The following is a 57,671-nucleotide window of genomic DNA, read 5'->3' on the forward strand; positions in this document are numbered from 1 at the left end:
GGTCACGAACATCGCACCTGCAGCATCGGCCCACCCGAGAACCTCGGACCCGTCGCCGAGCCCATCGCCGTCCGAGTCCGCGCGCGTCGGATCCGACACCCCCTCGAACACCGCCTCCACACCCGAGCCCGACACCACCGCACCGGCCTCCACCCCGTCGGCGAGACCATCACCATCGGTGTCCGCGACGTCGGGATCGGTGACGTGCACGGCACCTCCTGCGGTGTGCCAGCCCGAAGTCTCGACGCGATCCGTCAATCCGTCCCCGTCGGTGTCGGCGTCACGGTCGGAGGCGACCGTCCATCCGACGATGCCTACGAGGGCAACCACTGCGCACGATGCGGCCACAGTCCAGCCGAGACGACGCCTGTTCGGAGCCTGTTCCGGCGCAGCCTCAGCGGGCGAATCGCCTGGCAACTGGGGCTCCAACGGGTCATCCACGCGCCAAGTGTGCCGCACCCACCTACCCGCACTCCAGCACTTTCTGGCATCGATTGCCCCGACGGCGCGAGGCGCCGAGTCCTCAGAACCGCGAGCCGTGGCCGCCCTCACGTTCGGCGGCGCCCTCATGGGGCACCGGGCACCCGCCCGGGAACGTCCCGAGATCCTCGACGCGGTAGCCCTCGGGGTAGCTGCGGATCCACGGCAGGTCGGCCACGGCCGTCGGCTTCGAGTTCGCCGGCAGCAGCCCCGCGAGCCTGCCGCGCAGCCGCACGGCCCCGCGTGACAGTCCGCGCACCCCGCGCGACGGCTTCTCGTAGCGGAAGGCCTCGAGCAGCGCATCGTCCATGAGCGCGCGGCTGAAGGGCTCCATGAGCGCCTTCGGAACCCGTGGGTGGAACGTCAGCAGCAGCGCGAGGGTGGCGTCGGCGACGCGGCGGGCGCCCTCGTCGAAGGCGAAGCGCTCGGCCTCGTAGCCGTCCATGAGCGCCGCGAAGCCGTCGTAGGTCTCGGGGACGTCCGGGATGTTCATGTGCCGACCGAGCTCGCGGTAGTAGTGCACCGACGCCTCGAGCTCGCCCGCGGTGAAGGGCCGCTTGCCGTAGTCGTCCATCCATCGCTTGGGCACCACCACGAAGGTCGAGAGGACGTAGCGGAACTCGTGGTCGGGGATGTCGTAGGCGCGGTGCATCTGGTTGATGCGGCGGATCGCGGAGCGCGCCTCGGGATCCGTGAAGCCGAGCCGCGTCGGCGCCTCGAGCAGCAGCGCGGTGTCGTCGTAGCGCTTCTGGGTGCGCCCGGTGAACTCGCCGGTGCGGTCGAGGAGCCCGCCGATGCCCGGGACCGCGTACGTGCGGAAGAGCGCGAAGCTGAGCGCCTGGTTCATGTCCCACGGGAACTCGAGCATGACGAGGTTCCGGTAGATCTCGACGAAGTCGCTCGCCGGATCGAGCGACTCGTTCACGCGTTTCCAGTGATCGCGCCTCATGCCTCGCAACCTACGTCACACGAGGCGCGCTGTGAACGGGCTCATCCTCCGAACATGACCTGCGCGGCCTCGAGCACGCGTGCCTCCTTGCCAGGGGCGCTCTGGTAGCTCCAGTAGAGGTTGGTGTGCGCGATGACCTGCCGCGGCGGTGGTGCACCGTAGGAGGTGAGGTCGGCGGTGGTGTGGGCGTCCGAGACCAGCATCACGTCGTAGCCGCGCGCGAAGCCGCCGTGGATGGTCGAGCGCACGCAGGCATCGGACTGCGCCCCGCACACCACGAGGGCGCCGACGCCCGCCTTCGCGAGAACGGCCTCCAGGGACGTGCCCTCGAAGGCGTCGCCATGCTCCTTCGCCACCACCGCCTCGTCCGCTGTCGGCACCAGCGACGGCACGATGCGCCACCCGTCCTCCCCGACGGCACCGTCGAGCGTGTCCTGGATCCACACCACCGTCACGCCCGCCTGACGGGCGCGCGCCACCAGGTCGGCGATGCGCGCGGTCACGCCGTCGCGGTCCACCGCCGCCGCGACGACGTCGCGCTGCATGTCGACCACGATCAGCGCGGTCCCGTCCCTGCCTTCGAACGTGCTCATGCGCTCACGCTACGGCGGGCCACCGACATCGGCCACGGGCCCCAGAGGGCCGGCCGCACATCGTCAGCGCAGGTAGCCGCGCGAGCGGGCCATCTCCTCGAGGCGCGCGATGCGCTGGTCCATCGGCGGGTGCGTGGCGAACAGGTTCGCGAGGCCCTCGCCGCGGAAGGGGTTCGCGATCATCATGTGCGAGACGTTCTCGAGCTGCGGCGTGTCCTTGAGCGGACGGGCGCGCGTGCCGGTCTCGAGCTTGCGCAGCGCCGAGGCGAGCGCGAGCGGGTCGCCGGTGAGCGTCGCGCCGTCCTCGTCGGCGTCGTACTCGCGGGTGCGCGAGATCGCCATGCGGATGAGGCTCGCGGCGATCGGCGCGAGGATGAGCATCGCGAGCAGCCCGAAGATGCCCAGCGGGTTCTCGCGGTTGTTGCCGCCGCCCCCGAAGAAGAACATCATCTGCGCGACCGCGGTGATCATGCCGGCGAAGGCCGCCGCGACCGAGCCGATGAGGATGTCGCGGTTGTACACGTGCATGAGCTCGTGACCCAGCACGCCGCGCAGCTCGCGCTCGTCGAGCAGCTGGAGGATGCCCTCGGTGCAGCACACCGCGGAGTTCTGCGGGTTGCGACCGGTCGCGAACGCGTTGGGCGCGGCGGTCGGCGAGACATAGAGCTGCGGCATCGGCTGGTTGGCCTCGCGGCTGAGGTCGCGGACGATGCGGTACATCGCGGGCTGCTCGACCTCGGTGACGGGGCGCGCATGCATCGCGCGGATCGCCAGCGACGCGGAGTTCCAGTAGCCGAAGGCGGTCCCGAACACCGAGAACAGCGCGAACATCCACAGGTACTGGCCGCCGCCGATGAGCGAGCCGAGCGTGAGCATCACCACCCACAGCAGCACGAACAGACCGGTGGTCTTCAGCCCGTTGAAGTACTTCCTGCCCACGTGTCCTCCGTCTTCGCCTCGGTCGGAGAACGCGCGTCGGCGCGCGCCGGTTCCCCCCTGCGGGGAATCGTGCCACGGACCAGCGACACCCGGTGTCATTCGAGGCGCGAAGGCGTGGCGCGGCGACGCGCGCGGCTCCCCCGGACGGAGGTGCCCGGAGAGATGCGTGAGGCCGATGCGACGGTCTCAGCCGTCGCATCGGCCTCACGGTTCACTCCCGTCATTGGGAGTCGACCTCAGGGGGAGTCCACGTCAGGGCGAGACGTTGTGGACCGCGCGGCTCAGCGCGATCTCCGTCATCTCCTCGCGCGGGACCACCTTGATGCGCTCGCGACCGTGCGGCTCGCCGACCGCGCGCTCGTGCGTGTCGAGGATCTCCCAGTCGGCCCACTGGATCACCGGCACGCCGCGCTCCTTGAGCAGGCGCAGCACGTTGTCGGGGCTGAGCTGGGCCGGGGTGGCCTTGGTCTCGGCGTAGAGCGTCGGAGCGTCCTCGACGAGGTTCGCGATGGTCTCGCTCGCATCGGACTTGGTGTGGCCGATGAGGCCCACCGGGCCTCGCTTGATCCAGCCGGTGGCGTAGTAGCCCTGGAGGTGCTCGCCCGACTCGTCGACCACGCGGCCGCCCTCGTTGCGGATGGTGCCCTTCTCGCCGTTGAACGGGATGCCCTCGATCTCGGTGCCCCAGTAGCCCACCGCGCGGTACACGGCCTGAACCGGGTAGTCGATGAACTCGCCCGTGCCCTTGACCGAGCCGTCGCCCTGCAGCGCGGTGCGCTCCACGCGCACGCCGGCGACCTTGCCGTCCTCGCCGAGCACCTCGTGCGGGCTCTGGAGGAAGTGCAGGTGGATGCGGCGCGACGCGGTGCCGGGCTCCTTGAGCGCGTAGTCGGTGAGGGTCTTCACCACCTGCTTCTGCTGCTTGTTGGTCTCGGCGTACTCGAGCGAGGCCTCGTCGAACTCGTAGTCCGTCTCGGGGTACACGACGATGTCGACGTCGGGCACGTGGCCGAGCTCGCGCAGCTCGAGCGGCGAGAACTTCACCTGCGCGGGTCCGCGGCGCCCGAACACGTGGACGTCGGTCACGGGCGACGACGTGAGGCCGTCGACCACGTTGGCCGGGATCTCCGTCGGCATGAGGTCCTTGACGTGCTTGGCGAGGATGCGGGCGACGTCGAGCGCGACGTTGCCGACGCCGAAGATCGCGACCTCCTTCGCGTCGAGCGGCCACGTGCGCGGCACGTCGGGGTGGCCGTCGTACCAGGACACGAAGTCGGCGGCGCCGAAGGAGCCTTCAAGGTCGATACCAGGGATGTCGAGGTCGGCATCCTTGAACGAGCCGGTCGCGAAGATCACCGCGTCGTAGTGCTCGCGGAGCTCCTCGAGCGAGATGTCCTCGCCCACGTTGACGTTGGCCAGCAGGCGGATGTCGCCGCGGCCGATGACGTTCGCGAGCGCGACGATGATCTGCTTGATGCGCGGGTGGTCGGGGGCGACGCCGTAGCGCACGAGACCGAACGGGGCGGGCAGGCGCTCGATGATGTCGATCGACACGTTGAGGTCGGTCTTGGACAGGATGTCGGCGGCGTAGGTGCCGGCCGGTCCGGCGCCGATGATGGCGACACGGAGCGGGCGTTGGGTCGTCACAGGAACTCCTCGAGGTGCTGGCGAGCGGGTGCATCCGGGGAGGGGGACGAGGTCCGCCTCTCCCGGGCCCGGCGAACGGCACCAGAGTATAGACACGTCATCGCCGCGTCCCACCAGCCCCGATGCCCGGGTACCCCCAGGGGCATCGGCCCTGGTAGATGCCCTCCGGGGTATAGATCGACGCGCACGCGCGGACGATGCGGCGCCTACCGCCGGTGCGCCGCCTCGGCGGCGTCGAGACCCTCGTAGCCCGCGAGGATCACCGTGTAGGCGACGGTGCGCCACGTGAGGTTCTGGCCCGTCTCGACGAGCGAGTCGACCAGCGCCCGGTACAGCGCGAGCGTGCGGTCGGAGTACGTGGCGAGCTCGCCGCGCAGGTACGTCTCGAACGAGGTCGCGTCCCGCGTGTCCTCGGCGGTGGTGAGCACCCGCATGCCCGCCGCGAGCGCCGGGTACCGGCGATGGAAGTCGCGCGCCCACCCCAGCTGCGTCGTGATGAGCGCCTCGTGCGCCGCGATCCGCGCGTCGGGCAGCACGGGCAGATGGGGCGCGAGCTCGCGGGCGTAGCGCTCGGGGTCCGTGGGCTCCATCATGCGGGCGTACTTCTCGGTCAGCAGGTTGCGTCCCGCCGCCTCGGCCGCCTCCAGGTCGGCCAGGTACGAGTCGAGCAGCGGCATCGGCCAGGTCATGAACTGGCCGAGGCGCTGGACCTCGAACTCGGCGGGGTCGTCCTGGCACGCGGCGCGGCCGTCCTCGCCGCGCACGCGCTGGAACTGCGCCCACTCGAGCGCGACCACCTCGCGCGCCCGGTCGAGCCGCGCCGCGCGCTGGTCGTAGGTCTCGCCGGGGTGCGTCACAGCGCCCTCAGCCACGGGTCGGAGATGCGCGCGCCCAGCTGAGCGCGGTGCGCCTCGAGGAAGTCGCCGGTCTCGCGCGACAGGCCCTGGTCGCGCAGCTCGCGCACCACCTGGGCGCACACGTCGGCGATCGCGGCCTCGAGACCCTCGCGCGCCGGGCCCGCCCCCGCGCCGCCCTCCCCGAAGCCGGCGCCGCCCAGGCACGCCGCCGAGGCGAGCCGCACGGCGTCCGACAGACGCGCATGGACGCCCGGCAGACGCGTCGCGGGTCTGGCGGCGAGCGCGCGCAGCGCGGCGAAGCGCCACTTGTAGTACGGCAGGTAGCCCACGGCGGAGGGCCGGTTGAGCAGGAACACGGCGGACGATGCGGCGTCGACGAACTCGGCGACCGCGAGCCAGGCCGCCTCGCCGTCGCCCCGGGCGAGCATCCGCGGAACGTTGTACTGGCCCGCCTGCGCCATCATCCCGATCCGCCGCGACACGAGCGCGAGCCTCACGTCGTCGGGCATCCGCCGGAAGCCGTCGCGCACCCGCGAGAACGCCCCGAGCGGATCGCGGAACACCGCACCGTTGGTCGCCGCCGCGAGCGTCGCCTCGTCGAGCAGGAGCCACGCGTGCGGCGTCGCGGGCGCCTCGCGATGCCCAGTGAGCCCCTCGAAGAACTCCCCGATCTCGAAGACCCCGACCCGCCGGCCCCCGCCCGTGGCCCGCGCGGTCGCCGGGCTCGCCTCGTGCCCGCGATGCTCGCGCGGCAGGGCGTCGTAGTCGGCCTGGAGCGCCGCGCCGTGGGCCGCGTGATCCTCGGCCGTGAGCCACACGCAGAAGCCCGGACCCGAGTCGTGGTCGCGCGACAGCGCGTCGTCGAAGCCGTACCGGTCCGAGCCGTGCCCCACGAGCCCGACCGCGGCGCGCGCCAGCAGCGCGGGGTGACGCTCCTGCATCATCGGCAGCCCGACCTGCTCCCAGTACGAGCGCGCGAGCTCGAGCCCGGTGAGCGGCTCGGGCGCGGGACGCTCGGGAGCGGCAAGGGACGATGCGTCGGGAGCCTCCGGCGCCGACCCGGTCGGGGACGATGCCGCCAGCGCCGCGCGCGCCTCCGCGAGGTTCGCCGCGGTGACCGCGTGCGCGTCGGACCCGGTGCCGTAGCACTCGGCGACGATCGCGAGCGCGCGCTCGTACGCGTCGACCGCCTCGGCGAGCCTGCCCATGCGGAAGCACGCCTCGGCGTGGCCGGCGAGCGTCGCGGCCGCATGCGGATCGCCCTCGTGTCCGCCGCGGCGCAGGATCGCCATCGCTGCGCCCGCATGCGCGGCGGCCTCGTCGGGGAGCTCGAGCCGGAAGCACTCGAGCGCGAGGTTGGTGCGGGTGCCCGCGATGTCGAGGTCGGCTCCGGGATCCACGGTGGCCGCCTCGAGGATCGCGAGCGCGGCCTCGAGCTCGCGCCGCGCCCCCGCATGGTCGCCGCGGTCCGAGCGCAGCAGCGCGAGGTTGTTGCGCAGCGCGGCGAGCCGACGGTCGCGCGGCCCCATCGTCGCCTCGGCCTCCGCGAGCGCCCGGCCGTACGCGGCCTCCGCATCGTCCAGCCGCCCCGCCGCGCGACGCGCGGTCGCGATGTTGATCCACGTGGTCGCGGAGGCCTCGCTGCCGGCGAGCCGCAACGCCTCCAGCAGCGCCTCGGCCTCGCGGGCCGCCGCGAGCGCGTCCTCGTGCCTGCTCACCGAGCGGTGGAAGCCCATCGCCTCGTTGAGGACCGTGAGCTCGGCGCCACGGTCGCCCGCCTCGCGCGCCGCGGAGAGCGCCTCACGGATCAGCGGCTCGGCGTCGGTCGCGCCGCGGTGCTCGGCGAAGGCGCGGTCGAGCGCGCGGAGGAACCCCTCGACGTCGTACCCGGGTGCGCTGTCGGTCGTCATGCTCACGTCCTCGCGGCGACGGCACACGCGGCCGCCCTTGCGCCAGGGTAGGCACCGCATCGTCCCTGGCGCAGGGTCGAAGGACCCGCGGCCGTGCACACCCCCGGGGGCATACGCCCTGCTACCTGGGACCCTGGTCCCTGGCGCATCGGCCCCGAAAGGGTTCCCAGAGCGGCCGTTGATGTGACATCATCGCCGCCATGGCAATCGCGACGGACGTCCAGGCACGCAAGTGCTGCGTCTGCTGTGCCATGTGTCTGTCGGCCTAGCCGCCCACGGATAGAAGTTCTCATCCATCCGGGGCGCTCGGCCTGACGAGCGCAACCCTCGCCACGCCGTAGCTCCCCCTCCTGACCACCTCTGGAGCCGCTGTGAGCACCACGACCGAGCAGACCGGGGCGACGACCCCTGCCCCGCAGGCGCTGACGGACGCCGAGGAGCGCCGCCGCCAGCGCGAGGAGGCCCGCCTCATCCGCACCCGCGAGGCCGCCGCGCGCAAGAACACCGCATCCAAGGACGGCCAGTGGGCGGCGGGCGACCGCACCCCGCTCAACCCGAACGAGGAGTTCAAGGCGACCTCCGACCCGCTCGAGGTGCGCCACCGCATCGAGACGATGTACGCGAGGTGGGGCTTCTGGTCGATCCCCCCGAGCGACCTGCGCGGCCGCTTCCGCTGGTGGGGCCTGTACACGCAGCGCCGCCCCGGCATCGACGGCGGCAAGACCGCCGTGCTCGAGCCGCACCAGCTCGACGACGAGTACTTCATGCTCCGCGTCCGCTCCGACGGCGGCCAGCTGAGCGTCGCGCAGGCCCGCGCCATCGCCGGGATCTCGAAGGACTTCGGGCGCGACACCGCGGACGTCTCCGACCGTCAGAACATCCAGCTCCACTGGATCCGCATCGAGGACGTCCCCGAGATCTTCCGCCGCGTCGAGGAGGTGGGCCTGTTCACCACCGAGGCGTGCGGCGACAGCCCGCGTGTGATCCTCGGCTCCCCCGTCGCAGGAGTCGCGAAGGACGAGCTCATCGACCCGACCCCGCAGATCCAGGCGATCATCGAGCGCGGCATCGGCAACCCCGAGTTCTCCAACCTGCCGCGCAAGTTCAAGTCCGCGATCTCCGGCACGCGCATCCCGGACATCGTCCACGAGGTCCAGGACATCGCCTTCGTCGCGGTCGAGCACCCCGAGCTCGGGATCGGCTACGACCTCTGGGTGGGCGGCGGCCTCAGCATCAACCCGCACCTGGGCGTGCGGCTCGGCGCATTCGTCGAGCCGGCCAAGGTGCCGGACGTCTGGGCCGGCGTCATCGGCATCTTCCGCGACCACGGCTACCGCCGCCTGCGCACCCGCGCTCGCCTCAAGTTCCTGGTGAAGGCGTGGGGCGCGGAGAAGTTCCGCGAGGTGCTCGAGAACGACTACCTCGGCTGGAAGCTCCCCGACGGTCCGGGACCGGAGGTCGCCAAGCCGGGCGACCGCGGCGACCACGTCGGCATCCACGAGCAGAAGGACGGCCGGTACTACATCGGCGCCGCGCCCGTCGCGGGCCGCATCTCGGGCGAGAAGCTCGCCGCGATCGCGGACATCGCCGAGGCGGCCGGCTCGGACCGCATCCGCCTCACGCCGCTGCAGAAGATCCTCATCCTCGACGTGCCCGAGGACAAGGTGAGCGACGTGGTCAACGGCCTGCGCGCGCTCGAGCTCGAGGCCCAGCCCGGGGAGTTCGCGCGCAACGTCATGGCCTGCACCGGCATCGAGTACTGCAAGCTCGCGATCGTCGAGACCAAGGCGACGGCCCGCGAGGTGGTGAAGACGCTCGACGACGCCTTCCCCACCCTCGACTCCCCCATCACGGTGCACGTCAACGGCTGCCCGAACTCGTGCGCCCGCATCCAGGTCGCGGACATCGGATTCAAGGGCCAGCTGGTCCTCGACGAGGAGTCGGGCGAGCAGGTGCCCGGCTTCCAGGTCCACCTGGGCGGGCGTCTGGGACGCGGCGAGGACAACGACTTCGGCCGCAAGATCCGCGCGCACAAGGTCACCCAGCACGGCATGCCCGAGTACGTCGAGCGCGTCACCCGCAACTACCTCGAGACGCGCGCCGACGGCGAGCAGTTCGCGGACTGGGCCTTCAGAGTCGACGAGGAGCTGATCCGATGACCGCGCCAGGCCTCGGCGCCGCCTCCCTCACGCTGCTCAACCCGGCGGAGTGGAACGCGGAGACGTGCGCCGAGGTCAACGTGCGGCTCGTCACCGCGAGCGCCGCGCACATCGCCGAGTGGGCGGTCGCGACCTTCGGCAAGGGCCTCGCGATCGCCGCGTCGATGCAGGACACGATCCTGCCCCACATGTTCGGGACGAGGCTCGAGGGCGTCGACGTGCTGTTCCTCGAGACCGGCTACCACTTCGCGGAGACCGTGGCTACGCGCGACGCCGCCGCGGCGGCCTTCCCCGTGACCATCGTGAACGTGCTGCCCGAGCTCACGGTCGAGCAGCAGGACGCCGTGCACGGCAAGGACCTCTTCGCACGCGACCCCAACCTGTGCTGCCAGATGCGCAAGGTCGAGCCGCTGCGCAGGGCCCTGTCCGGCTACGACGCATGGGTCACCGGCGCGCGCCGCGTCGATGCGCTCACCCGCTCCGAGATGCCCGTCGTCTCGTGGGACGCGCGCCACGGCCTGGTGAAGATCAACCCGCTCGCGCTCTGGGACGATGCGGCGGTCGAGGCCTATCAGGAGGCGCACGGCCTGCCCCGCAACCCGCTGGTCGCGCAGGGCTACCCGAGCATCGGCTGCGCGCCGTGCACCCGTCAGGTCGAGGCCGGCGCGGACCCGCGCTCGGGCCGCTGGGCCGGCACCGGCAAGACGGAGTGCGGCATCCACGTCGGCTGAGCATCGGACGATGCGCGGCGCCCCGGGGGCGGACACGTCCCCCGAGGCGCCGCTGAGCCGTCAGCGCAGCGCGGGCTTGCCCGCTCCCTGGTGATCGCCGCGGTGACCCTTGCCGTGACCGGAGCCGTTGCCCTTGTCACCGCCCTTCGACTGGCCTTCGACCAGCACCGCGGCGGTGCGCGCCGGGATGGTGAGCGTGCCCGACTTGGCGGCGAACCGCGTCTCCTTCACCACCGGGTCGGAGCCCTTCGCGAGCGCCCGGGTCAGGGAGAACTTGCGCCCCTCGAGCTCGGGCAGGGTCTCGGTGATCGCGTCGGGCGAGGCGTTGAACACCACCAGCGCACCGGCGAGCCGCGGGTCGACGTCCTCACCCACGAGGTCGTCGATCAGCATGACGATGAGACCGGGGGTCGCATCGGCGCCTGAGCCCGGGAACGTCACCTTCTCCTGGATGAGCTCCGCGGAGCCCAGCCGCAGCAGCGGGACGTCGCTGCGTACCTCGAGCAGGTCGAGCGCCGCGGCCTTGGCCGTCGCGATGTCCTCGGCGCTCGGCTTGAGCGACTCGTCCGCGAGCAGCGGCGCCATGATCGACCACTTGCCCTCGTTGTCCGCGGCCGGCGGCAGTCCCGAGCCGAAGGTCGACTCCTGGCCCGTCCAGTCGATGCGGTTGAACCAGTCGCCCGAGTTGTAGCTGTTGCGGTCGAGCGACTTCGAGCGCAGCAGCTCGGTGCCCGCGTGCCAGAACGAGGGCGTCTGCGAGAAGGCCGTGGTCGCCAGCGACAACGTGTTCATCCGCACGCGGTCCGCCATGGACGTGTCCGTCGGCAGCTTGAGCACGCCGAGGTCGAACAGCGTCTCGTTGTCGTGCGCGTCGACGTAGGTGACCACCTCGTCGGGCTGGTCCGCGTAGCCGGCGGGCGAGCCGCGGTAGTCGAGCTCGTCGCCGCGCAGCACCTCCCCGGTCGACGCGAGCAGCTCGAACGCGCTGAGGTTGCCCGCGAGGCCCAGCTTCACCAGGTCCGTCTGGTGGGCGAGGTCCGCGAGCGCCTCCTCGTCCGTGCCGTTGATCGGGTCGCCGTTGGGGTCGGTGCCGAGCCCGGTGCCGAAGCCCTGCTGGAACGTCGACGAGCCGTCGACCGGGCTGCCGCCGTGGACGGCGTCGCGCAGGCGGTCGGAGAAGGTCCCGATGCCGGTGCCGCCCAGCTGACCCTGCGTGGCCTGGTCGAACAGCGCGTTGTCGGCGACCTCGCCGAAGTTCCAGCCCTCGCCGTAGAGATAGATCGCGGAGCCGTCGACGCCGTCGTCCTCGAGCGTGAGGGCGTCGAGCGCCGCGCGGACGTCGAGCATGTTCTGGCGCGAGTGGTGACCCATGAGGTCGAAGCGGAAACCGTCGACCTTGTAGTCCTTGGCCCACGTCACCACCGAGTCGACCATGAGCCGGCCGGCCATGGCGTTCTCGGTCGCGACGTTCTGGCAGCACGTCGAGGTCTCGATCGCGCCCGTGTCGCTCAGGCGCTGGTAGTAGCCCGGCACCACCTGGTCGAGCACCGACTTCTCACCCTGGCCCGACGCCGCGGTGTGGTTGAAGACCTGGTCGAGCACCACCTGAAGGCCGTCCTCATGCAGCGCACCGACCATGGACCGGAACTCCGCGACGCGTGCGCCGCCGTCCGCGTCCACCGCGTACGAGCCCTCGGGCACCGTGTAGTGGAACGGGTCGTAGCCCCAGTTGAAGCCGTCCTCGTCGGCCACCGCCATGACGCAGGCCTGCTGCTCATCGGAGTCGGGCGCGAAGGACGCGAGGTCGCAGTCGGGCTCGAGCTGCGCGGCCCGGTCCTCCTCGATGGTCGCGAGGTCGAAGGACGGCAGCAGGTGCACCGTGGTGATGCCGGCCTTCGCGAGCTGACGCAGCTGCGCTCGTCCCGCGCCGTCCTCGGTGAACGCGAGGTACGTGCCGCGCTTCTCCTCGGAGACCTGCTCGTCGCCGATCGAGAAGTCGCGGATGTGGAGCTCGTAGATGGTCTGGTCGACCGCGCGCTCGACGACGGGCGAGGGGGTGTCCTCCCACGCCTCCGGGCGCCACGCCGGGTCGTCGAGGTCGATCGCGACCGAGCGCTGCGAGTTGAGCGTGAGCGCGACCGAGTACGGATCGGTCACCTGGTTGGTCTCGATCTCGCCCGTGCTCGGCGCGTAGACCGCGACCTCCCACAGGTACTCGGCTCCCGCGAGCGCATCGTCCGCGACGGACCAGATGCCGGTCGCCTCATCGAAGGTCGCCGGGTGGCGCGCCGGGTCGCCGGTCGCGCCCGGCTCCCAGGTGAGCAGCGTCGCCTCCTGCGCGGTGGGCGCCCAGACGCTCAGGGCCGGCCCGCCGTCGGCGAAGACCGCGCCGAGGTCCGTGCCCGCGGCCGCCTCGGCGTAGAGATCGTCGAGCACGCCCGCGATCTGGACGCCGGTGAAGGCCGTGAGCGCATCGTCCCCGGTCTGCGCGACGGCGACCTGCCCGCGCAGCATCTGCTGCACGTCCTCGCGGGACGCGTCGAGGCGCAGCGCGATGTAGCCGTCGAGCGCCCGGAAGCGCTCGAGCTGCTCGTCGGTGAGCCCCTCGGGCACCACCGTGAGGTCGTAGGCGTCGCCGCCGGTGACGGCGCCGTCCGCGATCGCGAGCGCCGCATCGGACGAGGCGTAGAGCCGGAACGCGTCGCCGTCGCCCAGGTCGGCGGGCCAGGCGAGCGTGTCCTGGTCGATCCAGTACGCGCGCGACTCGCCGGAGCCCGCGAGCGGCGGGTTCGCCACCTCGATGTCGAGCACATGCGTCGCGAGCGTGTACCGGAAGGTCACCATCTCGCCATCGTCGGTGGAGAAGGACATGTTCGCGCCGCCGGGCACGCCGTCCTGACCGTAGTTCTCGTCCCAGCCGAGGCCGTGCGCGACCTTGATCTCGTACGCGCCCGCGGGGATGCCCGTGGTGGCGAAGGTGTAGACGCCGTCCTTGTCGCCGTCGGCCATGAGGCTGAGCAGGCAGTCGGGCTGCCAGTCGCCGGGGCACCCGATCTCGTCCTGATAGCTGCCGGGCAGGGTGACGATGGGCCCCTCGGCGGTCGACTGCGCGATGCTGCTGCGCGCGTCGAAGTAGAAGGTGATCTCGCCACCGTCGTGCGTGATCGCGATGTTCGGGCCGTCCTGAACGCCGTTCGCGCCGAAGTTGAGGGCCCACGAGCCGTCGATCGCGATCTTGTACTCGTAGTCGCCCGCAGGAACGTCGAACGTCCCGGTCCAGATCCCGGCAGGCCCCTCGGTGAGCATCGCCGCCTCGCAGGCCTCGGCCCAGTCGCTCGCGCAGCCCATCTCTGAGTTGAGCGATCCCGCCACGGTGACCGAGTCGTACGTGACCTCGGGCTCCTCCTCCGCGACGATCGCGACGGAGTGGCCGACCGAGGCGTACGTCGAGGCCGCGGAGACCTGCCCGGCGGCGTCGACGGAGACCGCCCGGTACTCGATCAGCGTGCCGTCGGCGAGGCCCTCGACGTCGTGGAACACGCGCGGCGTCGCGGTCTCGGCGGTGCCGAGCGCGTGCCACTCGGCGCCGCCCACGACGCGCCACGCGAAGCTCGTCTCGCGCCAGGCGCCGTCGGCCTCGGCGCTGACCGGCTGCTGCCCGGCGGCCTCCGCGCCCGCGCTCGGCACAGTCACGGTCAGCTCGGCGGCCTCAGCCGGCGCGCTCACCTCCGCGTCCGCGCGCAGCACCACGGCGCCCAGGGCGGGCACGGTCACGGTGGCCGCCCCGGCATCGTCCGCCGTCACCGACGCCGACGTGCCGTGGAGCCCGGTGAACGTCGCGCCCGAGGTAAGCGTCGGGATGTCGACGGTGAGGTCCGCGCCCGTGTTGTTGAGCGCGACGAGGTGCTCGACTCGCTCGTCGGGGTCGACGCGCGAGAAGGCGTAGATGCCCGCACCGTCGGAGACGTAGCGCTCGATCTGCGCGCCGGTGGCGAGCGCGGGGTAGGCCTCGCGCAGCGCGGACAGCTCGGCGATCTGCTCGTAGACCGGCGCGTCGGTGTCGTAGCGGTCGACGCTGCCGACGGTCTCCCCGGTGAGGAGCGCCTGGTCCGTGTACTCGGTCACCTGCGACGCGAACAGCGACTGGCGGGCGCTCTTGTCGTTGCCCGGGTCGGCGCCGACGAAGCCCTGCTCGTCTCCGTAGTAGACCACCGGCTGGCCGCGGCCGAGGAACATCAGCTCGTTGGCGAGCATCGTCCGCTCGAGCGGGGCGTCGGTGTTGCGCATGAAGTAGCCGACGCGACCCATGTCGTGGTTGCCCAGGAACGTGGGGAGCGCCGTCGCGGAGCTGTCGGGGGTCGTGTAGCGGTCGTCGCCCGCGTACAGCGTGCTCAGCCCCTTGGCGGAGTTGCCGCTCGCGAAGCTCACAGCCGAGGACTGGAAGGTGAAGTCGAGCACCGAGCTCATGTCGGTGTCGCGGATGTACGGCGCGAGCTTGACCGGGTCCGCGTCGTAGACCTCGCCGAACATGAAGAAGTCGGGCTTGCCGTTGGCCTGCGCGTACGCGAGGACCTCCTCGCTCCACTGCTCCCAGAACTCGAAGTTCACGTGCTTGGCGGTGTCGATGCGGAAGCCGTCGATGCCGAGGTCGATCCAGCCCTGGTAGACGTCGATGAAGCCGTCGACCACGGTCGGGTGCTCGGTCATGAGGTCGTCGAGGCCCACGAAGTCGCCGTAGGTGACCGACTCGCCCGTCCAGGTCGAGTCACCGCGGTTGTGATAGAGCGTCGTGTCGTTGAGCCAGGACGGGACCTTGAGGCCGGCGTCCTCGGCGGCGACCACCGGCGTGTAAGGGAACGAGGTCGCGGGGTCGAGGTCGGGGAAGGTCCCGGTGCCCGCGTAGTCGGCGGGATCGAACGGGTCGCCGGCCGCGGTCAGGTACGGCTGGTCGGCCTGCTCGATGTACGAGTACTCGCCCTCCTCGTAGTCGATGACGTCCGCGGTGTGGTTGGTGATGATGTCGAAGTAGACCTTGATGCCCCGGTCGTGGGCGTCGGCGATGAGGGCCTCGAGCTCCTCGTTGGTGCCGAGGTGCGGGTCGATCTGCGTGAAGTCGGTGACCCAGTAGCCGTGATAGCCGGCGCTCGCGTCCGCCCCGGTGCCCTGCACGGGACGGTTCTTGAACGACGGGGTGAGCCAGATCGCCGTCGTACCCAGCCCCTCGATGTAGTCGAGGTTCGCGGCGAGACCGGCGAGGTCGCCGCCGTTGTAGAAGCCCTTGTCCGTGGGGTCGAAGCCGGTGGTGAGGCTGTCGCCTGTGAGCCCGCCCTCGTCGTTCGAGGTGTCGCCGTTGGCGAAGCGGTCGGTCATGACGAAGTAGAACTGCTCGTCGGAGCCCGCCTGCCGCACGGGATCGGCGATGAGCGCATCGTCCTCGGCCGTGTAGCCCGCGCCGATGGACAGCACCTCGAGGCCCACCCGCTTGGCCGCGTCGTCGAACAGGAAGCGCAGCGTCGCGGCGTTGGGCAGCGCGAGCGGGATGTTCGCCGCGCCGCCGTCGAGGCCGTAGGACTCGGCCCAGTCGTCGTCGACCGCGACCTTGTACTCGTAGGTGCCCGCGGGGACGTCGAACTCGGCGGCGTAGAGGTCCGGGGTACCGGTGGGGGCGAGCTCGGTCTCGACGCACTCGGGCTGCCAGTCGCCGGGGCACCCGAGCTCATCCTGAAGGTCGCCGACGAGCGCGAAGGTGCGATCCGCGGCGGCGGAGGGTGCGGCGACGCCGGTGAGGGCCGCGAACGCGACGGTGAGGGTGAGGAGCAAGAGGGCGGCCGTGCTGCGCACAGGCATGGGCTTGGACAAGGAGACTCCCAGGTTCGGGGCCACGACGTTGTGGCCTGGTCACGACGGTGTGATGCTGAGCGGTCCAACTGTCCGCGAGCGTATCGACGGATGTAAGCGCTTGCAACCGGAAATGCGTGAAATCTCCTGTCGACTTCGCGGGACGCACCGCGCGGGCGGGCCCGGCAGGGGCCACTCGCGTCCGGCTGGCCCTCCTGGGCAGGTGCCAGCCGGTGGCAGAATCTCCTGGTGACCCCTTCCTCCCTCGACCGCCGCGGCCTGGCCTACGGCGCATCGGCCTACTTCATCTGGGGCCTGTTCCCCATCTTCATGGCCGCGCTGGAGCCCGCCGGCGCGTTCGAGATCGTCGCGTGGCGCGCGATCTCGTCGCTGGTGGTGTGCCTCGCGATCGTCGCGGTGATCCGCGGCTGGTCGCGGATCATGGCGGTGGTGAGCGACCGGAAGGTGATGCTGCGGCTCGTCGCGGCGTCGCTGCTCATCGCGGTCAACTGGGGTGTCATGGTCTACGCCGTGGTGACCGATCGCGTCGCCTCGACCTCGCTCGGGTACTACATCAACCCGCTGCTCACGGTCGCGCTCGGGGTGGTGTTCCTGCGCGAGCGCCTGAGGCGGCTCCAGCTGGTCGCGATCGGCGTCGCGGCGCTCGCCGTCGTGGTGCTCGCGGTCGACATGGGCGGGCTGCCGTGGATCTCGCTGGTGCTCGCGACCTCGTTCGGGCTGTACTCGTTCATCAAGAAGGCCGTCGGCCACAAGGTCGACGCGCTCACCGGGCTGACCGTGGAGACCGCGATCCAGCTGCCGCTGGCGATCGTGGTGCTGGTGCTGGTGGCGCGCGCCGGGGATCAGACGCTCTTCGCGCGGGGCGAGCCAGGGCTGGGCGTGTGGCACGACGTCATGCTGCTCGGCACCGGCACGTGGACCGCGGGCGCGCTCATCGTGTTCGCCGCCGGAGCGCGCCGCCTGCCGCTCAACATCTCGGGCCTGCTCCAGTACATCGCGCCGACCATGACGTTCGCGCTGGCCGTCTGGTACTTCCACGAGCCGATGCCTCCCGCGCGCTGGGCAGGCTTCGCGCTCGTATGGGTGGCGCTGGTGCTCATCACGACGGACTCGTGGCGGGCGCGGTCACGGGTGAAGGACCCGCAGGCGGCCGAGTCGGGGGCGGTCACCGAGCCGGTCTGACCGCCCCGCAGGCACTCTCGGCGACCGTCAGCGCCCCATGGCGCGCATCGAGCCCTGGAAACCGACCGCCAGCGCCCCATTCCGGGAAGAGCGGAGCGGGGTGAGGGACGGGACGGGCTGGGCCAGGGTGTGAGCGGCGGGCGATTCAGGCCGCGCGGGCGACCAGGGCGTCCGCGAAGGTCCGGAGCGCTCCCGCGGCGTCGCCCTCGGGCAGGTCCGCGATCGCGTCCTTGGCCTTGAGCGCCCACGACTGAGCTAGCGCCGCGGTCTCGTCGACCACGGCATGCGCCGCGAGCCGCTCGACCACCGAGCCGAGCGCCTCGTCGGAGGACAGGTCGCCGTCGATGTCGGCGAGCAGCGCCGTGTCCTCAGCCGTCGCAGAACCGGACGCCACCAGGCGCCTGAGCAGCAGCACCGGCATGGTCGGCACGCCCTCGCGGAGGTCCGTCCCCGGGGTCTTGCCGGTGGTGGCCGCGTCGGAGCGGACGTCGATGACGTCGTCGGCGAGCTGGAAGGCCACGCCCGCGGCCTCGCCGTACTCGGTCACCTGACGGACGATGCTGGTCGGGCAGCCGCCGAACATCGCGCCGAGCCGCGCCGAGGTCGCGATGAGCGAGCCGGTCTTGTCCGCGAGCACCTGGAGGTAGAACGCGGTGGCGTCGTCGCCCTCGGCCGGGCCGACCGTCTCGTGCAGCTGGCCCAGGCACAGGCGCTCGAAGGTCTCGGCCTGGATTCGGACGGCCTCGGGGCCCAGTCCCGCGACCACGCGCGAGGCGCGGGCGAAGAGCAGGTCGCCGGTGAGGATCGCGACCGAGTTGCCCCACACCTCGTGGGCCGAGGGGGCGCCGCGCCGGGTGGGCGCGGAGTCCATGACGTCGTCGTGATAGAGCGTCGCGAGGTGCGTGAGCTCGACCACCACGGCCGCGTCGAGCACCTCGGGCCGCGCGCCGTCGCCCAGCTGGGCGCACAGCAGCGCGAGCACGGGGCGCAGGCGCTTGCCGCCGGCGTCGACCAGGTGCCGCGAGGTCGCGTCCGCGAGCTTGTCCGACTGCGCGACGGCGTCGCGCAGCCTCTCCTCGACGAGCGCGAGACGGGGCAGCAGCTCCGCCTCGAGCGCGTCGTTACCGATCGCGAGTGAAGCCATGCGTCAGCCCGCCGCCCCCAGGAGCAGCACGCCGGCGTTCTCGAACGCCGAGAGCACGGGCCCGGGCACGATGCCGAGCAGGATCACGAGCGCCGCCGTCACGAGCACCACGATGCGCGCGTACGGGCTGAACTCGATCTCGACCGCATCCTCCTGGCCCTCGGGCACGTCGGTGAGGAACATCAGCACGATGAGGCGGACGTAGAAGAACGCCGCGGCGGCCGACGCGATGACCGCGATCAGCACGAGCGGCCACGCGCCCTCGGACACGGCCGCGGCGAAGGCCACGAACTTGCCGATGAAGCCCGCGGTCAGCGGGATGCCCGCGAAGGACAGCAGGAACAGCGCCATCGCGCCCGCGAGCAGCGGCGAGCGGCGGCCGAGGCCGGCCCACTGGCCGAGGCGGGTCGCCTCGCCGAGCACGGCGCCGTCCTCGGCCTTTTCGCGCACCTGCGAGATGACCGCGAAGGCGCCCATGGTCGCGAGGCCGTAGGACGCGAGGTAGAACGGCAGCGCCGAGAGCGCCCCGTCGGGGAAGCCCGCGAAGGCCACGAGGATGAAGCCCGCGTGCGCGACCGACGAGTAGGCGAGCATGCGCTTGAGGTCGGTCTGCACCAGGGCGACCACGGTGCCGAGCAGCATCGACGCGATCGCGACGATCCAGATGAGCCACGACAGCTCCCACTCGAGGCCGTAGAAGGCCTCGTAGACCACGCGCAGCAGCGCGGCGGTCGCGGCGGCCTTGGTCGCGGCGCCCATGAAGGCGGTGACCGGGGTCGGCGCACCCTGGTAGGCATCCGGCGTCCACGAGTGGAACGGCACGGCGCCGATCTTGAACAGCAGGCCCACGATCACCATGACCGCGCCCGCGAGGATGAGCGGGTCGACGCCCGCCGCGGTCGCGATGCCGGCGGAGATGCCCGCGTACGCGGTGGTGCCGGTCGCGCCGTAGAGGAAGGCCGCGCCGAACAGCAGGATCGCCGAGGAGAAGGCGCCGAGCAGGAAGTACTTGAGCGCGCCCTCGTGCGAGAGGAAGCGGCGGCGGCGCGCGAGCGCGACGAGGATGTACAGCGGCAGCGAGAACACCTCGAGCGCGACGAACAGGAAGATGAGGTCCGTCACGGCGGTGAAGAGCATCATGCCGCCCACCGCGAAGAGCGCGAGCGGGAAGACCTCGGTCACCTGGAAGCCCTTGCGGCGCGCGAGGGTCTCCTCGGTCGAGCCGGGCGCGACCGAGCCGAGCGGCGTGAACGCCTCCTCGCCCGCGCGGGTGCGCGAGGCGAACAGCAGCGTGCCCAGCACGCCGAAGACCAGGATGAGCACCTGCCACGCGAGCGCCTGGCGGTCGACGGTCACCATGTCGGCGAGCACCACGGTGCCCGCGCCGTCGAGCGTCGCCCACTGCACCACGGCGGTGCCGGCGGCCGCGAGGAGCGCGACGAGCGACAGCAGCAGCTGCACCGCCCGGCGGCGCTCGGGTGCGCGCACGAAGGACTCGACCAGGATCGCGGCAGCGGCCGCACCGAGCACGATCATGAGGGGCGCGAGCGGCGCCCAGGCGATCTCGGGGGTCGTGAAGGTCACTGACCTGCCTCCTCAACGGGGACGGTGGCGACGATGTCCGCCGCGGGGTCGCTCAGGGTGTCGATCGCGATGCCCGGCAGGAAGCCGAGCACCAGCATGAGCGCGATGAGCGGCCACAGCACCACGCGCTCGCGGCGCGTGAGCTCGCGGAACGATGCGCGCGCCTCGGGCACCGGGCCCGTGAACACCTTCTGGTAGGTCAGCAGCACGTAGAGCGCCGCGAGCACCACGCCGAAGGTCGACACGATCACGGCAGCCTTGGCCACCGAGAAGGCGCCGACGAGCACCATGATCTCGGAGATGAACGGCGACAGGCCGGGCAGCGCGAGGGCGCTCAGGCCGATCACGAGGAACGTTCCCGCGAAGACCGGGACCACCCGCTGGAGCCCGCCGTACTCGGTGACGTCCGCGGTGCCGCGACGGTGGATGAGGAAGCCCACCGCGAAGAACAGCGCACCCGTCGAGAGGCCGTGGTTGAACATGTAGAGCGCGGCGCCCTCGACCGAGGTCTGCGTGAAGGCGAAGATGCCGAGCACCATGATGCCGAAGTGGCTCACCGAGGTGAACGAGACCAGGCGGAGCATGTTCCGCTGTCCGATCGCGAGCAGTCCGCCGTAGACGACCGAGATCACCGCGAAGACGATGATGACGGGCGCGGCCCACGCGGCCGCCTCCGGGAACAGCGCGACGCAGAGCGTCAGCATGCCGAAGGTGCCGATCTTGTCGAGCACAGCGACCAGCAGCGCGGTGGTGCCGGGGCGCGCGTTCTCCGCGACCGTGGGCAGCCACGTGTGGACCGGAACCATCGGCGCCTTGATCGCGAAGGCGAAGAAGAACGCGAGGAAGATCAGCCGCTCGGTCGAGGTCGACATCGACAGGTCGGTGAGGTTGTCCGTGAGGAACGCCTCGTCGCCGCCCGGGCCCTGGAAGTACAGGGCCACCACGCCGGCGAGCATGATGAGGCCGCCGACCAGCGAGTAGAGCAGGAACTTCACCGCGGCGTAGCGGCGCTGCGCGCCGCCGAACGAGCCGATGAGGAAGTACAGCGGGATGAGCATCGCCTCGAACAGCACGTAGAAGAGGAAGACGTCGCGGGCGGCGAAGATGCCGACCATGAACGCCTCGCTCAGCAGGATGAGCGCGAGGTAGCGCGTGCGGCGGTCCGCGTCGCGGTCCTCCCACCAGCCCGCGAGGACCGCGAGCGGGGTGAGGATCGCGGCGAGCACGACCATGAGCAGGCCGATGCCGTTGACGCCGAGCGCCCAGCTCGCTCCGATCTGCGGGATCCACGAGTAGGTCTCGGAGAACTGGATGTCCCCCGCGGCGGCCGTGTCGAACTGCACGAACAGCGCGACGGCGAGCGCGAGCTCGAGCACCGTGATGCCGAGCGCGATCTCGCGCACCCGCTCACGCGCGCCCGACGGCAGCGCCCACAGCACGGCGGCGCCCACAGCAGGGAGCGCCACCATGACGGTCAGGATCGGGAACATGGTTTAGAGACCCCCCTGGACCACGACGAGGATGACGATGACGAGACCCACCAGCATGGTCAGCGCGTAGGAGCGCACCTGACCGTTCTGCGTCTTCCGCACGGACTCTCCGGTGCGTGCCCAGCCGCCGGCCGTCTTGTCGACGGCGCCGTCCACGAGCGCCGCATCGGCGTACACGAGGGTGCGGGTGAGGTGGGTGCCGGGGCGCTCGAACACGCCCCTGTTGACCGAGTCCTGGAACATGTCGTTGCGCGCGGCGATGGTCGCCAGCGAGGCCGCCGGGGCAGTCTCGGGCACGTCCGCGGCGCCGTACTTGCGCCACGCGACCCACACGCCGAGGGCGACCAGCAGCAGCGTCGCGATCATGATGACCGGGATCGGCAGCACGGGCTCGTGGTGCTCGGCGTGGCCGGTGACCGGCTCGAGCCAGGTGGCGAAGCGGTCGCCGAGGGCCAGGAACAGGCCGAGGAAGGCCGAGCCCACCGCGAGGATGATCATCGGCACCGTCATGAGGGCCGGCGACTCGTGCGGGTGCTGGTCGTCGGTCCACCGGGCCTTGCCGTGGAACGTCATGAAGAACAGGCGCGACATGTAGAACGCGGTGAGTCCCGCGCCGATGAGCGCGGCGCCGCCGAGGATCCAGGGCTGCGCGCCCTCGCCCACGAAGGCGGCCTCGATGATCTTGTCCTTGGACCAGAAGCCCGAGAACGGCGGCACTCCGAGGATCGCGAGCCAGCCGAGCCCGAAGGTCACCCAGGTGGTGACCATCGCGGTGCGCAGCGCACCGAAGCGACGCATGTCGACCTGGTCGTTCATGCCGTGCATGACGGAGCCGGCGCCGAGGAACATCCCGGCCTTGAAGAAGCCGTGGGTGACGAGGTGGAAGATCGCGAACGCGTAGCCGACGGGCCCGAGGCCCGCGGCGAGCATCATGTAGCCGATCTGCGACATCGTCGAGGCGGCGAGCGCCTTCTTGATGTCGTCCTTCGCCATGCCGATGACGGCGCCGAGGATGAGCGTGAAGGCACCGATCGCGGCGACCGTGGTCTGCGCGGCGGGGGCGCCCGCGTAGATGGGCGCCGAGCGCACGATGAGGTAGACGCCCGCGGTGACCATCGTGGCCGCGTGGATGAGCGCCGACACGGGGGTCGGGCCGGCCATCGCGTCGCCCAGCCAGGACTGGAGCGGGAACTGCGCGGACTTTCCGCAGGCTGCGACCAGCAGCATGAGGCCGATCGCGGTGAGCTGCGCGGTGCTCGCGCCGTCCGCGGCCGCGAAGACGCCCTCGAAGTCGAGCGCTCCGAAGTACGTGAACATCAGGCCCATCGCGATGATGAGGCCCATGTCGCCCACGCGGTTGACGATGAAGGCCTTGTTCGCGGCGGTCGCGTACTCGGGCTTGTGGTTCCAGAAGCCGATGAGCAGGTACGAGGCGAGGCCCACGCCCTCCCAGCCGACGAACAGCAGGAGGTACGAGTCCGCGAGCACCAGCAGCAGCATCGCGGCCACGAAGAGGTTGAGGTACGCGAAGAAGCGGCGGCGGTCGGGGTCGTGCTCCATGTACGCGACGGAGTAGACGTGGATGAGCGTGCCCACGAACGTCACGAGCATGACGAACGTCATCGACAGCGGGTCCACGAGGAGGCCCGCGTCGAGGTCGAGCGCGCCGCCGGGGATCCACGAGAACAGGTGCACCGCGTGCTCGCGGTGGTGCGCGTCCTCCCCGAGCATCTGGATCAGCGCGCCGAGGCCGACGAGGAAGGCGGTGCCCGACGCGGCGACGCCGACCCAGTGCCCCCACGCGTCGGCGCGGCGGCCGGCGAGGAGCAGGAAGGCGGCGCTGGCCAAGGGCACGGCGATGAGGAGCCAGGTGAGATCAAGCATGGTCAGCCCTTCAGCTCAGCGGGTTCGTCGAGCGAGATGGTCTGGCGCGCGCGGAACACGGCGATGATGATCGCGAGTCCCACGACGACCTCCGCGGCGGCGACGACCAGGACGAAGAACGCCATGATCTGACCGTCGATCTCACCGTGCATGCGGGAGAAGGCGACGAGCGCGAGGTTGGCCGCGTTGAGCATGAGCTCGACGCCCATGAAGGCGATGATCGCGTTGCGACGGAGCAGCACCGCGGCCGCGCCGATCGCGAACAGGATGCTCGCGAGGATGACGAAGTTGATGGGGTCCATCAGCGGTCGCCCTCCTTGCGCGACGGATCCTCGAGGGCGGCGCGGAACTCGACGCCCTCCTGGGTCTGGTTGCGGATCTTGAGCACGCGCGAGACGGAGTGGTCGATGGGCTGGCCCTCGGGGTCGAGCGCGGGGACGTCGAGCGCGTTGTGACGCGCGTAGACGCCCGGCATCGGCTTGTTGACCGGGTCCGCGCCGGCGAGCACGCGGTCGCGCTGGACCTCGAGCTGGGTGCGACGGGGCTTGAGACGCGGCGTGTGGGTGAGCACCAGCGCGCCGACCGCGGCGGTGATGAGCAGGAAGCCCAGCACCTCGATGACGAGGACGTACTTCTCGAACAGCAGGACGGCCACGACGTCGGGATCGCCCTGGACGGGGGTGTCCGAGACGGCGACGGTGACGCGGCCCACGACCGAGACGAGGAAGGCGCCCAGGCCCGCGGCGGTGAAGAGGCCGATCCAGCGCTGGCCCTTGATGGTCTCCTTGAGGTCCTCGCGCTGGTCGACGCCGACCAGCATGAGCACGAAGAGGAAGAGCATCATGACCGCGCCGGTGTAGACGACGATCTGCACCATGCCCAGGAACGGCGCGCCGAGCGTGATGTACGCCGCCGCGAGCCCGACCATGACGAGCACGATCGACATGGCGACGTGCACCGCCTTGCGGGCGAACAGCAGCGAGAACGCCGGGATCACGGTGATCGCGGCGATGATCCAGAACAGGACGGGGTTGACCATCAGGAGATCCCTCCCTGGTTCTCCGCACGGACGCCGGCGGCTCCGCCCGCCGCGTGCTGCGGCGTGCTGTAGCGCACGGGCTCCGGCGCCTCGTCCTCGACGGGCTCCTTGCCGTGGTTCTCGGGGAGGGTCGGGTCCTCGGGACGGTGCTCGCGCACCCACTCGACCTGGCTCTCGACAGGCTCGGTGACCTCGCCGCGGTAGTACGAGCCGTCGGTGGTGCCGGGCACCATCGGGTGCGGCGCCGCGAGCATGTTCTCCCCCATCGGCGCGAGCAGGTCCTGCTTCTCGTAGATGAGGCCCTCGCGGGTGGGGCCCGCGAGCTCGTACTCGTTGGTCATCGTGAGCGCGCGCGTGGGGCACGCCTCGATGCACAGGCCGCAGAAGATGCAGCGCAGGTAGTTGATCTGGTAGACGCGGCCGTAGCGCTCGCCGGGGCTGACCTGGTGGTCGGGCGTGTTGGAGTCCGCCTCGACGTAGATCGCGTCCGCGGGGCACGCCCAGGCGCACAGCTCGCAGCCGATGCACTTCTCCAGCCCGTCGGGGTGACGGTTGAGCTGGTGACGGCCGTGGTAGCGCGGCATGGTGGGCGTCTTCACCTTGGGGTACTGCTCCGTCACGGTCGGACGGAAGAAGTTCCTCAGGGAGACGCCGAAGCCGGCGACGGGCGCGAGCGCCTCGCCGATCGGACCCTTCTTGGGCAGGTTGGACTCGAAGGTCTCGCGCTGAGCGTCGCGCTCGCGGTTGACCTTCCAGACCTCGTCGGACCCGCTCACTCGGAGTCCTCCTCTCGTGTGCCGGCGTGCGCGTCGACCGTGCGGCCCGAACGCGGCGATGGGGGCAGGACCTGGTGCGGCATCGGCGGGACGGGGTAGCCGCCCGCGAACGCGTCGAGCACCTCGGGCTCGGCGTCCGGATCGACCTCCGCCTCGCTCTTCTCCTTCGCGTCGGAGACGAAGCTCCAGACCGCGACGACGAGCAGGATGGCGATGAGCCCGGCGACCGCGTCGTAGACGTTGAGGTCGCGGCCGAAGTGCTCGAAGGTCGCGCGACCGACCGCGAAGAACACGGTCCAGCCGAGGCCCACGGGGATGAGGATCTTCCAGCCGAACTTCATGAACTGGTCGTAGCGGAAGCGCAGCACCGAGCCGCGGATCCACACGAACACGAACATGAGCAGCCAGATCTTCAGGATCAGCCACAGCGGCGGGAAGATGCCGGTGTTGAGGAACTCGTAGCCGGGCCACGACGCAGGCCACGGAGCGCGCCAGCCGCCGAGGAACAGCGTCGAGGCGACCGCCGAGACGTTGATCATGTTCATGTACTCGGCGAGGAAGAACCACGCGAACTTCATCGACGAGTACTCCGTCATGAAGCCCGCCACCAGCTCGCCCTCGGCCTCGGGGAGGTCGAAGGGCAGGCGGTTGGTCTCGCCGACCATGGAGATGACGTAGAGGATGAAGGCCGGGAAGAGCGGCCACACCCACCAGCGGTCGGCCTGCGCGTCGACGATGCCCGACGTGCTCATCGTCCCCGACAGCATGAAGACCGTCACGAGCGAGAGGCCCATGGCGAGCTCGTACGAGATCACCTGCGCGGTCGAGCGGATCGCGCCCATGAGCGGGTAGGTCGAGCCGGAGGCCCAGCCGCCCAGCACGATGCCGTACACGCCGAGCGCGGCGCACGCGAGGATGAAGAGCACGGCCACCGGGAAGTCGGTGAGCTGCAGCGGCGTCGAGAAGTCGGTGCCGTAGATGCGGGTGTCCGGGCCGAACGGGATGACGGCGAAGATCAGCAGCGCGCAGAACACCGAGATCATCGGCGCCGCGATGTAGAGGATCTTCTCCGAGGCGCGGACGGTGATGTCCTCCTTGAACAGGAGCTTCATCGCGTCCGAGACGGACTGGAGCAGGCCGAACGGGCCCAGCCGGTTGGGGCCGGGACGCTCCTGCAGACGGCCGATGACGCGGCGCTCGAACCACACCGCGAACAGCACGGACGTCAGCAGGAACACGAGGATGAGCACGGCCTTGACGATGACGACCCAGAGCGGGTCGCCGGCCAGGGCCTCCGCGGCGGGCGTCTGCACCGTCGCCGGCAGCATTCCGGTGATCACGCGGCTCCCTTCACCGTGACGACGGCCCCCGCGGTCGCGCGCAGCTCGCGCGCCACCCAGGAGCCCGGGGACTTGGCGGGCACCCACACCACGCCGTCGACCATGTCGGTGACGACGACGGGGAGCTCGATGGTGCCGGACTCGGTGGACACCGCCACGGACGCGGCGGCGCCGATCGCATCGGCCGTGGCCTGCGACATGCGCGCCACGGCGACGCGGCCGGTGCCGGCGAGGTAGGGCTCGCCCTCCTGGAGCGCGCCCTCGTCGACCAGCTGGTGCCAGGTCGCGAGCACCGCGGTGCCCTTCTTGGTGCGCGCCTTGCCTGCGGCGCGCGCCTTCGGGGCGGCGGGACGCTCGGCGTCGGCGGCGGCGCCGAGCGCGGCGATCTCCGCGTTGACGGCCTCGACGGTGCCGGTGCCCAGCGCGACGCCCCACTCGCGGGCGAGGAGGTCGAGCACCCGGTGGTCGGACATCGCATCGGTGCGGATCGCCGTGGCGAACGAGCGCAGGCGACCCTCCCAGTTGACGAACGTGCCGGACTTCTCGGACGGGGGCGCGACGGGCAGGACCACGTCGGCCGACTCGGCGATCTCGCTGCGGCGGACCTCGAGGGACACCACGAAGGGCGTGCGCTCGAACGCGGTCGCGACGTCGCCGGTGAGGTCGGAGGCGCTCACGCCGCCGACGATCAGCGCGCCGATGCCGCCCTCGGCGGCCGCCTCGATGATCGCGTCGGTGCTGCGGCCCTTCGCGCTCGGGAGCGAGGGGACGCCCCACGCCTGAGCGACGGACTCGCGTGCGCCCTTGCTGGCCGCGGAGCGGCCGCCGGGGAGCAGCCCGGGAAGCGCGCCGGCCTCGACGGCCCCGCGCTCGCCCGCACGTCGCGGGATCCAGGCGAGCCGCGCGCCGGTGGAGGCGGCGAGCTCGTTCGCGGCGACGAAGGTGCCCGCGGCCTCGGCCGCGCGCTCGCCCAGGACGATGACCGCCCCGGGCTGGGCGAGGGCCTCGCGCACGTCCTCCGGCAGCTCCGCGAGGGCCGTGGCCTCGCGACCGGGGACCGCGGGGACCAGCGTGGCGCCGAGCTTCTCGGAGCCGCGCGAGAGGTAGGGCGCGACGGACACGACCTGCTGGCGGCCGAGCGACTTGCGCAGACGCAGGAAGACCACGCCGCCCTCGTCCTCGGCCTCGAAGCCGACGAGCACGACGACGGGAGCCTTCTCGAGCTCGCCGAACGTCACGCCCAGGCCGGTGCCGGCCACCTGCGTGCCGAGGAAGGCCTGCTCCTCGTCGCTCGCGGAGCGGGCGCGCGAGTCGACGTCGTTGGTGCCCAGCACCACGCGGGCGAGCTTCTGGTACGCGTACGCGTCCTCGAGCGTGACGCGGCCGCCCGTGAGGACCGCGGCGCCGAGCGCGGCGCCGTCCTCGTCGGCGGCGGTCGCGGCCTTGATGCCGGCCGCGGCGGCGGCGAGCGCCTCGGGCCACGAGGTCTCGACCAGCGCGCCGTCCTTGCGGACCAGCGGGCGGGTGAGGCGGTCGGACAGGTTCTGCCACGCGAAGGCGAAGCGGTCCTTGTCGGTGATCCAGTCCTCGTTGACCACCGGGTCGTTGTCCGCGAGGCGACGCAGCACCTGGCCGCGGCGGTGGTCGATGCGGATCGCGGCGCACGACGAGTCGTGCTCGGCGATGCTCGGCGAGGACACGAGGTCGAAGGGGCGCGAGCGGAAGCGGTACGCGGCGGAGGTCAGGGCGCCCACCGGGCAGATCTGGACCGTGTTGCCGGAGTAGTACGAGGAGAAGGCCTTGCCCGCCTCGTCCACCGCGGCGGCGCCCACGGGGCGGTAGCCGTCGAAGTCGAGGACGTCCTCGTCGAACGTGCCGATCTGCTGCTGCGCGCCGCGGTTCTGGAGGTCGATGAACGCGTCGCCCGCGATCTCCTTGGAGAAGCGGGTGCAGCGCTGGCACAGGACGCAGCGCTCACGGTCGAGCAGGATCTCGGAGCTCAGCGGCAGCGGCTTCTCGAAGACGCGCTTGACGTCGACGAAGCGGCTCTCGGGGCGACCGTGGCTCATCGCCTGGTTCTGCAGCGGGCACTCGCCGCCCTTGTCGCACACCGGGCAGTCGAGCGGGTGGTTGACGAGCAGCAGCTCCATCACGCCCTTCTGGGCGCGGTCGGCCTCCTCCGAGGTGTGCTGCGTGTTCACCACCATGCCCTCGGTCACCGTCATGGTGCACGAGGCCTGGGGCTTGGGGAACGCGCGCAGCTTGCCCTCGGGGCCGGCCGGGCTCGCGACGTCGACGAGGCACTGGCGGCACGCACCGGCGGGCTTGAGCGCCGGGTGGTCGCAGAAGCGCGGGATCTCGATGCCGACCTGCTCGGCGGCACGGATGATGAGCGTGCCCTTGGGCACGGTGACCTCGGTGCCGTCGATCGTCAGGGTGACGGTCTCGACGGCCTCGGTCGCGGCCTTGTCCGCGGTCGCGGTCATGCGTGGGCCTCCTCGGTCGCAGGAGTCTCGGAGTAGTCGAAGAGCGCCGCGGCGGAGTGGTCGAACGGGCAGCCGCCCTGCTCGACGTGCGCCTCGTACTCCTCGCGGAAGAGCTTGACGGAGCTGATGATCGACGACGTCGCGCCGTCGCCCAGCGCGCAGAAGCTCCGCCCGGCGATCGAGTCGCAGGTGTCGAGGAGCTGCTGGATGTCGGCCTCGGTGCCGCGGCCGCCCTCGACGCGCTTGAGGATCTGCGTGAGCCAGTACGTGCCCTCGCGGCAGGGGGTGCACTTGCCGCAGGACTCGTGCTTGTAGAACTCGGTCCAGCGCGTCACCGCGCGGACCACGCACGTGGTCTCGTCGAAGATCTGCAGCGCACGCGTGCCGAGCATCGAGCCCGCCGCGCCCACCGACTCGTAGTCGAGCGGGGTGTCGAGGTGATCCTGCGTGAAGATCGGGGTCGACGACCCGCCGGGGGTCCAGAACTTGAGCTCGTGACCCTCGCGGATGCCGCCGGCCATCTCGAGGAGCTCGCGCAGCGTGATGCCGAGCGGGGCCTCGTACTGGCCGGGACGGGTGACGTGGCCCGAGAGCGAGAACAGGCCCATGCCCTTCGAGCGCTCGGTGCCCATCGCGGTGAACCACTCGACGCCGCGGTCGACGATCGCGGGCACGGAGGCCACCGACTCGACGTTGTTGACGACCGTCGGGCGCGCGTAGAGGCCCGCGACCGCCGGGAACGGCGGCTTGAGGCGGGGCTGGCCGCGACGGCCCTCGAGCGAGTCGAGGAGCGCGGTCTCCTCGCCGCAGATGTAGGCGCCGGCGCCGGCGTGGACCGTGACGTCCAGGTCGAAGCCGCTGCCGTGGATGTCCTTGCCCAGGTGGCCGGCCTCGTAGGCCTCGCGCACGGCCTGCAGCAGGCGGCGGTACACGTGCACCACCTCGCCGCGCAGGTAGATGAAGGCGTGGTTGCAGCCGATCGCGAAGGACGTGATCGCGACGCCCTCGATGAGCTGGTGCGGCGCGGACATCATGGTGGGGATGTCCTTGCAGGTGCCCGGCTCGGACTCGTCGGCGTTGACCACGAGGTAGCGGGGGCCGCCGTCGTCCGGGGGCAGGAAGCCCCACTTCATGCCGGTCGGGAAGCCCGCGCCGCCGCGGCCGCGCAGACCGGAGTCCTTCACGGCCTGGATGATGTCGCCGGGCTCCATGCCGAGCGCCTTCTTCAGCGGCGCGTAGCCGCCTGCCTCGGTGTAGGTGTCGAGGGACCACGACTTCTCGGCGCCCCACGTGGCGCTGAGGACGGGAACGAGGTCGGTCACTTCGAGCCCTCCTTCCAGCCCTGGCCCTTGGCGGTCTCCAGGCCCGCGAGGGTCGCGGCGCCCGCTCCCTGGTCCTCGTCGGCGCGGCCGTCCTCGAAGCCCGCGAGCACGCGCGAGACCTCCTTGAAGCCGCACACCTTGGCAGGACCGCGCGACGGCGCGACGTCCTTGCCCGCACGGAGGTCGTCGACCACCTGCTTGGCGCTCTCGGGCGTCTGGTTGTCGAAGAACTCCCAGTTGACCATCATCACGGGCGCGTAGTCGCAGGCGGCGTTGCACTCGAGACGCTCGAGGGTGATCTTGCCGTCCTCGGTGGTCTCGTCGTGGCCCACCCCGACGTGCTCGGAGAGCTCGTCCCAGATGCGGTCGCCGCCCATGACGGCGCACAGCGTGTTGGTGCACACGCCCACCTGGTACTCGCCGTTGGGGCGACGCTTGTACTGCGTGTAGAACGTCGCGACCGCGGACACCTCGGCGGCCGTGAGGTCGAGCTGCTCGGCGCAGAACTGGATGCCGTCGGGGCTGACGAAGCCGTCGACGGACTGCACGAGGTGCAGCATCGGCAGCAGCGCGGAGCGCTTGACGGGGTAGCGCGCGATGATCGCGGCCGCGTCCTCGGTCAGCTGTGCGAGCGTGGTCTCGTCGTAGGTCATCGGTCGACGCCTCCCAGCACCATGTCGATCGTGGCGATCGCGACCACCACGTCGGCGACCTGGCCGCCCTCGGTGAGGATGCCCAGCGCCTGCAGGTTGTTGAAGCCCGGGTCGCGGAAGTGCGCGCGCCACGGCTTGGTGCCGCCGTCGGACACGAGGTGCACGCCGAGCAGGCCCTTGGGGCCCTCGATCGCGCTGTACACCTGCCCCGCGGGGACCTTGAAGCCCTCGGTCACCAGCTTGAAGTGGTGGATGAGGGCCTCCATGGACTCGCCCATGATGTGGCGGATGTGGTCCAGGGAGTTGCCCTGGCCGTCGGAGCCGACGCTCAGCTGCGCGGGCCACGCGACCTTCTTGTCCGCGACCATGACGGGCTCGCCCTCGCTGGCCTCGAGACGGTCGGCGCACTGCTCGACGATCTTCAGCGACTCGTAGCACTCCTCCATGCGCAGCACCACGCGCGAGTACGCGTCGCCGTCCGTGCTCGTGGGCACCTGGAAGTCGTAGGTCTCGTAGCCGCAGTACGGGTCCGACTTGCGGAGGTCGTACGGCAGGCCCGCGGAGCGCAGGATCGGCCCGGTGATCCCGAGCGCCATGCAGCCGGCGAGGTCGAGGTTCGCCACGCCCTTGAGACGGCCCTTGAAGATCGGGTTCTCGAGCTGGAGGTCCGCGAGCTCGTCGAGCTTCTGCCTGACCTTGGGGATCATGTCGCGGATCGCCTGGACCGCGCCCTCGGGCGCGTCCTGCGCGACGCCGCCGGGGCGGATGTACGCGTTGTTGGTGCGCAGGCCCGAGATCATCTCGATGACCCGGAACGTGTCCTCGCGCGCGACGAACGCCGTGGTCATCACGGTGGTGGCGCCCATCTCGTTGCCGCCGGTGCCGACCGCGACGAGGTGCGAGCCGATGCGGGTGAGCTCGGCCATGAGGACGCGCAGCACGTTCGCACGCTCCGGCACGTCGTCCGTGATGCCCAGCAGCTTCTCGACGCCGAGGCAGTAGACGAGCTCCTGGGACATCGAGGCGACGTAGTCCATGCGGGTGCAGAACGTCACGCCCTGGGTCCAGGTGCGGTACTCCATGTTCTTCTCGATGCCCGTGTGGAGGTAGCCGATGCCGGCACGGGTCTCCGTGACGGTCTCGCCCTCGATCTCGAGCATGACGCGCAGCACGCCGTGCGTGGACGGGTGCTGCGGGCCCATGTTGACGACGATGCGCTGCTGGCCGAGGCGCTCGGCCTCGTCCGCGATCTCGCTCCAGTCGCCGCCGTAGGCGCTGTACTCGGGTGCGTCCGGGTCCTCGACGAACGCGCCCGTGGCGTGGGGTGCGGTCTGGGTCATCGGTACTGCCTCCGGTTGTCGGGCGAGGGGATCTCGGCGCCCTTGTACTCCACGGGGATGCCGCCGAGCGGGTAGTCCTTGCGCTGCGGGTGCCCGACCCAGTCGTCGGGCATCTCGATGCGCGCGAGCGACGGGTGGCCGTCGAAGACGATGCCGAAGAAGTCCCAGGTCTCGCGCTCGTGCCAGTTGTTCATCGGGTAGACCGAGACGATCGAGGGGACGTGCGGGTCCTCCTCGCTCACGGCGACCTCGAGCCGGAGGCGGCGGTTGTGGGTGATCGACTGCATCGGGTAGACGGCGTGGAGCTCGCGACCCGCATCGGCCGGGTAGTGGACGCCGGACACGCCGAGGCACATCTCGAAGCGCAGGTCCTGGTCGTCGCGGAGGTGCTGGGCGACCTCGAGCAGGTGCTCGCGCGCGATGTGGAGCGTGAGCTCGCCGCGGTCGACCACCACGTGCTGGATCGCCTCGGCGGCCTTGTCCCCGAGCAGCTCCTCGAGGACGTCGACGACGCCGTCGAACCACTCGCCGTACGGACGCTCCGAGGCGCCGGGCATCTGCACGGGCTTGGTCAGCCCGTCGAAGCCCGAGGTGTCGCCGAGCGCGCCGAAGCTGCCCTGGCGGACGTTGATGAGCGTGATCTGGTCACGGTCGCCCGGCTGAGGACCACCCTGCGGGGCGCCGGTGCCGGTGAGGTCCTGGGAGTCGCTCAACGCAGCAGGCCCTTCATGTCGGAGGTGGGGGTCGCGGCGAGCGCGGCGGCCTCGGCGGCGGCGGCGATCTCGCGGCGGTTGCGACCCATCGGCGTGGCCTTGACCTGCTCCTGCAGCTCGAGGAGCGCGTGGAGCAGCATCTCGGGGCGCGGCGGGCAGCCGGGGAGGTAGATGTCCACCGGGACCACGTGGTCGACGCCCTGGACGATGGCGTAGTTGTTGAACATGCCGCCGGACGAGGCGCAGACGCCCATGGAGATGACCCACTTGGGCTCGGCCATCTGGTCGTAGACCTGGCGCACGATGGGCGCCATCTTGTTGGACACGCGGCCGGCGACGATCATCATGTCGGCCTGGCGCGGCGAGCCTCGGAAGACCTCGGAGCCCATGCGCGAGATGTCGAAGCGGGGCGTGCCCGTCGCCATCATCTCGATCGCGCAGCACGCGAGGCCGAAGGTCGCGGGCCACAGCGAGCCCGCGCGCATGAAGCCGACGAAGTCCTCGACGGCGCCCAGCATGAACGGAGGAGCGCTCTCTTCAATACCCATAAGTCAGTCCCACTCGAATCCGCCACGGCGCCACTCGTACACGAAGGGGATCGTGATGAGGGCGAGGAAGGTCATGATCGCGATCAGCCCGAACCAGCCGAGAGCATCGTGCGCGACGGCCCACGGGTAGAGGAAGACGACCTCGATGTCGAACACGATGAACGTCATCGCGACCAGGTAGTACTTGATCGGGATGCGGCCGCCGCCCGCGGCGCCGGGCGTGGGCTTCAGACCGGACTCGTACCGGTCGAGCTTCGCCGCGTTGGCACGCTTGGGGCCCAGGATCGAGCTGACGAACAGACCTGCGCCTGCCAGCAGTCCGGCGATCACCATCATCACGATGATCGGCACGTACGGATTCACCGAGGATTCCTTCCGTCGTCGTCGATTCGCGGATGCCCTCAGGCCGCCGGAGCGACCTTCGTCAGAGCGGACAAGAGCCTGTCGGCCCAGTTGCCACCGCGCGGCTCATAGACATCTGCCAGCAGTCTAGACGTGAATTCCATGACCAAAGCACTAGGCAGTCCGTACCGCGTGCAGACCTTCATCACGGTCGGATGCTCGACCAGCGACGCGAACACGCGACCCAGGGAGTAGTAGCCGCCGAGGTCGTCCTTCATCATCCGGGCATAGCTCGCAAGCGCGATCTCCTGGTCGCGTGCGCCGGTCGCGTCGCGCCAGGCGACGGCGGCCTCGGTGGCCCGACGTGCGGCCTGCATCGCGTACGCGATCCCCTCGCCGTTGAAGGGGTTGACCATGCCGCCCGAGTCGCCGACGAGCATCATGCCCGGGACGTAGTGCGGCTGGCGGTTGAAGGCCATGGGGATCGCGGCGCCCTTGATGTCGCCGACCTGCTCGCCGAGCTCCCAGTCCTCCGCGGAGTGGTCCAGCCAGTCGCGCAGCAGCGCGCGGTGGTCGAGCTTGGGCGGGGTGCCCTTGGCGCTGAGGGTGCCGAGCCCGACGTTGGCGGTGCCGTCGCCGAGCGGGAAGATCCATCCGTAGCCGGGCAGCAGGTTGCTGTTCCCGCGCTCGCCGTCCCAGATCTCGAGGTGGCCCTCCATCCACTCCTCGTCGTGACGCGGGGTGGTGAAGTACGTGCGGACGGCGACGCCGAGGGGCCGGTTGTCCTTGCGCTCGATCCCGAGCCCGAGCGCGATGCGCGCGCTCACGCCGTCCGCGGCGATCACCAGCGGCGCGCGGAGCTCGACGGGCTCGCCGACCTTGCGGCCGCGCTCGTCGGTCTCGCGGGCGGTCACGCCGACCACGCGGCCGCCCCCGGCGTAGCCGTCCTGGCGCTCGTCGCGGATCACGCCGTCGACGTGCCAGCCCTCGCGCACATCGGCGCCCGCGGCACGGGCGTGCTCGGCGAGGCGGTGGTCGAACTGGGCGCGCGGGAGCGAGAGACCGTAGTTCGGGAAGCTCTCGAGGTCGTGCCACGGGAACTCGAGGCGGTGACCGCCGCCGACCATGCGCAGGCCGTGGTTGGGGATCCACCCCTCCTCGCGCGGCGTCGGGAGGCCGATCATGTTGATCTCGCGCACCGCGCGCGGCGTGAGGCCGTCGCCGCACACCTTCTCGCGCGGGAAGCGGGTCTTCTCGAGGGCGATCACGTCGAAGCCCTCCGCCGCCAGGTAGCGAGCCGCGGCGGCCCCGCCCGGCCCGGCTCCGATCACGATGACATCCGCCTCAGTACGCACGCGTCAAGGGTAGAGGGACGCGGACGATGCTCGATCCGCGGACCGGAGCGCCCACCCACTTCGGCGGGCGGACGCGCGTCATCGGCGCATCGTCCCGCCTGGTGGGTACGGTGACGGTATGGGCGACGCAGGGGTCACTTGGGCCGGTACTCATGCCTTCGGCGCGGCACGGCTGGTGGAGGCCGCGTCCGTCGACGACGTGCTGCGCGCGGTCCGGACCGCGCCGGGCAGGGTCAAGGCGCTGGGGACGCGCCACAGCTTCAACGACATCGCGGACACCGACGGCACGCTCATCACCGTCACCGGGATCGAGGAGCAGCCGCTCATCGACCTCACGAGCCCCGCGTGGCCCACCGTCAACGCCCCGGCCGGCATGCGCTACGGCGTCCTGGGCCGCTGGCTGCAGAAGCGCGGCTGGGCGCTGCACAACACCGGCTCGCTCCCCCACATCTCCGTCGCCGGCGCGACCGCGACCGGCACCCACGGGTCCGGCGCGCGCAACGGCTGCCAGTCGACGGCGCTGTGCCGCATCGAGTACGTGGGCGCCGACGGCAACCTCCACACCGCGCGGGCCGGGCAGCCGGGCTTCGAGGGCCTCGCCGTCGGGCTCGGCGCGTACGGCGTCATCACCGAGGTCACGCTGTCCATCCAGCCCACGTACGACATCCGCCAGGACGTCTACACCGGCATGCCGTGGGAGCACCTCCTGTCCGAGACGCCCGCGATCCTCGCGGACGCGTACTCGGTGTCGATCTTCACCACCTGGACCGAGCCGACGGTGCAGCAGATCTGGCGCAAGAGCGGCATCGGCCTCGATGTCGCCCCGCCCGACGAGTGGCACGGCGCGGTCCGCAGCCCCGAGTCGGACGCCCGCCTGGTCGACGGCGACCCCGACGCGCTCACGCCGCAGGGCGGCAAGCCCGGGCCGTGGAACGAGCGGCTCCCCCACTTCCGGCTCACGCACGTGCCCTCGAACGGCGCCGAGATCCAGTCGGAGTACTTCGTACCCATGGAGGTGGCGGGCGAGGCGCTCGCCGCGGTCCGCGCGCTCGGCGAGCGCATCACCCCGCACCTGCTCGTGTCCGAGCTGCGCGCGGTCGCGGCCGACGACCTGTGGCTCTCCGGCGCCTACGGCCGCGACACGCTCGCGATCCACTTCACGTGGGAGCGCTCGCCCGAGCCGGTGCGCGCGCTGCTGCCCGAGATCGAGCGCGCGCTCGAGCCCTTCGACGCGCGTCCCCACTGGGGCAAGTGGCACTCCTTCGACGCCGCCGCGATCGCCCGCGTGCACCCGCGGATCGGCGACGCCCGCGACCTGTTCGAGCGGCTCGATCCCGCCGGCAGGTTCGTCAACGACTACCTCCTCCGCGTCGGAGCCCGGCAGGCCCGGTGACGCGACACGGGATGCCGACCGCGCATCGTCCACCCCCTGCGCGGCCCTACTGTGGAGGGGTGACCGTCCACGCCGCCGCCCCCGGGCCCCTGCACGTCCGCACCGTCGAGATCGAGGACCCGGGCGACCTCATCGCCACGCTGCCCGAGGCCGGGATCTCGTGGGTGAGACGCGGCGAGGGCATGATCGCGTGGGGCGAGGTGGCGCGGCTCGACACCGCCGGCGCCGAGCGGATCGACGACGCCCAGCACTGGTGGCGGCTGCTGTGCCGCCACGCCATCGTGAGCGACAGCGTCCGCACCCGCGGCACGGGTCTCGTGGCCTTCGGCTCGTTCGCGTTCGCCGACTCGTCGGAGGCCGGCGGCGCGCTCGTGGTGCCGCGCCACATCATCGGCCGCCGCGACGGCCGCGCGTGGTTCACCACCATCGCGACCGAGGACGATGCCCCGGCGAGCCTCGACGAGGCCCTCGCCGCCGCGGTCGCCCCGGCTCCGGCGGGTCCGGTGACGCTCGCGCACGGCGACGAGCCCGCATGGACCTCCGCGGTCGATGCCGCGGTCGAGCGCATCCGCGACGGCGAGCTCGAGAAGGTGGTGCTCGCGCGCGCCGTCGAGGCCCGCGCCGAGGATCCGATCGACGTCCGCACCGTGCTCGCGCGCCTGGCCGACGAGTACCCCATGTGCTGGGCCTTCCACATCGACGGGCTGGTGGGCGCGACGCCCGAGCTGCTGGCCCGCGTCGATCACGGCCTCGTGACCTCGCGCGTGCTCGCGGGGACCATCCGGATGACCGGCGACGACATGCGCGACCTCGCGCGGGCAGGCGCGCTCGCGCGCTCGTCGAAGGACCGCGAGGAGCACGAGTACGCCGCGCGCTCCGTCACGCAGGTGCTCGCGCGCCACTGCGGATCCGTGAACGTGCCCGACGAGCCGTTCGTGCTGCACCTGCCCAACGTCATGCACCTCGCGACCGACGTCACCGGCGTGCTGTCGCACAACGTGGACGCGCTCGAGCTCGTCGCCGAGCTGCACCCCAGCGCGGCCGTCTGCGGCACGCCGACCCTCGCCGCGGCGCGCGCGATCGACGAGCTCGAGGGGCTCGACCGCGGACGCTACGCCGGCCCGGTCGGCTGGATCGACGCGGGCGGCGACGGCGAGTGGTGCATCGGCCTGCGCTCCGCCGAGGTGTCCCGCGAGGACCCGACCCGGCTGCGGCTGTTCGCCGGCTGCGGCATCGTGGCGGCGAGCGAGCCGGAGTCCGAGTGGGCCGAGTCCGAGGCGAAGCTCGAGCCGATGCGTCGCGCGCTCGGCGCGGAGGTCGCGGCGGAGCCTGGGCCCGAGCCCGAGCCCGAGCCCGTGGCCGTGGTCGCGCCGGAGGCCGTCGTCGAGGAGGAGCCCGCGCCGGCGGAGCAGCCCGCGTCGGCGGAGGAGCCGGCCGCCGTGGAGGAGCCTGCGCCGGCGGAGGAGCCCGAGGTCGCGCCGGAGCCCGTCGCGGTCGACGAGGCGCTCGAATCCGACGCGGACAAGAACGAGAGCGCGGAGCCCGAGCCCGAGCCCGAGGCGGAGCCGCAGGTGGTTGAGGAGCCGCCCGCCGCGAGCGAGCCGGAGCCCGAGCCCGAGCCGGCACCGGTCCGGTCGCGCCGGAGCAAGCTGGCCCCCGAGGTCGAGTTCGACGTCCCTGCCCCCGCGATCGCCTCGACCGCGCGCTACGACGTCGGCGACGACCCGGCCTTCCCGACGCTGCACCTCGACGATGCCGCGGTCGGCGACATCCCCACGTTCGCGGGCGCATCGTCACCGGCCCAGGAGCCGCAGGGCTGGGACTCCGCCGCGTGGGAGGAGCGCTACGCGTCCCGCGAGGCGGTCTGGAGCGCCTCGCCCAACGCCCAGCTGGTCGCCGAGGTCGCGGGCACCCCGGCGGGGCGCGCGCTGGACGCCGGCTGCGGCGAGGGCGCGGACGCCGTGTACCTCGCGACCCTCGGCTGGGAGGTCACCGCGATCGATATCGCGCCGACCGCGATCGCCCGCGGCCGCGACCGCGCCGAGCGGGCCGGGGCGGAGATCGCCGCACGCATCGACTGGCGCGTCGCCGACGCGACCACCGCGGACGTGCGCACGGCGTCCTACGACCTCGTCACCACGCACTACGCCCACCCCGACGGTGGGATCGAGGGGCTCGTCGGGCGTCTGGGCGCGCTGGTGGCGCCAGGAGGGATCCTGCTCGTCGTCGGTCACGACCCGTCCGATCCCCACACGCAGGAGCACCCGCGCCTCAGCAGCACGGCCTTCAGCGCGGACAAGGCGGCCGCCGGGCTCGACGCGGACGAGTGGACGGTCGAGGTCGCGCAGGTGCGCGCGCGCCCGTCGATCGACGCCGACGGCAACCCCGGCATCCGCCGCGACGCCGTCCTGAGGGCGCGCAAGGGCTGACCACCAGACCCCGCCCGCTCTGGCGGGACATGAGGGTCGGATCCGAGCCGGATCCTGCACTCAGGTCCCGCTGGGGCGCGGCCGCCCGACGCTAGACCAGCGCCTCGACCACCTCGAGGCCGCCCGCGGGCGCCGCGAGCGCGTCCCGCAGCTCGTCGCGCGACCGGACCGCACGGTGAGGCACGCGGTACCCCGCGCACAGCGCGCCGATGTCCGCTCCATGCGGCGTGGTGAACACCCGCTCGAGGTTCGCCGCCGGGGCTCCGCCGTGCTCGAGGCCCGAGAAGATGGTGCCTCCGCCGTCGTTCACCACGACGATCCGGAGCCGCGGCCGCTCCTCGCGCGGACCGATGAGCAGACCGCCCGCCTCGTGCAGGAACGTGACGTCGCCCATGAGCGCATGCACCGCGCGGCCGGCCCCGAAGGCGATGCCTGCGGCGGTGGACACCGTGCCGTCGATGCCGGCGAGCCCGCGGTTCGCGAGCAGCATCGGGGCCGCGCCCGCGAGCGCCGACGGCATGAACCGGTCGAGCGCACGCACGGGTCCCGAGGACCCGACCACGCCCCACACGTCGGGGCCGAGCGACTCCGCGAACGTCGCCGCCGCGACCCGGGGACCCCAGCCCTCGGGCGTGTGGACCCGCGCCCCCGCGGAGCGCCACTCGGCGAGCCAGGCGCGGTCCGCATCGTCCGGCGCGGTCGACCACAGCCATGACGAGGGCACGTCGCGCTCGACGCGCTGCGCATGCGGCGGAGCCTCGCGCCACCGCGCCCCGAAGCGGGCGACGATGAGCGCCGGGGCGCGCGCGATGAGCGCCTGCACGGCGCGGGTGAGCGTCGGCCGGCCGATCACGACCACCTGGTGCACGCGCGCGGCGAGGTCGGCGCCATGCGCGGACTCGAGGAGCCGCACGTAGTCCGGGATGCAGTGGAAGCCGGAGCGCGCGAGCGAGGTCGGCTCGGCGAGCAGCGGCCATCCGTGCGCCTCGGCGACCTCGCGCGCCACGTCGCCCGCGCCGTCGCCCGCGATCACGACCCCGCGGGCCACCGGCGGGAGCGGAGCGGGCTCGGCACGCTCGGTGACGATGGGGATGCCTCCCGTGGGCGTGCGCAGCCGCGGCGGATCGCTCCACACGCCGCCGTCGGCGCCGAGCGGCTCGCGGAACGCCACGTCGAGGTGCACCGGTCCCGGGGCCGCGGCCATGTCCTCCCGCGCGCGGTCGCCCACCGCCGCGCGGACGGCCCGCTCCGCGAGCGCCGTGACGCGGTCGGGCCGTTCGCCGAGGTCGGAGGCGGGCACGTCGGCGGCCCACCGCACGAAGGCACCGAAGAGACCGACCTGATCGGTCGTCTGGTTGGCGCCGACGCCGCGCAGCTCGGCGGGCCGGTCGGCGGTGAGCAGCAGCAGCGGCACACCGCTGTGATGCGCCTCCATCACGGCGGGGAGCAGGTTGCCCACCGCGGTGCCGGAGGTGGTGACGATGGCGACGGGACGGGGGTCGCCGGCGGCGGCGCGGCCGCGCGCGATTCCGAGCGCGAGGAAGCCGGCGCTGCGCTCGTCGATGCGGACGTGGAGGCTGACGCGGGGCGCCCCGAGAGGCGGGTTGCCGGAGCCGGCCTCCGCGAGCGCGTGCGCGAGGGGTCCGGAGCGCGAGCCGGGGCTGAGCACGAAGTCCTCGACACCGCGCTCCGCGAGCGCCGCCACCATGGTGCGGGCGAAGGCTCCCGACGGATGCTCGGTCATGCGATCACGTCCAGCGTCACGGGACCGATGACGCCGTCGCGCGGCACCACCGGCTCGCGCACGGTGTCCTCGGCGAGCAGCTCGCCGGTGCCGAGACCGCACGCGTACGGCAGCTCGGGCACCGCCCGCGCGAGCGCGACGCCGGCCGCGAGGCCCACCGAGGACTCCATCGCGCTCGAGACCACGATCGGGATGCTGTAGCGGTCGACCACGTCGAGGCACGCGCGCACCCCGCCCATCGGCGCGACCTTGAGGACCAGGATGTCGGCGGCGCCCGCGCGCATCACCTCGTCGGCGTCGCCGGGGATCCGGACGGACTCGTCGGCCGCGACGAGGACGTCGGTACGCCGGCGGACCTCCGCGAGCTCGGCGACGGTGCGGCACGGCTGCTCGACGTACTCGAGGCCCTGTCCGCCTCCGGCGCGCGCGGCCGCGTCGAGCTCCTTGAGCACGGTGACCGCGGTGTCGACGTCCCACGCGCCGTTCGCGTCGACCCGCACCCTGCCCTCGGGGCCCAGGGCGATCGCGACCGCCTCGACGCGCCGCGCATCGTCCCTCCAGCCGCCGGTGCCGGCGACCTTGACCTTCGCGGTGGTGCAGCCGCCCGCCTTCGCGAGCTGGGCGGCACGCCCGCCCGGGAGCTCGGGGACGATGCTGTTGACGGGCACGAGGTCGCGCACCGGCGCGGGCCACTCGCCGCGGGCGGCCTCCATCGCGGCCTCCCACCAGCGGGAGGCGCGCTCGGGCGTGTAGTCGTCGAACGGGGAGTACTCGCCCCAGTGGTCCCGTCCGTCCTGGTCCGTACCTCGGATGAGGACGCCGTGGCGCTCGGTGACGCCGCGGAAGCGCGTCGACAGCGCGACGCGGAAGGGACGGAACTCCATGGCCTCAGCCTAGGGCTCGACTCCCAATGACAGATGTGAGGCATGGGGTGGGTGGGACGGGCGGGCCCGGTCCGCCTCGGCCGTCCCCGCTATCACACCCGTCACATCTGTCATTGGGAATCGGCCGCACTACGCTCGGGTCCCATGAGCGACATCCCGGCCCAGGTCTCCGACCTCATGGATCCGACGCAGTGGCGCGCGATCGACGGCTTCCCCGACTCGGACATCACGTACCACCGGTGGGTGGCGCGCAGCGAGGACGGCGAGCAGGACCTCCCCGCCGTGCGCATCGCCTTCAACCGGCCCGAGGTCCGCAACGCCTTCCGTCCGCAGACGGTCGACGAGCTCTACCGGGCGATGGACCACGCCCGCATGACCCCCGACGTCGCGGCGATCATCCTCACGGGCAACGGCCCGGCGGCCGATGGCGTCCACGCGTTCTGCTCCGGAGGCGACCAGCGCATCCGCGGCAAGGACGGCTACCTCTACGAGGGCACCGCGCAGGACGCCCCCGCGTACGGCGGGCGCCTCCACATCCTCGAGGTGCAGCGCCTCATGCGGCACTCCCCCAAGGTCGTCATCGCGGCCGTCAACGGCTGGGCGGCCGGCGGCGGGCACTCGCTGCATGTGGTCTCCGACCTCTCGATCGCGAGCCGCGAGCACGCGCGCTTCAAGCAGACGGACGCCAACGTCGGGTCCTTCGACGCGGGCTACGGGTCGGCGCTGCTCGCCCGCCAGGTGGGCGACAAGCGCGCGCGGGAGATCTTCTTCCTCGCCCGCGAGTACTCGGCGGACGATGCGGAGCGCTGGGGCGGCGTCAACCAGTCCGTCCCGCACGCCGAGCTCGAGGCGACGGCGCTCGAGTACGCCCGCATCGTCGCGACCAAGTCGCCGCAGGCGATCCGCATGCTGAAGTTCGCCTTCAACCTTGCCGATGACGGACTCGCGGGACAGCAGGTGTTCGCGGGCGAGGCCACCCGCATGGCCTACATGACGGAGGAGGCGCAGGAGGGACGCGACGCGTTCCTCGAGCGCCGCGATCCCGACTGGACCCGGTTCCCGTACGCGTACTGAGGGCCCGACCGCACGACCGCAGGGAGACCGACCGATGACCCGCATGATCCGACGCGCGACAGCGCTCGCCGGCGCCGTCGCGGCGGCCGCCGCGCTCACCGGCTGCGGCGGCGGGGGCGACACCGTGACCATCGAGCCGGACGACCTCGCGCTCGACGTCGGCTCGCTGCTGCAGACCCAGGTCGGCGCGGACGCTCCCCCGGCCCTCGACTGCGGGACGGAGACGCTGGAGCTCGGCGAGGGCGACACCGTCGTGTGCGGGCTCAGCGTCGACGGCGACGACGGCGTCTACGACACCACGGTGACGATCTCCGAGATCAGCGGCACCGCGTACCGCTTCGACGCCGTGGTCGCGGACGCTCCGCGCTGACGCCGCGCCTCGCGGCGCACGGGACGATGCGGGCGACGGCTCAGCCCAGCCGCTCCTCGACCAGCGCCGGCACCGCCTCCTCGATGGGATCGCGGATGACCAGCGAGGCGTCCCGGTCCCAGGACGTCGGCGACGCGTTGACGATGACCAGCGACGCCCCCGCCGCGAGCGCCTCGCCCGCGAGCGCGGCGACCGGGTAGACCTGCAGCGTGGTGCCGATCGCGACGAAGGTGTCGCACGTGCGAGCGGCCCGCGAGGCCCTCCTGAGGTCCGCCGAACGCAGCGCCTCGCCGAAGTACACGACGTCGGGCTTGAGGATCCCTCCGCAGTACGGGCACCGGGGATCCGGCTCGACGACGAGCCGGTCGATGACGTCGCGCGTCGGGCAGCCGAAGCCGCAGTCCAGGCACGACGTGGTCGCGAGCGCGCCGTGCATCTCCACCACCGCATCGTCCGGCGTCGCGGCTGCCTGGTGCAGCCCGTCGATGTTCTGGGTGAGCACGTCGCGGCACAGCCCGGCCTCGACGAGGCGTGCGAGCGCACGATGCGCCTCCGCGGGCCGCGCGGACCACGCCGGGTGCGCGGCCCAGTCGCGCCAGCCCTCCTCGCGCGCGGCGCGCTCGCCGACGAACACGTCGAGCTCGAGCAGCCGCGCGCGCGACGGATCGCGGGTCCAGACGCCGTCCGGGCCGCGGAAGTCGGGGATCCCGGCCGCAGTCGAGAGCCCGGCGCCGGTGAGGACGGTGATCACCCGTCCATCATGGACCGCTCAGCTGATGGCGATGTCGGTGGAGTTGCCGACGCCCGAGCTGGGCACCAGCTCGAACCAGGTCTTGCCCGCCTTGAGCTCGACCTCGTCGCCGTCGAGCGTGGTGAGCACGAAGGGGTCGAACTGGCCCGCCTTGCTCCACGTGATCGGGATGTACTTGTTCCCCGAGGCGACGTAGCCCTCACCGGACTCGCCCGCGACCAGGGTCTCGGGTACCGAGGAGGTCGACGACCCCGAGGTGTAGCGCACCTTGACCCACAGCATCACCACGTTGTCGGCCGTCAGCTGGGTGCCGGCGGAGGTCACGTGGGCCTCGCCGTCCTCGTAGCGCTCCCACACGCGGTCCGACTTGTTCCAGCGCCACTCGGGGAGCGCGCGCGGCGACATCGTGATGTCGATGAACGAGGCCTTCTCGCCCTCGAGCTGCGCGGTCGCCTCGGACGCGGGGTAGGCGATCTCCCACTGCGCGTCCGGCGCGTCGGCGTCGGTCTGCTCGAGGAACTTCGCGAGGTAGCCGTGCAGGTTGTGCGGCGCCGAGCGGGTGCTCGTGCGGTAGAAGCCGTAGTCGCCGCGGTCCTGCGTGATGATCTCCTGGCCCGAGCTCGCGGTCGAGGAGATGAAGCGCGACTGCGCGCCGGAGAAGATGAGCGGGCCGTCGAACGAGCCCATGATGTTCTTGTCCATCGGCCGCATCGAGCGGATCGGGCCCACCGACTCGGGGTACTCGGACTGGAACACCGCGACGAAGCGCGAGATGCCGTACTCGACGTACTCCTCGAAGACCACGTCGGCCTTGTCCAGGTTCTCCTGAGGGCGCGCGGCCTCGGTGTTCTCGATCTTGATCGACAGCGCCGGGCGGTTCAGCTCCTTCTTGGTCGCGTCGGACGCGTCGACACCGGTGAGGGGCCAGGCCACCTCGGGGGTCGGGTCCTCGGGCGCGGGCGGCAGCGCGACGGCGGAGACCGAGGGCTCCGGGGACGCGACGGACACGGTGCTGGTGGGACCGCTCTCGGTGGCGGGCGAGCAACCGACGAGGGTCAGGGCAGCGGCGGCGGTCGCCGTCGTCGCGGCGGCCAATCGGGTCATCATGCCGAGAATTCTAGGTCTGCTCATAGGGTGGTCCGTGTGACATACGCTCGCCTCGACACCGGTGCGGCGCGCGCGATCGCCGACGCGCTCGCCGGCCGCGTCGCCGGGATCGCGGTGGATACCTCGGGTTCTACGGGCCGCCCGCGCGAGGTGCTGGTCTCGGGCGAGGCGATTCGTGCCGGAGTGTCGCTTTCGTCACGTCGGCTCGGGGGCGACGCCCACCAGCTGCTCGCGCTCCCGCCGGAGCGCATCGGCGGCGCGCTCGTGATCGCGCGCGCGACCGTCGCGGGCACCGCGCTCGTGCGCATGCCGATGGGACCGTTCACGGCTGCCGGCTTCGCCGCCGCCGCGCGTTCCCTGCCGTCGGGACCGCGCCAGGTGTCGCTGGTCCCCACGCAGGTCCGCCGCCTGCTCGCGGACCCCGAGGGCCGCGACGCGCTCGCCGGCTTCCACGCGGTGCTCGTGGGCGGCGCCGCCCTGCCCGAGCGCGACGCGCCGTCGAACATCGTGCGCACCTACGGCATGAGCGAGACCGCGGGCGGCTGCGTCTACGACGGCCTCGCGCTCGACGGTGTGGGCCTGCGCATCGCCGACGACGGCCGCGTGATGATCTCCGGACCGACGCTCGCGGACGGCTACGCGGACGGTCACGGCGCGGACTTCGTCGAGATCGACGGCGAGCGCTGGTTCCGCACGAGCGACCTGGGCGAGCTGCACGACGGCCGGCTCACGGTGCACGGCCGCGCCGACCATGTCATCAACACCGGCGGCGTCAAGGTGCACCCGCAGCGCATCGAGCTCGCGCTCGAGCGCGCCGGCGCCGCGGCCGCCGCGGTGGTGGGCCTCCCCGACCCCGAATGGGGCGAACGGGTGGTCGCGGTGGTCGAGGACGGCCCGGACGATGCGGCGCTCGCCGCCGCCGTCGCCGATCTACCCCCGTACGCGAGGCCCCGGCGCATCGTCCACGTCGACGCGGTGCCCCGCACCGCAGGTGGGAAGATTGACCGGCCGGCCGCGCGTGCGCTGGCGAGCGAGGAGGACCGATGACCACGACCGCCGACTGGGTGGCAGGCGCCCGACCCCGGACACTCTGGACCGGCGCGGTCCCCGTGATCGTGGGCTCCGCCTGCGCGATCGCGGAGGACGGCTTCCAGCTCCTTCCGGCGGTGCTCGCCCTCGGCGTCGCGCTCGCGCTCCAGGTGGGTTCGAACTACGCCAACGACTACTCGGACGGGATCCGCGGCACCGACGTCGACCGCATCGGGCCCGAGCGCCTGGTGGCCTCGGGCAAGGCCCTGCCGCGCTCGGTCAAGCTCGCCGCGTACGCGTCCTTCGCCGTGGGCGCGCTGCTAGGGCTGGCCCTCGTCGTGGTGTCCGGGGTGTGGTGGCTGCTCGCGGTCGGCGCCGTCGCCATCGTGGCGGCCTGGACCTACACCGGCTCGTCGCGCCCGTACGGCTACGCGGGATTCGGCGAGATCAGCGTCTTCATCTTCTTCGGCCCCGTCGCGACGCTCGGCACGCTGCTGACTCAGACCGGGAGCATCACGTTCTACTCGCTGTGGGCCTCGGCGGGCGTGGGGCTCTACGCGGTCGCGCTGCTGCTGGTCAACAACATCCGCGACATCGAGACGGACGCCCTCGCGGGCAAGCGCACGCTCGCGGTCAAGGTCGGCGAGCTCCGCGCGCGCCAGCTCTTCGCCGGCGCCGTCACGCTGCCGATCGTGTGCGCGGTGCTCGTCGCGTTCGCGCACCCGTGGGCGCTCATCGCGACGATGGTCGCGCTGCCGTCCGTGGTCATCGCCTTCGGGATGCGCATGGGCGCCGCGGGCCGGAACTTCGGCGTGATGTTCCAGGGCATCAGCGGCGTCGGGCTCGCGTACGGGCTCCTGCTCGCCGTGGGGATCGCGCTCTAGCGGGACCCGTGCGGGCGCGGGGAGCCGTCGATCTCGGCGTCCTCCTCGGCGTCGGCATCGCGGAGGCCCTTCTCGCTGCGCGAGATCCAGCCGTCCATCTGCGCCTGCGCCTTGGCCCGCATGCCCGGCAGCACCAGGTACGACACCAGCCACGCCACGACGAAGGCGGCGAGGAACGCGATCACGTCGCGCCAGTTGAAGGCCCAGAGCACGCCGAGGACGGCGAGGAAGATGCCCGTGCGGGCACCCCAGTACGCGACTACATGCATGCGTCAAGCGTACGCGGCGTAGGCTTGTGGGATGCTCAAAGTCCTTCCGCTGCTCGCTTACATCGGCCTGGTGATCTACGCCCTGTCCGACCTCTGGCAGCGCCCCGACCGTGAGCCGTACGGCGTCTCGCGCGGCCTGTGGACCGCGATGATCATCTTCCTGCCGTTCATCGGCGCGCTCGCGTGGATCGTCGTGTCGATGCTGCGGCCGGACAACGGCACGGACCGCCGCTCGGGCCCCGTCGCGCCCGACGACGACCCCGAGTACCTCGCGTGGCTCCGCGAGCAGACGCGGCGCAAGCGCAAGAGCGGCTGAGCCCGCTACACGCCGTCCACGGTCACCTCCACCCGCCGACGGCTCGCGCGCGTCACCGGGCATCGTGATCCCGTGAGCGCTGCCACGGTCTCGACCTCGCGACGCCGGGGCGTCCCGACCCACACCTCGACCTCGCCCGGCTCGACGCCGCGCACCAGGTCGCGGCCCGTGAAGGCGAGCCGTGCGGCCGGGACCGCGAGCGTCACGCGTCGCGACTCCCCCGCCTCGAGGGGCACCCGGGCGAATCCGATGAGCTGCGCCACCGGCCGCGTCACCGACGCCCGCCGCTGGTGCGCGTACACCTGCACCACCTCGTCGCCCGGGCGGTCGCCGGTGTTCGCCACCGTGACCGCGACCTCGAGGACGCCGTCGGTCGGGGCGTCGGACACGCTCAGGGCGTCGTAGGCGAAGGTCGTGTAGGACAGCCCCTCGCCGAACGTCATCGGCGGCACCGAGGACAGGTTGGTGACGTCGGAGTCGTCGCCCAGGCGCGGGTGGAGGTAGCCGGCCGGCTGGGCGCCCGTTCCGCGCGGGAGCGAGACGGGGAGCCGTCCCGAGGGGTTGACCCGGCCCGAGAGCACGCCCGCGATCGCCCGCGCGCCCTCCTCTCCGGGGAAGAAGGCCTGCACCACGGCGGCGCAGCGCTCGAGCGCCCACCCGATCGCGTACGGGCGACCCGTCACGCACACGAGCACCACCGGCGTCCCGGTCGCGAGCACCGCCTCGACCAGCTCGCGCTGGACTCCCGGCAGCTCGAGCGAGTCCGTGTCGCACCCCTCGCCCGACGTGCCGCGGCCGAAGAGCCCCGCCTGGTCGCCGACCACCACGACGGCGACGTCGGCGGCCCGGGCGGCGGACTCCGCCTCCGCGAAGCCCGACCGGTCCTCCCCCTGCACGTCGCAGCCGCGCGCGGTCAGCACCGGGCCGAGCTCGTGGCGGATCGCGTCGAGCACCGTGGGCACGTCGAGGCCCAGCTCCGTGCCGGGACGCTTGTCGAGCACATGGTTGGCGAACGAGTAGCACCCGAACATCGCCTGGTAGCGGTCCGCGTTGGGGCCGATCACGGCGAGGCGCGGGGCGCCGGTCCCGCCGGACGATGCGGCGGGGGGGACCGCCGCATCGTCCGGCGCCGGGCCCGCGGGCGCGCCCTCCGGCGCCGCGTCCGCGGGGCGCCCGAGCGGGAGCGTCCCGTCGTTGGCGAGCAGCACGATGCCGCGCTCCGCGAGCAGCCGGGCCACCTCGCGATGCTCCGGCCCGTCGAGGTCGACGCCCGTGGGCGGCTCGCCCGAGAAGTCCTCGTCGAGCAGCCCCAGCTCCTCCTTCTGCGCGAGGATGCGCGCGACCGCCCGGTCGACCAGCGCCTCGGGCACGCGCCCGTCCCGCACGGCGGCGGCGAGCGGCGCGAGATACGCGTCCCCGGTGGGCAGCTCGACGTCGACCCCGGCGGACAGCGCGAGCGCGGCCGCCTCGGACAGGTCGCCCGCGATGCCGTGCAGCAGGTGTAGGAACGCGACGCCGAAGTAGTCCGCGACCACCACGCCGTCGAAGCCCCACTCGTCGCGGAGCACGCCGGTGAGCAGCGACCCGTCGGCGGCCGTGGGCACGCCGTCGATCTCGGTGTACGCGTGCATGACCGAGCGCACGCCGCCGTCGATCACCGCCATCTCGAACGGCACCATGAGCACGTCGCGCAGCTCGCGCGGGCCCACCGACACCGGCCCGAAGTTCCGTCCGGCCGTCGAGGCCGAGTAGCCGACGAAGTGCTTGAGCGTCGCGTGCACCCCGGCGGACTGCACCCCCTCGACGTACGACGTCCCGATCTCCCCGACCAGGTACGGGTCCTCGCCGATGCACTCCTCGACGCGGCCCCAGCGGGGGTCACGCACCACGTCGAGCACCGGCGCGAGGCCCTGATGGATCCCGAGCGCGCGGCAGTCGCCGCCGATGAGCGCCCCCATGCGCGTCACGAGCTCGGGGTCGAAGGCCGCGCCCCACGTGAGCGGGCCGGGATAGGTGGCGGCCTTCCATGCGGACAGGCCGGTGAGGATCTCCTCGTGGACGAGGGCGGGGATCCCGAGGCGCGTGCGGGCCACGAGGTCCCGCTGGCGCTCCCACAGGACCCGGGCCCGCGCATCGGCCTCCACCGGGGTGGTGCCGTAGATGCGCGTGAAGTGGCCGATGCCGTGGCGGGTGGCCTCCTCGAGGCCCCCGGTGACGGACACCTCGCCCTGGAGCGGCGCGACCACGTCGCCCTTCTCGTCCTCCCAGAAGCCGGTGATCTGCGCGAGCTTCTCCTCGAGCGTCATCTCCGCGAGGAGCGCGGCGACGCGCGCGCCGGCCGGGGCGTGCACCGCGGTCATCCCTTCACCGCGCCCGTGAGGCCGTCGACGATGCGCCGCTCCATCAGCAGGAAGAACGCGAGCGCCGGCAGCATCGCGAGCGACGTGTACGCCATGATCATGGTCGTCGCCGCCGAGTGCTGGCCCTGGAACGTGGTGACGCCGAGCGGCAGCGTCATCCCGGACGGATCGCCCGTGAGCAGCAGCAGCGGCAGCAGGTACGCGTTCCACGAGCCGATGAAGGCGAGCACGCCGACGGTCACCATCGCGGGCCGCGCGAGCGGCAGCAGCATCCTCCAGAAGAAGCCGATGCGCGAGATGCCGTCCATGAAGGACGCCTCCTCGAGCTCCTTGGGCAGCGCCGCGATGAACGGTCTGAGGATGATGATGGTGACCGGCAGCGCGAAGGCGATCTGCGGGATCACCAGACCCCAGAGGCCGCTGATGTGGAGGTCGCGCAGCAGCAGGTACAACGGCAGCACCGCGACCGTCAGGGGGAACATCAGGCCCGTGGTGAAGACCACGAAGATGAGCTCGCGCCCCTTGAACGTGTAGCGCGACAGCGGGTACGCCGCCATCGTCCCGAAGAGCACCACGGCGGCCGTGGTCGCGACCGCGACGACGGTCGAGTTGAGCAGCTGGCGCCAGAACAGCGAGCCCGAGAGGATCTCCCAGTAGTTCTGCCACTGGACCGGGTCCGGGAGCCCCGTCGGGTTGGACGCGAGGTCTCCCTGCGTGCGGAGGCCGCCGAGGATCAGGTAGAGGATCGGGCCGAGCGTGAGCGCGATGCCCAAGAGCGCGATCCCGACGGCGAGGTAGGTCGAGCCCTCGGGGATGAGGCCCTTGCGACGGTGCGACTCGACGTTGCCGGGCTCGCGTGCGGGCGCATCGTGCGCCTGAAGGTCCGCAGCCATGATCAGGCCGCCTTTCGGGGGTGGGCGTTGTCACGGCGCAGGATGGTCGCCATGTAGGCGAGCGCGATGACGAACGACAGGAAGAACATGATCACGGCGATCGCGGAGCCGTAGCCCCAGTCGGACCGGAAGAAGCCGATCTCCATCATGTAGCTCGCGATGGTCGAGTACTGCCCCGCGGTGCCGCCGCGGTTGAGCACCCACACCATGTCGAAGAGCTGGATGGATCCGATGATCGACAGGAACGCCCAGATGCGGATGGTGGGTCCGATGAGCGGGATGTTGATCCGCCATTGGATCTGCCACCAGCTCGCGCCGTCGATCGCGGCGGCCTCCTGGAGGTCCTCGCTCACGCCGGAGAGGCCGGCGAGGAACAGGATGATCGCGAGCCCCACGTACTTCCACGTGATGATGAAGAACACGGTCCAGAACCCCCAGGTGGGGTCCTCGAACCAACCGCCCGCCGGCATGTCGAGACCGATCGCGCGCATCCACTGCGTCGCGACGCCGTTGGGGTCGAAGATGATGAGCCACATGGTGCCCGCGATGACCTCGCTGAGCACGTACGGCGCGAAGATCACCACGCGGGTGAAGGCCCGCCCGCGGAACTTGCGGTTGAGGGTCAGCGCGACGATCAGCGCGAGGGGCAGCTGGATCGCGAGCGACAGGAAGATGATCGCGAAGTTGTGGCTGAGCGCCTCCCAGAAGGGCTCGGTGTACGCCGTGCGGAACGCCTGGTGCGTCGCCGGGTCTGAGCCGCCCCAGAGGGCGCGTGCGTAGTTGTCGAAGCCGATGAACTCCGCGTCGGAGAACTGCGAGACGCCGTTCCACTTGTACATGCTGTACCGGGCCGCCGAGACGACCGGATAGACCACGAACGTGAGGAACAGCGCCAGGGCCGGCCCGACGAAGAGGGCGATCTCCGCCCACTTGCGGGCCGTCGCGCGGCGGGGGTGGTCAGATGCCGGGTGTGCGGGACGGGTCCCCGCCGTCGACTTCTCGACGGCGGGGACCGCGTTCCGACCCGAGGCCTCCAGTGCGGTCACAGGGAGCCTCGCTTTCTTCTCTCGGATCGGGCTGGTCAGGAGGTCGCGGCGGCGGCGATCATCGCGTCGACAACGCCCTGGGCGTCGCCCGTGCCGTTGAAGATGTTGACGATGCCGTCGTTCATGGCGCCTCCGACGTTCGGACCGAGGAGGGTGTCCATCCAGAGCTGGACGTAGGCCGCGCTCGACGTGGTCGTCGCGATCTTCTGCAGCACCGGGTCGGTGACCGCATCGGCCGCGGCAGGCGCGACCGGCAGGCCGCCCACGGCCTCGGCGTAGCCCCGCTGGACGTCATCGCTCACGATGTACGCGAGGAAGTCCGCGCACTCCACCGGCGCGTCGACGTAGCAGGAGAAGCCGTCGCCGCCGCCCATCGCGGCGGACGGGTCGCCCGCGCCGCCGTCCACGGCGGGCATCGGGAACCAGTCGAGGTCCTCGTGCAGGGCCGCGATCGCCTCGTCCGAGCCGTCGGTGAAGCCCTCGTACACGAAGTAGTTCCACTGACCCATGAGCTCCATCGCGGCGTCGCCGTTGGCGACCATGCCCGCCGAGGACGTCGCACCGGTCTGCGCGACCGTGGACGTGAACTGCGGCTGGAAGGGCTCGGTGTCGATGAAGGCCTGGAGCTGGTCGCCCGCGTCGACCCAGCACGGGTCGGAGAAGTCGAGCGAGGTGCCCGCGCTCGCGACCACGTCCTGCGCGCACGAGCGCAACGCGAAGTTGTACCACCAGTGCGCGGCGGGCCAGCCGTCGGCCGCTCCCACGGCGATCGGGTTGATGCCCGCGTCCTTGAGCTTCTGGACCGCGTCGGCCAGCTCGTCCATCGTGGTCGGCTCGGCGTCGATCCCGGCCTCCTCGAACAGGCTCGGGCGGTACCAGATGCCCTCGACCGCGAACTGGAAGGGCAGCCCGTACGTGGTGCCGTCGACCTGCCATGGCGCGACGCCGCCGCCCAGGCGGTCGATGTCGGCGGACAGGGTGTCGGACAGGTCCATGAGGTAGCCGGCCTCGGCCTGCGCCGCCATCTCGCCGCCGCCCCACTGCTGGAACAGGTCGGGCGCGTCGCCCGACTGCAGCGCGGTGGGGATGCGGGTCCGCTGGAGGTCCTCGTTCTGGATCTGCTCGATCTCGATGGTGACGTTCGGGTTGTCGGCCATGAAGTCCGCCGCCACCTGGTCCCAGTAGTCGCCGAGCGAGTTCTCGCCGGTGTCTCCCGCCACTCCGTTGTGCCACCACGTGAGGGTGACCGGCTCGTCACCAGAGCCGCCGCCGGAGCTCGAGGCGTCGGCTGACGAGCCGCCGTCCCCCGGATCGCTCGAGCTGCACGCCGCCAGCAGTGCCATGGATGCCGCGATCGCCGCTCCCGCAGCGGCACGTCGCATGTTCGCCATGATGTCCCCTTTCGTCTCCGTTGACTCAGGTCGAACAGCGTGAGTCTCACATGGCGGTCGCGCCCGCGTCAATCGTTATCGATAACGTTTTCGCAACGGGGGCGGGAGTGGCCGCGTCGCGACGGCGGGGACGATGCTCCCGTGGATATAGTGCGGGCATGGAACCGGTCGCACGCGTCAAGCTCGCGGACGTCGCCCGGATCGCAGGCGTCTCGGTCGCCACGGTCTCGAAGGTGGTGAACGGCCGCTACGGCGTGTCGAAGGAGACCGTCGCGCGCGTCCAGGAGGTCATCGACGAGGTCGGTTACGCCGGCAACCTCTCCGCCGCCGCGCTGCGCGGTCAGCGCACCAACGTCCTCGGAATCCTGGTCGGAGGCTTCGAGCCGTTCTCCGCCGAGCTGATGAAGGGGGCGTGGAGCGCCGCCGAGGGCAGCGGCTACGAGCTGCTCGCGCACTCGGGCGGCCACGGCCACGGCTGGGAGCGCCGCTCGCTCGCGAGGCTGGGCGGCACGCTCATCGACGGCGCGATCCTGGTGACCCCGACCGTCCTCAACACCGTGACCGGGATCCCCGTGGTCGCGATCGATCCTCACTACGGACCCTCGTCGCTGCCCACCGTCGACTCGCACAACGTCGCGGGCTCGAAGGCCGCGACCGCGCACCTGCTCGAGCTCGGGCATCGGCGCATCGCCTTCCTCGGGGGCCGCCACGACCTCGACTCGGGCCGCCGCCGCGAGGAGGGCTTCCGCACCGCGATGGCCGAGGCCGGCGTCGAGGTCGACGAGGACCTCGTGGTCGAGACCAACTACGAGCCCGAGCTCGCCGCCCACGCCGCCGAGTCGATGCTGAGCCTGCCCGAGCGCCCCACGGCGATCTTCGCGGCGAACGACACCACCGCGCTCGCCGCGATGGACGTCGCGCTCGACCTGGGACTCTCGGTGCCCGGGGACCTCTCGATCGTGGGCTTCGACGACATCCCGGAGGCCGCCGCCGCGCCTGCGCCCCTCACGACCGTGCGCCAGCCCCTGCGGGAGATGGGTGCGGAGGCGATGCACATGCTGCTCGCGCTCGTCGCGGGCGAGGAGTGCGAGCCGCATGTGCGGATGGACACCTCGCTCGTGGTGAGGGAGTCGACGGCCCCGCCGCGCTGAGCCCGACCCGAACCCGGCGCCTCCGCGCCAGCACGCACCGCGCCCTGCGCCCGCGCCCGCCTGCCCACGAATGGGGCACCTACGGTCGCTTTCTCGAGCTCCGTGCTCGCCATGGGGCGGTGCGCGTCGCGGAGTGCCCCATAGCGCGCAGCCGCACCCCAGAAGCGACCGTCAGCGCCCCATTCGGGGGGAGAGTGCGAAGGCGGGGCGGGGTGCCGAGGTGGGTTGGGCTGCGGAGTTGGAGCGGGGCGGGGTGAGACGGGGCCGCGAAGCCGAGCGCGGCGACGGGGCGGCTCAGGCCCCGTACAGCTCGAGGACCTGGGCGCCCACGCGCTCCACGTCGAAGCGCTGCACCCGCGCGGACTGCTCGGCGTGGAGCTCGGCGCGCAGGTCCGCGTCGGAGAGCAGCCGCTCCAGCGCCGCCGCGAACGCGCCGGTGTCGCGCGCGTCGACCGATACCCGCGCATCGTCCCCGATCACCGAGAGGTAGCCCGGGTTGGCGCCCGCGAGCACCACGCCCGCGCCGCGGCCCGCGTGCGAGGCCATCGCCTCGACGAGCACGATGCCGAAGCTCTCGCCGCCCGTGGCCGGGAAGACCGCGACGTCGGCGTCCGCGTAGAAGGCCGCCTTGTCCTCCTCGGCGACGAAGCCCAGGAGCGACACCCGCGGCAGCCCGCTCGCCTCGACCGCGGCCTCGATCTCGCCGAGCAACGGCCCCTTGCCGCCGATGCGCACCTCGACCTGGTCCTGCACCTCCGCGGGCAGCGCGTCGAGCGCGCGCACCAGCTCGAGGACGCCCTTGCGCTCCACCAGCCGGCCGAGGAACGCGACCACCAGGCGGCCGTCCTCCGCCGGATCGGGCTCGTGCTCCGCGGCGGCCGCGGCGAAGCCCGAGACATCGACCGGGCAGGGGACGACCGACGGCGAGATGCCGAAGGCCCGGCGCGCGAAGTCCGCCGCGGGCTCCGAGACGGCGCAGAACGCGTCGAAGCGCGCGAGGTTCCGGCGCAGCACGCGGCCGAGCGCATGCGTGCCGATCTCTGACACCGTGGAGTCCGGGAGGATGTGGAACGTCCCGACGATGCGCACGCCGTCGCCGACCAGCTTCCGCGCCTCGTCCACCACGCGCGCCGCGAAGAGAGGCGAGTGCGGGGTCTGGACGTGGATGACGTCGTAGCGCTCGGCGTCGAGCAGCTCGCGGATCGCACGGCGCGACGTGGGCAGCGGGACCCGCAGCCCGTTGCCGTTGAAGGTCACCCCGATGTTGCGCGCGAGCGAGTGGACCACCACGTCGGAGCGCTCCGCGGTGGAGCACAGGTAGTGGACCTCGTGGCCCTGGCGGCCGAGGAACGCGCCGAGCGTGAGGACGTACTGCTGGACCCCGTCAGGTCGGTCGATCGAGTCGTCGAGGACCAGCGCGATCTTCATCCGGTCAGGATCCCGCGTACGTGTGCAGCCCCTGGAAGAACAGGTTGACCACGGTGAAGTTCATGATGAGCGCCGTGAAGCCCGCGATCGCGAGCCACGCGCTGCGACGGCCCGCCCAGCCCTGCGTGGTGCGCGCGTGAAGGTAAGCCGCGTAGAGCACCCAGATGACGAAGGACCAGACCTCCTTGGGGTCCCAGCCCCAGTACCGGCCCCACGCGTGCTCGGCCCAGATCGCGCCGGCCATGACCGTGAAGGTCCACAGCACGAAGCCCACGGCGTTGAGCCGGAACGACAGCGCCTCGAGGTTGGCCGCGGAGGGCACGGCATCGAGCCACCGCACCCGGTCGCCCGTCCAGCGGCGCCCGGTGTCGCGCGAATCGCGCATGAGCTGGAGCGCCGACGCGATGAAGGACACCGCGAAGATGCCGGTGACGATGGTCGCGATCGAGACGTGGATGACCAGCCAGTAGCTCTGCAGCGCCGGCGGGAGCGTGTCGACGTCCTTGTAGAGGACCGTGAGCGCGAGGCCCAGCGACACCGTCGCGATGCCGGTCACGCCCGCGCCGAGGTACGCGACGTCGCGCTTGCGCTGGATGATGAGGAACGCGAGGACCGCGAAGAACGAGCCCGAGATCGTGTACTCGTACATGTTCGACCACGGCACGTGACCCGCGTCGATGCCGCGCGCCGTGAGGCCGACGGCGTGCAGCAGCGCGCCGACCAGGGTGGTCGAGCGGGCGATGCCGGCGGCCTTCCGCGCCTTGGCACCGGGGGACGATGCGGCGGGCACGGCGGGTGCGGAGCCCACGGCCTCGGCCGGTGACACGCCTCCGGCCGCGACGGGCTCGCGCACCGCGGCCTTCGCCGCGACCTTGTCGTCCGCCACGCGTGCGAGGCGGATCGCGTAGGCGACCATCGCGATCGCGTAGAGCACGGTCGCGCCGCCGAGCGCCATCACGCTGAGGTCTGTGGTGTTCATGCCTGCTCCGTCTCCCCCGCCGCAGGGGCCGGATCGCGGCCCGCCGCGGCGGCCATGGCGCGTTCGAGGACTGCCCCGACGCCCGCATCGTGCGCGGGCGCGTAGGCGGCGCCGGTGACCACTGTAGTTCCGTCCTCGACGCGCGCGATCAGCCAGACCTTGCGACGCGACGCGAACAGCGACGTCGCGAGGCCGGCGAGCGTGAGCAGCGCGGCGACCAGCAGGAACGGCAGCGACGGGTCGGCACGGAGGTCGAACGCGCCGTAGCGCGGCAGCTCCTCGAAGGTGACCGACCCGAGCCCGTCGGGCAGCTCGACCGTCTCGCCGAGCGCGAGGCGCAGGGTGACCGGTTGCCCGTCGGCGTCCTGGACGGGGCTCAGCTGCGACTCGTCGAGCGTGTAGACGTTCTGCGGCACCCCGGCGTCGAGGCCGAGGTCGCCGGTGTACACGAGCATCTCGATCACGGGGTTGGCGGGGTCAGGGTGGACGGACCCGACCGCGAACGGCCCCTCGACGAAGCTCGGGTAGAGGGTCGCCTTGAACCCGAGCTGCTCCCCGGTCGAGACGTCCGGCACCTTGACGACGCCCGTGGACGTGTAGGCCGCGTCCTGGGCGAGGAAGACCACCGGCCCGGAGAAGGCGACCTCGCCCGCGGCGTCGTGGACCGTGATGACCGGCGCATAGCCGTTGCCCTGAAGGTAGACCTTGGCGTCGCCCGCCTCGAGCGGGTGGTTGACCGCGATGGTCTCCTCCACCGGGTCCTCGCCCGGCTCGGTGAAGGTGACGTTCGCCTGGAAGTGGAGGGGGCGGCCGGTGTCCGAGAACGAGGCGTCGAGCGAGTCCAGCCGCAG

46 protein-coding genes and 1 pseudogene (1 of these 47 running past the window's edge) are annotated in these 57,671 nt (G+C 71.9%); 11 read left to right on the forward strand and 36 right to left on the reverse strand.

Annotated elements, in window-relative coordinates; translation table 11 throughout:
- From TR42_RS14970 to TR42_RS03925, 7 genes are all read right to left on the reverse strand, one after another.
- Positions 1–441, reverse strand: a 441-nt coding sequence (locus tag TR42_RS14970) for a hypothetical protein (RefSeq protein ID WP_201770770.1), incomplete at its 3' end; no start/stop codon positions are given.
- A gap of 82 nt (positions 442–523) precedes the next feature.
- Positions 524–1,429 carry an oxygenase MpaB family protein gene (locus tag TR42_RS03900; RefSeq protein ID WP_042213248.1) on the reverse strand — a complete coding sequence of 302 codons (906 nt, stop codon included), beginning with the start codon at positions 1,427–1,429 and terminating at the stop codon, positions 524–526.
- Positions 1,430–1,470: 41 nt separating this feature from the next.
- Positions 1,471–2,022, reverse strand: a complete 552-nt coding sequence (locus TR42_RS03905; RefSeq protein ID WP_042213249.1) for an isochorismatase family protein — start codon at positions 2,020–2,022, stop codon at positions 1,471–1,473.
- Between the two features lie 63 nt (positions 2,023–2,085).
- Positions 2,086–2,961, reverse strand: coding sequence for a zinc metalloprotease HtpX (gene htpX / locus TR42_RS03910; protein ID WP_042213251.1), 876 nt, complete (start codon positions 2,959–2,961; stop codon positions 2,086–2,088).
- Between the two features lie 252 nt (positions 2,962–3,213).
- Positions 3,214–4,608: an FAD-dependent oxidoreductase gene (locus TR42_RS03915; protein WP_042213253.1), complete on the reverse strand. Its 1,395-nt coding sequence runs from the start codon at positions 4,606–4,608 to the stop codon at positions 3,214–3,216.
- 206 nt (positions 4,609–4,814) lie between these two features.
- The gene (locus tag TR42_RS03920; protein WP_222843183.1) at positions 4,815–5,480 is read right to left on the reverse strand and encodes a DUF4125 family protein; all 666 of its coding nucleotides are present in this window, start codon (positions 5,478–5,480) and stop codon (positions 4,815–4,817) included.
- Entirely contained in the window at positions 5,462–7,375 is a 1,914-nt protein-coding gene (locus TR42_RS03925; RefSeq protein WP_074789259.1) for a DUF4037 domain-containing protein, read from the reverse strand. The genes TR42_RS03920 and TR42_RS03925 overlap by 19 nt, the downstream gene beginning before the upstream one ends.
- Before the next feature lie 470 nt (positions 7,376–7,845).
- Here TR42_RS03925 and TR42_RS03930 point away from each other — a divergent pair, with 470 nt between their 5' ends.
- Together TR42_RS03930 and TR42_RS03935 are read left to right on the forward strand one after the other, a co-directional pair.
- A complete protein-coding gene (locus tag TR42_RS03930; RefSeq protein WP_042213448.1) occupies positions 7,846–9,534 on the forward strand; it encodes a nitrite/sulfite reductase in 1,689 nt (562 codons plus the stop codon).
- Positions 9,531–10,265: a phosphoadenylyl-sulfate reductase gene (locus TR42_RS03935; RefSeq protein ID WP_052405567.1), complete on the forward strand. Its 735-nt coding sequence runs from the start codon at positions 9,531–9,533 to the stop codon at positions 10,263–10,265. Before TR42_RS03930 ends, TR42_RS03935 begins: the two co-directional genes overlap by 4 nt.
- Before the next feature lie 60 nt (positions 10,266–10,325).
- Here the strand turns inward: TR42_RS03935 and pulA are convergent, their stop codons facing one another.
- Positions 10,326–16,112, reverse strand: coding sequence for a pullulanase-type alpha-1,6-glucosidase (gene pulA / locus TR42_RS03940; protein WP_081953159.1), 5,787 nt, complete (start codon positions 16,110–16,112; stop codon positions 10,326–10,328).
- Positions 16,113–16,352: 240 nt separating this feature from the next.
- On the opposite strand from pulA, the gene rarD reads away from it, so the two are divergent.
- Positions 16,353–17,306, forward strand: coding sequence for an EamA family transporter RarD (gene rarD / locus TR42_RS03945; protein WP_042213257.1), 954 nt, complete (start codon positions 16,353–16,355; stop codon positions 17,304–17,306).
- 145 nt (positions 17,307–17,451) lie between these two features.
- Here the strand turns inward: rarD and TR42_RS03950 are convergent, their stop codons facing one another.
- The 16 genes and pseudogenes from TR42_RS03950 to TR42_RS04025 form a co-directional block, all read right to left on the reverse strand.
- On the reverse strand, positions 17,452–18,450 hold the full coding sequence (locus TR42_RS03950) for a polyprenyl synthetase family protein (RefSeq protein WP_042213259.1): 999 nt from the start codon (positions 18,448–18,450) through the stop codon (positions 17,452–17,454).
- Positions 18,451–18,453: 3 nt separating this feature from the next.
- Positions 18,454–20,034, reverse strand: coding sequence for an NADH-quinone oxidoreductase subunit NuoN (nuoN, locus tag TR42_RS03955; protein ID WP_042213261.1), 1,581 nt, complete (start codon positions 20,032–20,034; stop codon positions 18,454–18,456).
- Positions 20,031–21,524 carry an NADH-quinone oxidoreductase subunit M gene (locus TR42_RS03960; RefSeq protein ID WP_042213263.1) on the reverse strand — a complete coding sequence of 498 codons (1,494 nt, stop codon included), beginning with the start codon at positions 21,522–21,524 and terminating at the stop codon, positions 20,031–20,033. Before TR42_RS03960 ends, nuoN begins: the two co-directional genes overlap by 4 nt.
- Before the next feature lie 3 nt (positions 21,525–21,527).
- A complete protein-coding gene (nuoL, locus tag TR42_RS03965) occupies positions 21,528–23,408 on the reverse strand; it encodes an NADH-quinone oxidoreductase subunit L (RefSeq protein WP_042213265.1) in 1,881 nt (626 codons plus the stop codon).
- Positions 23,409–23,410: 2 nt separating this feature from the next.
- On the reverse strand, positions 23,411–23,710 hold the full coding sequence (gene nuoK, locus TR42_RS03970; protein WP_042213267.1) for an NADH-quinone oxidoreductase subunit NuoK: 300 nt from the start codon (positions 23,708–23,710) through the stop codon (positions 23,411–23,413).
- Entirely contained in the window at positions 23,710–24,447 is a 738-nt protein-coding gene (locus TR42_RS03975) for an NADH-quinone oxidoreductase subunit J (protein ID WP_042213269.1), read from the reverse strand. The genes nuoK and TR42_RS03975 overlap by 1 nt, the downstream gene beginning before the upstream one ends.
- A complete protein-coding gene (gene nuoI, locus TR42_RS03980) occupies positions 24,447–25,151 on the reverse strand; it encodes an NADH-quinone oxidoreductase subunit NuoI (RefSeq protein ID WP_081953173.1) in 705 nt (234 codons plus the stop codon). The genes TR42_RS03975 and nuoI overlap by 1 nt, the downstream gene beginning before the upstream one ends.
- A gap of 68 nt (positions 25,152–25,219) precedes the next feature.
- The gene (gene nuoH, locus TR42_RS03985) at positions 25,220–26,551 is read right to left on the reverse strand and encodes an NADH-quinone oxidoreductase subunit NuoH (protein WP_042213455.1); all 1,332 of its coding nucleotides are present in this window, start codon (positions 26,549–26,551) and stop codon (positions 25,220–25,222) included.
- Positions 26,552–26,559: 8 nt separating this feature from the next.
- The gene (locus TR42_RS03990) at positions 26,560–29,049 is read right to left on the reverse strand and encodes an NADH-quinone oxidoreductase subunit G (protein ID WP_042213271.1); all 2,490 of its coding nucleotides are present in this window, start codon (positions 29,047–29,049) and stop codon (positions 26,560–26,562) included.
- The gene (gene nuoF / locus TR42_RS03995; protein WP_042213273.1) at positions 29,046–30,371 is read right to left on the reverse strand and encodes an NADH-quinone oxidoreductase subunit NuoF; all 1,326 of its coding nucleotides are present in this window, start codon (positions 30,369–30,371) and stop codon (positions 29,046–29,048) included. The genes TR42_RS03990 and nuoF overlap by 4 nt, the downstream gene beginning before the upstream one ends.
- A 14-nt stretch (positions 30,372–30,385) precedes the next feature.
- A pseudogene (nuoE, locus tag TR42_RS04000) lies at positions 30,386–31,024 on the reverse strand (NADH-quinone oxidoreductase subunit NuoE); the annotation flags it as partial.
- Positions 31,021–32,364 carry an NADH-quinone oxidoreductase subunit D gene (locus TR42_RS04005; RefSeq protein ID WP_042213276.1) on the reverse strand — a complete coding sequence of 448 codons (1,344 nt, stop codon included), beginning with the start codon at positions 32,362–32,364 and terminating at the stop codon, positions 31,021–31,023. The pseudogene nuoE and the gene TR42_RS04005, both read right to left, overlap by 4 nt.
- Positions 32,361–33,077 (reverse strand): NADH-quinone oxidoreductase subunit C, encoded by a 717-nt coding sequence (locus TR42_RS04010; protein ID WP_042213278.1) that lies wholly within the window; start codon positions 33,075–33,077, stop codon positions 32,361–32,363. The genes TR42_RS04005 and TR42_RS04010 overlap by 4 nt, the downstream gene beginning before the upstream one ends.
- Positions 33,074–33,625 carry an NADH-quinone oxidoreductase subunit B gene (locus TR42_RS04015; RefSeq protein ID WP_042213279.1) on the reverse strand — a complete coding sequence of 184 codons (552 nt, stop codon included), beginning with the start codon at positions 33,623–33,625 and terminating at the stop codon, positions 33,074–33,076. Before TR42_RS04015 ends, TR42_RS04010 begins: the two co-directional genes overlap by 4 nt.
- Before the next feature lie 3 nt (positions 33,626–33,628).
- Complete coding sequence (locus tag TR42_RS04020; protein ID WP_074789186.1) at positions 33,629–33,988, reverse strand: NADH-quinone oxidoreductase subunit A; 360 nt, start codon at positions 33,986–33,988, stop codon at positions 33,629–33,631.
- Between the two features lie 38 nt (positions 33,989–34,026).
- The gene (locus TR42_RS04025; RefSeq protein WP_042213281.1) at positions 34,027–35,322 is read right to left on the reverse strand and encodes a geranylgeranyl reductase family protein; all 1,296 of its coding nucleotides are present in this window, start codon (positions 35,320–35,322) and stop codon (positions 34,027–34,029) included.
- A 118-nt stretch (positions 35,323–35,440) separates the two neighbouring features.
- Between TR42_RS04025 and TR42_RS04030 the strand changes: the two genes are divergently transcribed.
- Both TR42_RS04030 and TR42_RS15215 read left to right on the forward strand, forming a co-directional pair.
- A complete protein-coding gene (locus TR42_RS04030) occupies positions 35,441–36,715 on the forward strand; it encodes a D-arabinono-1,4-lactone oxidase (RefSeq protein WP_042213282.1) in 1,275 nt (424 codons plus the stop codon).
- A 59-nt stretch (positions 36,716–36,774) separates the two neighbouring features.
- Complete coding sequence (locus TR42_RS15215; RefSeq protein WP_074789183.1) at positions 36,775–39,144, forward strand: isochorismate synthase; 2,370 nt, start codon at positions 36,775–36,777, stop codon at positions 39,142–39,144.
- A gap of 91 nt (positions 39,145–39,235) precedes the next feature.
- On the opposite strand, the gene menD is transcribed toward TR42_RS15215, so the two are convergent.
- Together menD and TR42_RS04050 are read right to left on the reverse strand one after the other, a co-directional pair.
- Positions 39,236–40,888 carry a 2-succinyl-5-enolpyruvyl-6-hydroxy-3-cyclohexene-1-carboxylic-acid synthase gene (gene menD, locus TR42_RS14730; RefSeq protein ID WP_042213462.1) on the reverse strand — a complete coding sequence of 551 codons (1,653 nt, stop codon included), beginning with the start codon at positions 40,886–40,888 and terminating at the stop codon, positions 39,236–39,238.
- A complete protein-coding gene (locus TR42_RS04050) occupies positions 40,885–41,772 on the reverse strand; it encodes an o-succinylbenzoate synthase (protein ID WP_042213464.1) in 888 nt (295 codons plus the stop codon). Before TR42_RS04050 ends, menD begins: the two co-directional genes overlap by 4 nt.
- Positions 41,773–41,916: 144 nt before the next feature.
- On the opposite strand from TR42_RS04050, the gene TR42_RS04055 reads away from it, so the two are divergent.
- Both TR42_RS04055 and TR42_RS04060 read left to right on the forward strand, forming a co-directional pair.
- A complete protein-coding gene (locus TR42_RS04055; protein ID WP_042213284.1) occupies positions 41,917–42,846 on the forward strand; it encodes a 1,4-dihydroxy-2-naphthoyl-CoA synthase in 930 nt (309 codons plus the stop codon).
- Between the two features lie 34 nt (positions 42,847–42,880).
- Complete coding sequence (locus tag TR42_RS04060) at positions 42,881–43,216, forward strand: DUF4333 domain-containing protein (protein WP_042213286.1); 336 nt, start codon at positions 42,881–42,883, stop codon at positions 43,214–43,216.
- Between the two features lie 40 nt (positions 43,217–43,256).
- Here the strand turns inward: TR42_RS04060 and TR42_RS04065 are convergent, their stop codons facing one another.
- Together TR42_RS04065 and TR42_RS04070 are read right to left on the reverse strand one after the other, a co-directional pair.
- Positions 43,257–43,967, reverse strand: a complete 711-nt coding sequence (locus tag TR42_RS04065) for an SIR2 family NAD-dependent protein deacylase (RefSeq protein ID WP_236623339.1) — start codon at positions 43,965–43,967, stop codon at positions 43,257–43,259.
- A gap of 18 nt (positions 43,968–43,985) precedes the next feature.
- Positions 43,986–45,074, reverse strand: a complete 1,089-nt coding sequence (locus TR42_RS04070) for a DUF3048 domain-containing protein (protein ID WP_052405569.1) — start codon at positions 45,072–45,074, stop codon at positions 43,986–43,988.
- 36 nt (positions 45,075–45,110) lie between these two features.
- Between TR42_RS04070 and TR42_RS04075 the strand changes: the two genes are divergently transcribed.
- Together TR42_RS04075 and TR42_RS04080 are read left to right on the forward strand one after the other, a co-directional pair.
- The gene (locus TR42_RS04075) at positions 45,111–46,121 is read left to right on the forward strand and encodes an AMP-binding protein (RefSeq protein ID WP_161786617.1); all 1,011 of its coding nucleotides are present in this window, start codon (positions 45,111–45,113) and stop codon (positions 46,119–46,121) included.
- A complete protein-coding gene (locus tag TR42_RS04080; protein ID WP_042213289.1) occupies positions 46,118–46,987 on the forward strand; it encodes a 1,4-dihydroxy-2-naphthoate polyprenyltransferase in 870 nt (289 codons plus the stop codon). Before TR42_RS04075 ends, TR42_RS04080 begins: the two co-directional genes overlap by 4 nt.
- Here the strand turns inward: TR42_RS04080 and TR42_RS04085 are convergent.
- Complete coding sequence (locus TR42_RS04085; protein ID WP_042213291.1) at positions 46,984–47,256, reverse strand: DUF4229 domain-containing protein; 273 nt, start codon at positions 47,254–47,256, stop codon at positions 46,984–46,986. The genes TR42_RS04080 and TR42_RS04085 overlap by 4 nt on opposite strands.
- A 31-nt stretch (positions 47,257–47,287) precedes the next feature.
- On the opposite strand from TR42_RS04085, the gene TR42_RS04090 reads away from it, so the two are divergent.
- Positions 47,288–47,572, forward strand: a complete 285-nt coding sequence (locus tag TR42_RS04090; protein ID WP_042213292.1) for a PLD nuclease N-terminal domain-containing protein — start codon at positions 47,288–47,290, stop codon at positions 47,570–47,572.
- Between the two features lie 5 nt (positions 47,573–47,577).
- Here the strand turns inward: TR42_RS04090 and TR42_RS04095 are convergent, their stop codons facing one another.
- Genes TR42_RS04095 through TR42_RS04110 form a run of 4 tightly spaced genes read right to left on the reverse strand, consistent with a single transcriptional unit; the run spans position 47,578 to position 53,262 of the window.
- The gene (locus TR42_RS04095; RefSeq protein WP_042213294.1) at positions 47,578–49,932 is read right to left on the reverse strand and encodes a beta-xylosidase/alpha-l-arabinosidase; all 2,355 of its coding nucleotides are present in this window, start codon (positions 49,930–49,932) and stop codon (positions 47,578–47,580) included.
- The gene (locus TR42_RS04100; RefSeq protein WP_042213295.1) at positions 49,929–50,825 is read right to left on the reverse strand and encodes a carbohydrate ABC transporter permease; all 897 of its coding nucleotides are present in this window, start codon (positions 50,823–50,825) and stop codon (positions 49,929–49,931) included. The genes TR42_RS04095 and TR42_RS04100 overlap by 4 nt, the downstream gene beginning before the upstream one ends.
- A gap of 2 nt (positions 50,826–50,827) precedes the next feature.
- Positions 50,828–51,871 (reverse strand): carbohydrate ABC transporter permease, encoded by a 1,044-nt coding sequence (locus TR42_RS04105; protein WP_042213297.1) that lies wholly within the window; start codon positions 51,869–51,871, stop codon positions 50,828–50,830.
- 35 nt (positions 51,872–51,906) lie between these two features.
- Entirely contained in the window at positions 51,907–53,262 is a 1,356-nt protein-coding gene (locus tag TR42_RS04110) for an ABC transporter substrate-binding protein (RefSeq protein WP_042213298.1), read from the reverse strand.
- Positions 53,263–53,420: 158 nt separating this feature from the next.
- Here TR42_RS04110 and TR42_RS04115 point away from each other — a divergent pair, with 158 nt between their 5' ends.
- Complete coding sequence (locus TR42_RS04115) at positions 53,421–54,413, forward strand: LacI family DNA-binding transcriptional regulator (protein ID WP_042213300.1); 993 nt, start codon at positions 53,421–53,423, stop codon at positions 54,411–54,413.
- 294 nt (positions 54,414–54,707) lie between these two features.
- On the opposite strand, the gene TR42_RS04120 is transcribed toward TR42_RS04115, so the two are convergent.
- The 3 genes in view from TR42_RS04120 to resB are tightly spaced (at most 4 nt apart) and all read right to left on the reverse strand, a layout consistent with a single transcriptional unit that may run on beyond the window.
- A complete protein-coding gene (locus tag TR42_RS04120) occupies positions 54,708–55,841 on the reverse strand; it encodes a glycosyltransferase family 4 protein (protein WP_042213302.1) in 1,134 nt (377 codons plus the stop codon).
- A gap of 4 nt (positions 55,842–55,845) precedes the next feature.
- Complete coding sequence (gene ccsB, locus TR42_RS04125; protein WP_042213304.1) at positions 55,846–56,820, reverse strand: c-type cytochrome biogenesis protein CcsB; 975 nt, start codon at positions 56,818–56,820, stop codon at positions 55,846–55,848.
- Positions 56,817–57,671, reverse strand: the 3' portion of a protein-coding gene (gene resB, locus TR42_RS04130; protein WP_042213306.1) for a cytochrome c biogenesis protein ResB. The gene runs 756 nt beyond the window's last position; only the last 855 of its 1,611 coding nucleotides appear in the window; its start codon lies off the right edge, out of view; the stop codon is at positions 56,817–56,819. The genes ccsB and resB overlap by 4 nt, the downstream gene beginning before the upstream one ends.

This window comes from Demequina mangrovi (assembly GCF_000759715.1).
Taxonomy (GTDB): domain Bacteria; phylum Actinomycetota; class Actinomycetes; order Actinomycetales; family Demequinaceae; genus Demequina; species Demequina mangrovi.

Excerpts from the sequence above, each read along its gene's own strand:
- TR42_RS03900 (WP_042213248.1), bottom strand. The coding sequence starts at position 1,429 with ATGAGGCGCGATCACTGGAAACGCGTGAACGAGTCGCTCGATCCGGCG.
- TR42_RS03905 (WP_042213249.1), bottom strand. The coding sequence starts at position 2,022 with ATGAGCACGTTCGAAGGCAGGGACGGGACCGCGCTGATCGTGGTCGAC.
- TR42_RS03925 (WP_074789259.1), bottom strand. The coding sequence starts at position 7,375 with ATGACGACCGACAGCGCACCCGGGTACGACGTCGAGGGGTTCCTCCGC.
- TR42_RS03935 (WP_052405567.1), top strand. The coding sequence starts at position 9,531 with ATGACCGCGCCAGGCCTCGGCGCCGCCTCCCTCACGCTGCTCAACCCG.
- pulA (WP_081953159.1), bottom strand. The coding sequence starts at position 16,112 with ATGCCTGTGCGCAGCACGGCCGCCCTCTTGCTCCTCACCCTCACCGTC.
- TR42_RS03950 (WP_042213259.1), bottom strand. The coding sequence starts at position 18,450 with ATGGCTTCACTCGCGATCGGTAACGACGCGCTCGAGGCGGAGCTGCTG.
- TR42_RS03960 (WP_042213263.1), bottom strand. The coding sequence starts at position 21,524 with ATGTTCCCGATCCTGACCGTCATGGTGGCGCTCCCTGCTGTGGGCGCC.
- nuoL (WP_042213265.1), bottom strand. The coding sequence starts at position 23,408 with ATGCTTGATCTCACCTGGCTCCTCATCGCCGTGCCCTTGGCCAGCGCC.
- nuoK (WP_042213267.1), bottom strand. The coding sequence starts at position 23,710 with ATGGACCCCATCAACTTCGTCATCCTCGCGAGCATCCTGTTCGCGATC.
- TR42_RS03975 (WP_042213269.1), bottom strand. The coding sequence starts at position 24,447 with ATGGTCAACCCCGTCCTGTTCTGGATCATCGCCGCGATCACCGTGATC.
- nuoH (WP_042213455.1), bottom strand. The coding sequence starts at position 26,551 with ATGCTGCCGGCGACGGTGCAGACGCCCGCCGCGGAGGCCCTGGCCGGC.
- TR42_RS03990 (WP_042213271.1), bottom strand. The coding sequence starts at position 29,049 with ATGACCGCGACCGCGGACAAGGCCGCGACCGAGGCCGTCGAGACCGTC.
- TR42_RS04005 (WP_042213276.1), bottom strand. The coding sequence starts at position 32,364 with ATGACCCAGACCGCACCCCACGCCACGGGCGCGTTCGTCGAGGACCCG.
- TR42_RS04015 (WP_042213279.1), bottom strand. The coding sequence starts at position 33,625 with ATGGGTATTGAAGAGAGCGCTCCTCCGTTCATGCTGGGCGCCGTCGAG.
- TR42_RS04030 (WP_042213282.1), top strand. The coding sequence starts at position 35,441 with ATGGGCGACGCAGGGGTCACTTGGGCCGGTACTCATGCCTTCGGCGCG.
- menD (WP_042213462.1), bottom strand. The coding sequence starts at position 40,888 with ATGACCGAGCATCCGTCGGGAGCCTTCGCCCGCACCATGGTGGCGGCG.
- TR42_RS04050 (WP_042213464.1), bottom strand. The coding sequence starts at position 41,772 with ATGGAGTTCCGTCCCTTCCGCGTCGCGCTGTCGACGCGCTTCCGCGGC.
- TR42_RS04055 (WP_042213284.1), top strand. The coding sequence starts at position 41,917 with ATGAGCGACATCCCGGCCCAGGTCTCCGACCTCATGGATCCGACGCAG.
- TR42_RS04060 (WP_042213286.1), top strand. The coding sequence starts at position 42,881 with ATGACCCGCATGATCCGACGCGCGACAGCGCTCGCCGGCGCCGTCGCG.
- TR42_RS04070 (WP_052405569.1), bottom strand. The coding sequence starts at position 45,074 with ATGATGACCCGATTGGCCGCCGCGACGACGGCGACCGCCGCCGCTGCC.
- TR42_RS04080 (WP_042213289.1), top strand. The coding sequence starts at position 46,118 with ATGACCACGACCGCCGACTGGGTGGCAGGCGCCCGACCCCGGACACTC.
- TR42_RS04085 (WP_042213291.1), bottom strand. The coding sequence starts at position 47,256 with ATGCATGTAGTCGCGTACTGGGGTGCCCGCACGGGCATCTTCCTCGCC.
- TR42_RS04090 (WP_042213292.1), top strand. The coding sequence starts at position 47,288 with ATGCTCAAAGTCCTTCCGCTGCTCGCTTACATCGGCCTGGTGATCTAC.
- TR42_RS04095 (WP_042213294.1), bottom strand. The coding sequence starts at position 49,932 with ATGACCGCGGTGCACGCCCCGGCCGGCGCGCGCGTCGCCGCGCTCCTC.
- TR42_RS04100 (WP_042213295.1), bottom strand. The coding sequence starts at position 50,825 with ATGGCTGCGGACCTTCAGGCGCACGATGCGCCCGCACGCGAGCCCGGC.
- TR42_RS04110 (WP_042213298.1), bottom strand. The coding sequence starts at position 53,262 with ATGGCGAACATGCGACGTGCCGCTGCGGGAGCGGCGATCGCGGCATCC.
- TR42_RS04115 (WP_042213300.1), top strand. The coding sequence starts at position 53,421 with ATGGAACCGGTCGCACGCGTCAAGCTCGCGGACGTCGCCCGGATCGCA.
- TR42_RS04120 (WP_042213302.1), bottom strand. The coding sequence starts at position 55,841 with ATGAAGATCGCGCTGGTCCTCGACGACTCGATCGACCGACCTGACGGG.
- ccsB (WP_042213304.1), bottom strand. The coding sequence starts at position 56,820 with ATGAACACCACAGACCTCAGCGTGATGGCGCTCGGCGGCGCGACCGTG.